The sequence below is a fragment of the Brucella grignonensis genome, assembly GCF_002252505.1.
GTDB lineage: Bacteria > Pseudomonadota > Alphaproteobacteria > Rhizobiales > Rhizobiaceae > Brucella > Brucella grignonensis.
Genome location: NZ_NNRL01000159.1, coordinates 229590 through 285380, shown reverse-complemented (window position 1 = coordinate 285380; position 55791 = coordinate 229590). Strand labels below are relative to the sequence as shown.

Sequence of the window (55791 nt, the reverse complement as noted above, 5' to 3'; positions counted from 1 at the left end):
CTCAACACGGCCGCGCTGGCCGCGGCGGGTCTTGTCGGCAAGATCCTTGAGGAAGAGGGCATTCATTGTGCCCTTGAGGCCGACATGCAGATGGCTGACCTCGCCCTCCGACAGGGTGAATATCTTCACATCCGCATAGGACACGCGTTTGAAGATTCCGGCGATGTCTTCCTGATCACGCGAGAGGCGATCCATAGCCTCTGAGAGGATCACGTCGAAGCGACCAGCCATGGCGTCGGTCATCAGAGCCTGGATGCCCGGACGGATCAGCGAAGCGCCGGAGATTGCGTGGTCGGTATATTCTTCGATGACGTGCCAACCTTGCTTTTCGGCATGGAGGCGGCACATGCGAAGTTGGTCGGCGATGGAAGCGTCGCGTTGATTGTCAGAAGAATAACGGGCGTAAATCGCAACTTTCAAAACATTGCTCCCATCTGCATCAGGAGGTGCGCTTCCTCCTTTGCCTGGATAACTTCACTTCCTCGGCAAAGCATTCCCGTGCCGCCTGCTTTGCCAGGATGCCGACCAGACGCAGAAGGCGAGGGTCGGGACTGCCGCGCGGCGTAAACGTCAACTCCGGCGCGTCCAGCAGCAAAGATTCGAGCAGCGCTTCGCGCTCGGCTCCTGTCATCTTTGCTATGTTTTGTGAGGCTCGCAAGGTCATAACTGACAGCATTGGTCCCGTGCCCGGTATAAGCAATGGAATTTACGGGCGAACATTTGGCGGCGATCAGTATGCCGACGCGTGTCATGGCGAGCGGCGGCGTGATCTGGCGTGCCGTGGCATAGTGAAATGACCTGTCGGAATCGATCGCTGTCGCCGTCATCTTTGGCCTCGATACTACCCCATCGGAAGCTGTTGCTTGTGGATGTGATTTTATCGTATTGTATTTAGAGCTACAAGATGCCATCTTCCGACCAAGGAGAATCGTCATGGCCAACACTGCGGAACGCAAGGAATATCCGATCTCAATGCGTCTGCCCGAGGCCGATGTTGCCATGATCGATCGTGCCGCCAGCCTGCGCGGCCGTTCGCGCACCGATTTCGTGCGAGATGCCGCTGTGCGCGCGGCCGAGGAGGTCGTCATGGAGCAGGGCCTGATCCGGATGAGCCCGGAAGGCTTTGCTCAGTTCATGGATGTGCTGTCGCGCCCGGCCGCTCCTGTTCCGGATATGGTTGAAGTGCTGAAGCGGCCTGCGCCGTGGGAGCCCGGCTACGGGGCGAAGCGGTAACCCCTTGCTGCTTTCAGGACCCGAGCCGCTTTCCGCCGACCAGGATGTTTCCCAGTTTTCCTGTGGCAAGCCGACGCTCGACCACTGGCTGAAAACCCGAGCGCTCTCCAATCAGCAGAAGGGCTTTACCGCCGTTCTCGTCGTGCATGAGGCAGGGCGTGTGGTGGGATATTACGGCCTTGCACCAATAGCCGTTGTGCCATCGGTGCTACCGCGCTCCATCCGGACGGGGCAGCCGCCTAATCCAATTCCCTGCATGCTGCTTGGTCAGCTCGCGACCGACATCGGCTCCGCCGGGGTGGGCATCGGGACTGGCCTTGTGAAGCATGCCCTCCAACGCTGCGTTCAGGCCGCATCGCTGATCGGTGGGCGGGCATTGATGGTCAACGCCGTCGACGGGGAGGCTGCCGAATTCTGGCGGCGCCGAGGATTTGAGCCTACCAGAGATGATGAACTGGTCCTGTTTCGCTCGATCAGCGATATTGCTGCGTCGCTCCGTGAGGCTGGAAGGTGAATAGCCCGATGTTTCGTGGACGTCTTCCTTGCTAAATTTGAGGCAAGGACCTGCGCCGGACATTCAAGACGGTGACCGGCAAGGCGAGGATCTCGAAGGAAATCCGCTTCCGGCTCCAGAACCACGCGTTGCAGGATGCCAGCTGCAAGAACCATCCCGCTAGGCTCCACATAGTGGAAAAGCGCGCCTACATGACGAAACGGCACAGGTTCGTCTGCGCCACGCAGCAGCGCCGATTGCACGAAATTGAGCAAGCGGTGGCTGGCGGAGGCCGTGGTCATCGCGTCTCGTGGCCTCCGAGCTCGCGCCGGTCCTGATCGCGCACCAGCCAGTGAACACCGCCGAGCGCAAGCGCCGCGCCCGCGAGTGCTGCAATCTTGGATGATTCCGTCTCGCTGAGGTCCAAGATGATGAATTTGCGCGCGATGGCGAGGAGCGCGATCAGCACGATCGTGCGGACCTGGAGGATCCCGAAGCTGCGTTCGGTCGCAACAAGAAGGGAGCGCTTGAACTCAAGCGCGATCACCACGGTGAAGATCATGCCGAACACCACCTGGAAGGTGGCGTAGTCGAGAGTGTCGAATGCCCCCAGAAGCAAGCGGTTCACGACTTCGCGCATCAGCGCCCAGACCGACGCCACGATGATCGCCGCAATGATGACGCTGAGGACGAAGATGACAACTTGCTCGAACTTCTCGTAGAGCGTCATCGCCGACCATTGTTCACGGGTTAGCCCGGATCGTTTCAGGTCTTTCATCATTCCCCCTCGAAAGCCGCCCCGGAGAAACAGGCTCCCCGGGGCTCACCAGACGGCGTGATATCAAACGGAGCTGAGCGGACGCCGCAAACCGGCGACACCCAATGTGGCAAATCAGCCGTTCTTGACATCGATGCGCTTGATCTTCGCCTGCGCCTCGGGTGTCTGGGGCAGCTTGATCGTCAGAACCCCGTTCTTGAAGGATGCCTGCGCCTTTTCGCCATCCACGCCGGGAGGGAGCGGAATTGTCCGGTAGATTGCGCCGTAGCTGCGCTCGGACAGGTAATACCCCTTCTTCTCCACCTGGCGCTCGATCTTCTTCTCCCCCTTCACAGTCAACATGTCATCGTTGACCGTCACCTCGATGTCCTTCATCTCCATGCCCGGCAGCTCGATCGACACTTCGATCGCGTTGTCGGTCTCGACCATGTCGGATTTGGCTTCGCCGCTGCCCCAGGGCCATTCGAACTGACCGACCCGGTTCCAAAAGTTCTCGAACACATGGTTCATTTCGCGCTGGAGTGTCGCGATCGGGTTGTCTTCGCTGCTCTTGGCGTCTGGCGCGCCGTCCTTGCGCGCCCAGGGGATGAGGTCTTTGATCTGCATGATATGGTCTCCTTCGGTTTTCAGGCGCCCTTGACGGCGATCCTTTTCGGCTGCGCTTCAGGGGCCCGGGGGAGCGTTAAAGTTAGGACGCCTCCTCGCATCTCGGCTTCGATCCTGTCGGGGTCGAAGTCCTCGGAAAGCGTGAAGGCACGCTCGAAATCGCCCTCGCCATATTCGGCATAGGCAAGTTCGAGATTTTTCGGCCGCACCGGGTCAACCTTGCCGCGGATCGTCAACACACGATTTTCGAGCGTGATTTCGATCGCATCGGCGGCGACCCCAGGCATTTCAAGCATCATGGAGAAACCCTGATCGGTCTCGACGATATCGGTCGACGGGCGGTAGATGCGTCCGCCGCCGGTGGTCTCAGGCGAGTCGGTCGGCGTCTTTTCGGCGGCTTGCGAGATGTCGGTGCTCATCGTTCCAGCTCCTCTCAGGCTGCCTTGATCTCGATTTTCTTCGGCTTTTCTGCCTCGGGCCGGCAGATGACGATCCGCAATACGCCGTTCGCGGATCGAGCGCCACGGCAAGAGATATCGATCATGAAACTTTTTCAATTCTACGATCACAATGATACCACGCAGGCATAATTCATGCTAGCATTTCAATCTCTAGCGGCGTCTGATGGAGCTTCGCGACGACCAACAGATCCTTGGAGGTCAAATGATGATTGCATCCAACAATGCGTTGATCGGGATGACGATCCATCGGGTCGCCCAGCACATCCAGCAGCGGATCGACGATGAAAGCCGTGAGACCGGTCAGACGCGACTGTCGTGGATGGCAGTCTCCCATGTGGACGAGTCCCGAGCCTCGCGATCGGCGACCTCGCGGCGCGGCTGGAAGTCGGCAGTGCGACAGCCGGGCAACTCGTGGACCGCATGGCGCGGCGGCTTGGTAGAGCGTTCGCCGTCACCGAATGATCGGCTGTCGCAGATCGTTGTGCCGACGAGAAAGACGCAAAAAATCATGCGAGAACTAGATCCCCGACGAGCGGCGCTGAAGGAATACATCTTACCGGATCTATCAGTCGACGAGAGGCGTGTTCTTCTCGCACTTCTCGAACGCATACGTGCGCAGCTTTCACGCTAGAGGGAGCAAATCGGTATGGAAAGGAAGACTGAATCTTCTCGAGCAATCGGCGCAGGATCCTGCAACGAGAGACACTGGACGAGCCCGATCTTGTGGCAATTGGGTCCAAGGTGAAAAGAACGGAAGCGGTCGCTGCGTGAGACTGTCATTGGCGCAGATGATCGGCGAACAACCCTAACTGGATAAAGAAAACGGAGGAGAGAAATGGCAAACGGAGCTTGCGATATTTGCGGTCGCCCGGCGACGGCGCGCGTGCGCGCCTCGGTGAACGGCAGGGTTCAGAACATGGAGCTTTGCGACCAGCATTACAGCGAAATGGCGCGCCGGTCGGGTCGCAGCGCCTCGCCCCTGGAGTCCCTGTTCGGACGGCGCTCCCTTCTTGACGAATTCTTTGGCGAGAGCGGTTTGGGCAGCCTCTTTGGTGACAGTCCGCAGCGAAGCGGCACGCTCGGCGCCTTGGGTGACGGCGATGACGCTGCCGCCGACGCCACCTTCGGCGAGGGCGCGCCGCGGCGTGGGTCGCGGCGCGGCGGCGGACGCACCATCGCCGACCGGCTGAGCGAACAGGGCAACAAGCTGCTGCAGGATGCCGCACAGAAGGCCGGGGAATTCGGGCGCAGCGAGGTCGATACTGAACATCTGCTTTTGGCATTGACCTCGTCTGACGTCGTCAAGACGATCCTGGAACAGTTCAAGGTCGATGTGGACGATCTGCGGCGCCAGATCGAGAAGGAAGCGAAGCGTGGAGAGGCCAAGGCGGAGGGCGAAATCGGCGTCAGTCCTCGCCTGAAGGACGCGCTGAACCGGGCCTTCATCGCCTCGAACGAACTCGGCCATTCCTATGTCGGTCCCGAGCACCTGCTGATCGGCCTTGCCGAGGAAGGTGAAGGCCTGGCCGCGTCGATCCTGCGCAAATACGGATTGACGCCGCAGGCGCTTCGCCAGCAGGTGACCAAGGTCGTGGGCAAGGGAGCCGAGGAGGGCCGCGTGGATGCGCCTTCCAGCACGCCTGATCTCGACCAGTTCAGCCGTGACCTGACGAAGCTCGCCCGCGAGGGCAAGCTCGATCCCGTTATCGGCCGCGCCCGCGAGATTGAGACGACGATCGAAGTGCTGGCCCGCCGGAAAAAGAACAACCCGGTGCTGATCGGCGAGCCCGGCGTGGGCAAGACCGCCATCGTCGAGGGACTTGCACAACGGATCGTCGCGGGCGAAGTGCCCGAGGCGCTGCGCGACAAGCGGCTGGTCGAGCTCAACATCAACTCGATGGTGGCCGTTCGCCTGGGCCCGCCGAGTCAGCTCGGTGAAACTTCCACGTGGAAGTCGCCAATGTGCCACGGCGTCATTGCTGCCTTTTTGCTCGCCCGATCCCCATCGTGGAAGTCGCTGCGGAGGCCGACGCCATGGTGACGGTGTTCGGCATTCTGAATCTCACCGAGGACTCCTTCTTCGATGAGAGCCGGCGGCTAGACCCCGCCGGCGCTGTCACCGCGGCGATCGAAATGCTGCGAGTCGGATCAGACGTCGTGGATGTCGGACCGGCCGCCAGCCATCCGGACGCGAGGCCTGTATCGCCGGCCGATGAGATCAGACGTATTGCGCCGCTCTTAGACGCCCTGTCCGATCAGATGCACCGTGTTTCAATCGACAGCTTCCAACCGGAAACCCAGCGCTATGCGCTCAAGCGCGGCGTGGGCTACCTGAACGATATCCAAGGATTTCCTGACCCTGCGCTCTATCCCGATATTGCTGAGGCGGACTGCAGGCTGGTGGTTATGCACTCAGCGCAGCGGGATGGCATCGCCACCCGCACCGGTCACCTTCGACCCGAAGACGCGCTCGACGAGATTGTGCGGTTCTTCGAGGCGCGGGTTTCCGCCTTGCGACGGAGCGGGGTCGCTGCCGACCGGCTCATCCTCGATCCGGGGATGGGATTTTTCTTGAGCCCCGCACCGGAAACATCGCTGCACGTGCTGTCGAACCTTCAAAAGCTGAAGTCGGCGTTGGGGCTTCCGCTATTGGTCTCGGTGTCGCGGAAATCCTTCTTGGGCGCCACCGTTGGCCTTCCTGTAAAGGATCTGGGTCCAGCGAGCCTTGCGGCGGAACTTCACGCGATCGGCAATGGCGCTGACTACGTCCGCACCCACGCGCCTGGAGATCTGCGAAGCGCAATCACCTTCTCGGAAACCCTCGCGAAATTTCGCAGTCGCGACGCCAGAGACCGAGGGTTAGATCATGCCTAGCATTCACCTTCCGGCCGCCCGCTAGCGGACCCTGGTCAGGTTCCGCGAAGGTGGGCGCAGACATGCTGGGCTCGTCAGGATCAAACTGCACTATGAGGCGGCGGTTCATACCGCGCCAGGGGAGCGAATGGACAGCGAGGAGCCTCCGAACGTTCGGGTCGCCTGCTCGGGTGATATCGACGAGGTTGTGCGGCTGATGCACGACGCTGCGGCGTGGATGTCCGCCAAGGGAACGCCCGCCTGGGACGTCGCGCGGATCGACCGGACATTCGCGGAGACCTTCGTCCTGAGATCCGAGCTCCTAGTCGCGAGTTGCAGCGACGGCATCGTCGGCTGTTGCACCTTGTCGGCCGAGGATCCCGAGTTCTGGCCCGACGCCCTCAAGGGGGAGGCCGCATATCTGCACAAGCTCGCGGTGCGACGGACACATGCGGGCCGGGGTGTCAGCTCCGCGCTGATCGAGGCTTGCCGCCATGCCGCGCGAACGCAGGGGTGCGCCAAGCTGCGGCTCGACTGCCACCCGAACCTGCGTGGCCTATACGAGCGGCTCGGATTCACCCACGTCGACACTTTCAATCCCGGCTGGGATCCAACCTTCATCGCAGAACGCCTAGAACTCGAAATCTAACGTCCGTTCGGGCATCGAGGTCCATGTCGGGGTGGGACGGGCCCGTGGCTTCAAGATCACTTGCAGTCCGACCGCGATGTCTTGGTTGCGCGAGAGGTTGTCGATATCCTCCACTTCCATCATCAACCCTGGATAATGCCGCCGCCGTCATCGCCGCCGACGCCCGTGCCGGGCTTTTCGGGCCTGTCAGGCTTGCTCGGCCTTCAGCCTGCCTGGGCGAGATCTCCGGCGGACGGATTAACGGCGGAGCTTCGCCGCCTTTCGTGCGTGTGAAGGCCGAAGATAGTTCTCTCAAAAACATCCGTTTATGAGAGATACCAAAGCCGACAGTCTGCCGAAGGTTGAAGGTCTCTCAAAACTGCCTCTCGCTTCCGATCTCTCACCGATCTACGTTTCTAAGTGTTTTGAGAGGAGAACAGCATGTTGGTGGGGTACTGTCATTTTCAGAAGACGACTGCACCAGTTGATTGGGCGTAATGGCTGTTGTGCAGCCAGCTCCTGACAGTTCAATATCAGAAGTGATCTGCACCAATCTCGACTATGCTCAATACTCGTGTGCACCAAAGCGAGGTGAGCATGGCGACGGACACCCCACGGATTCCAGAACAAGGCGTGGCCACTCTGCCTGATGAGGCTTGGGAGCGTGCGCGCCGTCGTGCGGAGATCATCAGTCCGTTGGCGCAGTCGGAGACGGTCGGGCACGAAGCGGCCGATATGGCGGCTCAGGCGCTGGGCTTGTCTCGGCGCCAGGTATACGTTCTGATCCGGCGTGCCCGGCAAGGCAGCGGCCTCGTGACGGATCTGGTGCCCGGCCAGTCCGGTGGAGGTAAAGGTAAGGGGCGCTTGCCGGAACCGGTCGAGCGCGTCATCCACGAGCTACTGCAAAAGCGGTTCCTGACCAAGCAGAAGCGCAGCCTAGCGGCCTTTCACCGCGAAGTCACTCAGGTGTGCAAGGCTCAAAAACTGCGAGTGCCGGCGCGCAATACCGTGGCCTTACGGATCGCTAGCCTTGACCCGCGCAAGGTCATCCGCCGGCGGGAAGGCCAGGATGCCGCTCGTGACCTACAAGGTGTGGGCGGCGAGCCTCCTGCCGTGACCGCGCCGCTGGAGCAGGTGCAGATAGACCATACGGTCATCGACCTGATCGTGGTCGATGACCGCGACCGGCAACCTATTGGCCGCCCGTACCTGACCCTCGCCATCGACGTGTTCACCCGCTGCGTGCTCGGCATGGTCGTCACGCTGGAAGCGCCGTCTGCCGTTTCGGTTGGCCTGTGCCTCGTGCATGTCGCCTGCGACAAGCGCCCTTGGCTGGAAGGACTGAACGTGGAAATGGATTGGCAGATGAGCGGCAAGCCCTTGCTGCTCTACCTAGACAACGCGGCCGAGTTCAAGAGCGAGGCCCTGCGCCGGGGTTGCGAGCAGCATGGCATCCGGCTGGACTATCGCCCGCTGGGACAGCCGCACTATGGCGGCATCGTGGAACGGATCATCGGCACGGCGATGCAGATGATTCACGACGAACTGCCGGGAACGACCTTCTCCAACCCTGACCAGCGCGGCGACTACGATTCCGAAAACAAGGCCGCCCTGACGCTGCGCGAGCTAGAGCGCTGGCTCACATTGGCGGTCGGCACCTACCACGGTTCGGTGCACAACGGCCTGCTCCAACCGCCGGCCGCGCGCTGGGCCGAGGCCGTGGCGCGTGTCGGCGTACCGGCCGTCGTCACACGCGCTACTTCGTTCCTGGTCGATTTTCTGCCGATCCTCCGGCGCACGCTGACCCGCACCGGCTTTGTCATCGACCACATCCACTACTACGCCGATGCGCTCAAGCCGTGGATTGCGCGGCGTGAACGCTGGCCGTCCTTTCTGATCCGGCGCGATCCGCGCGACATCAGCCGTATCTGGGTCCTGGAACCGGAGGGACAGCATTACCTGGAAATTCCCTACCGTACCTTGTCGCATCCGGCTGTCACCCTCTGGGAACAACGGCAGGCGCTGGCGAAACTGCGGCAGCAAGGGCGCGAACAGGTGGATGAGTCGGCGCTGTTCCGCATGATCGGCCAGATGCGTGAGATTGTGACCAGCGCGCAGAAGGCCACACGCAAGGCGCGGCGTGACGCGGATCGCCGCCAGCACCTCAAGACATCAGCTCGGCCGGACAAGCCCGTTCCGCCGGATACGGATATTGCCGACCCGCAGGCAGACAACTTGCCACCCGCCAAACCGTTCGACCAGATTGAGGAGTGGTAGCCGTGGACGAATATCCCATCATCGACCTGTCCCACCTGCTGCCGGCGGCCCAGGGCTTGGCCCGTCTTCCGGCGGACGAGCGCATCCAGCGCCTTCGCGCCGACCGCTGGATCGGCTATCCGCGCGCAGTCGAGGCGCTGAACCGGCTGGAAGCCCTTTATGCGTGGCCAAACAAGCAACGCATGCCCAACCTGCTGCTGGTTGGCCCGACCAACAATGGCAAGTCGATGATCGTCGAGAAGTTCCGCCGCACCCACCCGGCCAGCTCCGACGCCGACCAGGAGCACATCCCGGTGTTGGTCGTGCAGATGCCGTCCGAGCCGTCCGTGATCCGCTTCTACGTCGCGCTGCTCGCCGCGATGGGCGCGCCGCTGCGCCCACGCCCACGGTTGCCGGAAATGGAGCAACTGGCTCTGGCACTGCTGCGCAAGGTCGGCGTGCGCATGCTGGTGATCGACGAGCTGCACAACGTGCTGGCCGGCAACAGCGTCAACCGCCGGGAATTCCTCAACCTGCTGCGCTTCCTCGGCAACGAACTGCGCATCCCGTTGGTTGGGGTAGGCACGCGCGACGCCTACCTAGCCATCCGCTCCGATGACCAGTTGGAAAATCGCTTCGAGCCGATGATGCTGCCGGTATGGGAGGCCAACGACGATTGCTGCTCACTGCTGGCCAGCTTCGCCGCTTCGCTCCCGCTGCGCCGGCCTTCCCCAATTGCCACGCTGGACATGGCTCGCTACCTGCTCACACGCAGCGAGGGCACCATAGGGGAACTGGCGCACTTGCTGATGGCGGCGGCCATCGTCGCCGTGGAGAGCGGCGAGGAAGCGATCAACCATCGCACACTCAGCATGGCCGTTTACACCGGACCCAGCGAGCGGCGGCGGCAATTCGAGCGGGAACTGATGTGAAGCCTGCGCCGCGCTGGCCGCTGCATCCCGCCCCGAAAGAAGGCGAGGCGCTGTCCTCATGGCTCAACCGCGTGGCCCTTTGCTATCACATGGAGGAGCCCGACCTGCTGGAGCACGATCTTGGTCACGGCCAGGTCGATGACCTGGACACCGCGCCACCACTCTCGCTGCTGGCGTTGCTTTCCCAGCGGAGCGGCATCGAGCTGGACCGGCTGCGCTGTATGAGTTTCGCCGGATGGGTGCCTTGGCTACTGGACAGCCTTGATGACCAGATTCCAGACGCCTTGGAAACCTATGCGTTTCAGCTCTCGGTGTTGCTGCCAAGACTCCGCCGTAAGACGCGATCCATCACGAGCTGGCGTGCCTGGCTGCCCAGCCAGCCGATAAACCGCGCCTGTCCGCTCTGCCTGAGCGATCCGGAGAACCAAGCCGTACTGCTCGCGTGGAAGCTGCCCCTGATGCTGAGCTGCCCGCTGCATGGCTGCTGGCTGGAATCCTATTGGGGCGTGCCAGGGCGGTTTCTCGGCTGGGAGAACGCCGACGCCGAACCGCGCACCGCCAGCGACGCGATTGCGGCGATGGACCAGCGTACCTGGCAGGCACTGACAACCGGTCACGTGGAGCTGCCGCGCCGACGCATCCACGCCGGATTGTGGTTTCGACTTCTTCGCACGCTGCTCGATGAGCTGAACACCCCGCTTTCCGCGTGCGGAACCTGCGCGGGGTATCCCCGCCAAGTCTGGGAAGGCTGCGGGCATCCGCTGCGTGCTGGGCAAAGTCTGTGGCGACCGTATGAAACCCTGAATCCGATAGTACGGTTACAGATGCTGGAGGCGGCGGCAACGGCAATCAGCTTGATTGAGGTGAGGGACATCAGCCCGCCAGGCGAGCAGGCAAAGCTATTCTGGTCCGAGCCCCAAACCGGGTTCACCAGTGGCCTGCCGACGAAAGCGCCGAAGCCCGAGCCCATCAATCACTGGCAGCGTGCAGTCCAGGCCATCGACGAGGCCATCATTGAAGCGCGACACAACCCCGAGACGGCACGCTCGCTGTTCGCGTTGGCTTCCTATGGTCGGCGCGATCCCGCTTCCTTGGAACGGTTGCGCGCCACCTTCGTGAAGGAAGGCATCCCGCCGGAATTTCTGTCACATTACCTGCCTGATGCACCCTTTGCATGTCTTAAACAAAATGACGGGTTAAGTGACAAATTTTGACGGATAGAGCTTTCCGGCTCACACTGTCACATAATCGAACGTATACGTGACGGGTGAAAAGGTGCTGATCGGCTACATGCGGGTATCGAAGGCGGACGGATCCCAGTCCACCAATTTGCAACGCGATGCGCTCATCGCCGCTGGTGTGAGCCTTGCGCACCTTTACGAGGATCTGGCCTCGGGCAGGCGCGATGATCGCCCAGGGTTGGCTGCTTGCCTGAAGGCGCTTCGTGAAGGGGACACGCTGATCGTGTGGAAGCTCGATCGGCTTGGCCGTGATCTGCGCCACCTGATCAACACCGTGCACGACCTAACTGCGCGTAGCGTGGGCCTGAAGGTCCTGACCGGTCACGGTGCGGCGGTCGACACGACGACTGCCGCCGGCAAGCTTGTGTTCGGTATTTTTGCCGCGCTGGCCGAGTTCGAGCGTGAGTTGATTTCCGAGCGAACAGTCGCTGGACTTATCTCGGCGCGCGCTCGCGGCAGGAAAGGGGGGCGCCCCTTCAAGATGACCGCCGCCAAGCTACGCCTGGCGATGGCCAGCATGGGGCAACCGGAAACCAAGGTGGGCGATCTCTGCGAAGAACTCGGGATTACCCGGCAGACGCTCTACCGGCACGTGTCGCCCAAGGGCGAACTGCGGCCAGACGGCGTAAAGCTGCTCTCCCTCGGTTCAGCCGCATAAATGGAGGCGACCTGGAACGGGGCGCTGTTCAGTGCGGCAACGATCCGATTACCGGTGTCGACCCAGAGCAGCCGTAGAGCTTTTGGGAAAGCTGTCGTTCAACGCTAAGCTTTGGGGCGGCTGGAGCGCAGCGTAAGCCGTCCCAGCCGCGATAGCGGCGACAACAGCGCCTTGTTAGCTGCACCTACTCCTTAACAGGGTAACGGCTGGAAATAGCGATGCGATTCCATGTGTTGATAACAACAGCAAGCCACTCAATCGCCGACACTTCTTCTTCGGAAAGACTTTCTGAGGCTTGCTTGTAGATTGCATCCGGCAGTTGGTCGTCAGAGATCAGCGTGATTGCCTCTACAAGTTCCAACGCAGCACGCTCTTTTGGAGAGAAGTAATCAGTCTCTTCCCATGCAGCAAGAACAGCCAGGCGATCACTAGACTCTCCGCTGGCCAGAGCATCCCGCGCATGCAGTCTGACACAGAAAGCACATCGATTGATCTGGGATGCGCGTAGGCGCAAAAGATGCGAGAAGCCTTCCGTAACGCCTGCACTGGTTAAGGCTTCAGAGACAAGCCGATCTAGTTCAACAACTGTCTGGTACAAGTTGGGTGCGGACTTGCCAAGATTTACTCTTTCGGTCATGTGATCTCCTTAGGTTGTACGGCTAACGCTCAAAGCAGCTGCGCGGTACGCGTCGGCTGCCTTTGCTTGTTAGCAGCCTGAACCGGACTTGCGCGGCTTGCCGCCCTGGCAAACTCGAACGACGGCACGGCTGCTTTTAATTAAAACTAAACCGGCCAGCTGCGATACGGCGAGCCAACCGGAACCTGTAAAATTGTTTAAGCGAAGCCACAAAGAACAACGCTACCGCCACCACCGTTTGCAGTAAACCCACAAACTGGCGAACTTTACCTTTTGGCGCTGCGCTATGAAAACTAAACGCGAGCAATGCTGGAACAATACAACGGACTAAAACCGTTAAAACCCGAAAACCTGCTAACTTTGTTTTAGGGCGACTGCCCTGCTGCGTAACATCGTTGCTGCTCCATAACATCAAACATCGACCCACGGCGTAACGCGCTTGCTGCTTGGATGCCCGAGGCATAGACTGTACAAAAAAACAGTCATAACAAGCCATGAAAACCGCCACTGCGCCGTTACCACCGCTGCGTTCGGTCAAGGTTCTGGACCAGTTGCGTGAGCGCATACGCTACTTGCATTACAGCTTACGAACCGAACAGGCTTATGTCCACTGGGTTCGTGCCTTCATCCGTTTCCACGGTGTGCGTCACCCGGCAACCTTGGGCAGCAGCGAAGTCGAGGCATTTCTGTCCTGGCTGGCGAACGAGCGCAAGGTTTCGGTCTCCACGCATCGTCAGGCATTGGCGGCCTTGCTGTTCTTCTACGGCAAGGTGCTGTGCACGGATCTGCCCTGGCTTCAGGAGATCGGAAGACCTCGGCCGTCGCGGCGCTTGCCGGTGGTGCTGACCCCGGATGAAGTGGTTCGCATCCTCGGTTTTCTGGAAGGCGAGCATCGTTTGTTCGCCCAGCTTCTGTATGGAACGGGCATGCGGATCAGTGAGGGTTTGCAACTGCGGGTCAAGGATCTGGATTTCGATCACGGCACGATCATCGTGCGGGAGGGCAAGGGCTCCAAGGATCGGGCCTTGATGTTACCCGAGAGCTTGGCACCCAGCCTGCGCGAGCAGCTGTCGCGTGCACGGGCATGGTGGCTGAAGGACCAGGCCGAGGGCCGCAGCGGCGTTGCGCTTCCCGACGCCCTTGAGCGGAAGTATCCGCGCGCCGGGCATTCCTGGCCGTGGTTCTGGGTTTTTGCGCAGCACACGCATTCGACCGATCCACGGAGCGGTGTCGTGCGTCGCCATCACATGTATGACCAGACCTTTCAGCGCGCCTTCAAACGTGCCGTAGAACAAGCAGGCATCACGAAGCCCGCCACACCGCACACCCTCCGCCACTCGTTCGCGACGGCCTTGCTCCGCAGCGGTTACGACATTCGAACCGTGCAGGATCTGCTCGGCCATTCCGACGTCTCTACGACGATGATTTACACGCATGTGCTGAAAGTTGGCGGTGCCGGAGTGCGCTCACCGCTTGATGCGCTGCCGCCCCTCACTAGTGAGAGGTAGGGCAGCGCAAGTCAATCCTGGCGGATTCACTACCCCTGCGCGAAGGCCATCGGTGCCGCATCGAACGGCCGGTTGCGGAAAGTCCTCCCTGCGTCCGCTGATGGCCGGCAGCAGCCCGTCGTTGCCTGATGGATCCAACCCCTCCGCTGCTATAGTGCAGTCGGCTTCTGACGTTCAGTGCAGCCGTCTTCTGAAAACGACAGGTACGCCAGGGTTTCGACACGTGATCAAACCCACGCGCTGCAACTCGATGCGCTCCGCAAAGCAGAATGTGAGCGCATCTTCGAGGAGACGGCGTCTGGCGCTCAGCGCGCTCGACCGCAGCTTGCCGCCGCACTCGACTACGTCCGCAAGGGCGACACCATCGTGGTCTGGAAGCTCGATCGGCTGGCCCGCTCGATCAAACAGCTAATCGAGACCGTCGAGCACCTGGAGCGACGCGAAATCGGCTTTCGGTCGCTGACGGAGCAGATCGACACCACGACTGCTGGCGGTCGGCTGATCTTCCACATTTTCGGGGCTTTGGCCGAGTTCGAGCGCTCGATAATCCGCGAACGGTCCAGGGCAGGCCTAGAGGCCGCTAGGGCGCGCGGACGGATCGGCGGTCGGCCGAGGGCGCTCTCGCCGACCGACTTGATCGCCGCGAAGGCGATGCTGACCAACCGCGACATCACCGTAGTCGAAGTCGCGCGGCGCCTGAGTGTGTCTCCCGCCACATTGTATCGACATCTGCCAGGGGGTCGTACAGCGGCCGAACTGGAATGACGCGTTCCCTATTGAACGGTCAGGCGCTGATCGAAGAGCCTCGTAGTCCACTCTTCGGCAGAAGGGGTGCTTCCGCCTACGGACCCATAACTGACCGTCGCGATGGAACCGGCCTAACGCGAGACCAAGTGCGCAACGACCCGCTCGTGTGGCTTCAGCTGGTCGCTGAACCCGCGTCCGGATTGACGTTGATGCTGGTCGAGTTCGAGCAGTCGCCTAAGTTCGGCGCGAAGGAGTAACTGCCCCGAGTTCTCGTCGCTGCCGACGTAGTCAATGAGCGACTCGTCTGCCTCATGCCACGCCAGCGCGTCCACGACGACCACTGCTTTAGCAAACGCTGCTGGCCGCCAATCCGGTGAAAAGTCGATCACCGCCGGCGGCAAGCCGTCTTCGAAGAGAACATTGCCTCCGAAATCACCGTGGATAACTTGGCCGTCGGCTTCGACGGGCATCAGACGCTCGATGAGCGGCGCAACTAGGGGAGCCAGCTCGTCGGCGTAAATGGCCTCCTCCTCCCCCCAGGCCATCCGATCGGCGACAGCCCAAGGGTCGGAGCGTCGCGCCATGAAGGCGGGCCTCTCGACGTTACGAAGAGCCACGTGGAAGGCATCCGCCACATCGAGGACCTCAGGCCAGCGGTCAAAATCATGGGCGCCAGGGAGAAGCGTCTGCGCGAACCACCCATCGACGCACCATCCGCCCGTGTGAGCCTCGACGTACTGCGGGACCCTAACTGCGGCGCTGGCGATCTTGGCCAGCACTCCGGCTGACCACTCGGTTTCCTCCGGGAGCGTCGTTCGTTTCAGAACCACATTGCCCACGCGAAACGCCGCGCCCTGACCGCCGGACAGGGCCTCAGCATGTCCGTTCAGTCTGAAAGCCTCGAGGACCGGAGCGGGCGGTGGCTGAGCCATCCCAGCAGCGTAGCACTAGCCCACATGCCGCGGAATCACGACATAGCCTGCTCGCCACCCTTCTGAGACAATGACGAGGTCTGCTCGCCGGAAAGGTGGCTGACGTCTGCTTCAGGTGCCCAGACCAACGACCGTTCACCACCCCACGCGGACGCCGCCGACGTTCGGGTGTCGGTTGGGTGACAACTCTGACCCGCGCGGCATGGGCGGTCGCCCACGGCCGGGCAAGTGTTAGAACCTCCACCGTGTCCTCCATCAAATCGCAACTTAGCCCTCGAATTGTGCTGTGCGGGCGACTTTCAAGCTTCATTATCGGACTGCCCGTCGGGAGCGTGATCTTTGCCAAGGAACCTCATCCTAGTTTCGGGCTGCCCTGGCGTCGGAAAGACGACCCTGGCTCGCCCGCTCGCCAAGGCCCTCGCGGTTCCGTTGATTGCGAAAGACGACATCAAGGAGACGCTGTTCGACAAATTGAACGGAACACCCGGCGACGAGGGCTTCTCACGCCAGATCGGGGGCGCGGCGATGGAGGTCATGTGGACGCTCGCTGGGCGATGTCCAGATGTGATGCTGGAAGCAAATTTCCGGCCCGACAGCGCCTATGAACGGGGGCGAATACTCGCGATGGACGCCAATGTCATCGAGGTGCATTGCCGATGCGACCGAGAAACGATTGCACAGCGCTTCCGAGATCGCGCCGCGGCAGGAGAGCGGCATCGGGCCCACACGATCTCAGAACTGACAATGGACTATGTGGCGCAGTTTGAGCGCCCGATTGGCATCGGGCGCGTCGTTGTCGTCGAGACACTTGGGCCGCTGGATGTCGCCTCAATTGCCAAGGAGATTGATCGCAATTTTCTGCGCAATCCAACCTAGCTCGCCGAGCAACCCGCCCGGATGCGGCTCCCTTGGCCGATGTCTGCTTCCGGGCGTCGGCCTCGTTACCGTTCGCGACCCATGGCGGACGGTCGAAAGGTCAGCTCTGCGGCGAAAGCTCAACCCTCCAGTCAGTTGGCGCCATCCTGAGCATCAAGCGTAAGCGACATCTCGGTTGTCGGCCTCCAACCGAGTTGTTCGTAGAGCCCCCGTCCCTGTTGGGTGGCATGTAGGACCGTGTAGGTGAGACCTCTGCGCTCTGCTTCCAGACGGCAAAGGTCCATCAACCGCTTGCCCAAACCGCGCCGCCGATAGGTTGGTTCGACGTACATGTTCAGGACGTAGCCGCGCGCGCCCTGGTCCGGATGCGATGGGTGGGGCGGCCAGTCGAGCACCATCATCCCCACGCCGGCGATTACTTCAGCGTCCGCGAGGATCAGCCAGCCGAAGTACCGACCATCGGCCAGACGGGGTTCTAACCACGGTCTAAAATTATCAGTCATCGGGGTGACCGCTTCGTCGGTGCGGCCAGAGACTTTGAACATCTCGTGGCGGTGACGGCAGATGGTTTCGAGGTCCTCGGGTTGAACCGGTCGAACCTGGAATTCAGTCGCTGCATCCATGCTGAACTGGAGCGCGATAATGAAAAAACGTCAACGTCAGCTCGCCACCCGCCTGTGACGATCCAGGGGTCTGCTTTTCGCCGGTTGCGAAGCTGACGCCCCAATCATCGCTAAGTTGTCCTTGACCGGTCCACCGCAAACTATCAGATTTGCAGGGGCTCAAGCAGATGAGGCCCACGGTCCGCGTGAAGGGTTCAACCCGGTCTGCTACACATTCTCCATCTTCTTTCTTGCTCGTGAAACGCGGACGCCGAGCGCTAAGAGAAAGAAGGTGCATCGTGAGCTACACCCCTCTTCCCCCACGTCCGAGTCTCGAATTGCTGCGGAAGCGCGCTAAACGCCGGTTGACCGACCTGCGGGCGGCGTCTCCGGAAGCACGCCTCTTCGATGCGCAGTTGCAGCTTGCTCGGGAGCATGGGTTCTCAAGTTGGCGCGCCTTGAAGGAGCAGATTGACCGCGTCCGCAGAGAAGGCCGCTTCCGCGCCGACGGTAGTCCGGCCCATCTTCCAGACGAAACGGTGATCAATGGGTGGCCGGACTTCACCTCCGAACGCCCGTTGAAGGTGTTGGTGAGCGGCTGTCTCACCGGCTTGCCTGTGGGCGTGGAAGGTAAACCCTATGGTGAATATCCGCCCATCGTCAGGTTCTTAGCGAGGCCTGAGGTCGATGCGGTGACATTCTGTCCTGAGCACTTCGCATTCGGAACGCCGAGGGACTGCCCGGACATTCATGGCGGTGATGGATACGACGTGCTCGACGGCCGCGCCCGGGTTCTTTCAGAGGCCGGACAAGACTGGACTGACGCCATGGTGGAAGCGGCCCGTCAGATGTTGCGCATCGCCCAGGCGCACCAGGCTCGACTTGCGCTGCTGCAGGACATTAGCGCTGCCTGCGGATCGCAGGTTATCTATCGGGGTGCTCGGAAAGCAGGGGCTCCGCACCAGGTCGGCGCAGGCGTGTGCGCGGCGCTGCTCATCCGCAACGGCATCGCTGTTATCAGCCAGCGCGACTTCAAGAGCTTCGACCTCATCCTACGCAAACTGGATCCTGCCCGATCGCCCCGGCCGGACCTGAGGGATCATCACCAAAACGACTGGTATCGAACGTTCTTCGGCGGGGACGGGTAAACGTCGGCAAGACAATCCTAGGCTTTGCCGCACAGCCATAGGGGGAGGAACCTGCATTGATCGGCTTTCCTGTATCCCGACCGGCGCCGCACTGGGGCGGCGTCGCGAGAGCCCGACGTTCAGTCGGGACGGAATGGTGGCTGCGGCTCATCCTCTCGCCGCCAGCGCCGGCGTCGACATGCTGCGCAACGGCGGGAACGCCATCGACGCAGCGGTCGCCGCTGGGTTCGCCGCGAGCGTCGTGATGCCCGAGATGTGCGGCCTGGGTGGCGATCTCTTTGCGATCCTCCACCTTCCAGGCCAGACGCAGGCGCCTCTCGCAGTGCTCGGAGCAGGGGCGTCGCCGCTTGGCTGCACGCTTGATCAGATGATCGCCGCCGGCCGCCCGACATCCACCGGCGAGGTTAAAATGCCCTATCGAGGCGCCTTGTCTATTGGCGTGCCCGGCATGGTCCACGCCTTGGTCGAGATGCATCAGCGCTTCGGACGATTGTCCCTGCACCAGGTCATGGCGCCCGCGATCGGCCTTGCTGACCGCGGATTTCCTCTGACGCGCCTGGGGGCCTGGTCCATCGCGGTGAGTGAGCCGCTCCTTCGACGCCACTCGGAAGCCGCAGCGGTCTTTCTGAAGGACGGGACCGTTCCCGGCATGGGGACCATCCTGAGACAGAGCGACCTGGCCCGGACCCTGACCCGCATCGCCGAGCGAGGCGTCGCGGGATTCTATGTGGGGCCCGTCGCGGACCACATCAATCGAGCGGTGGGGGCCGCCGGGGGCGCCCTGCGCTGCGAGGATCTGCACCTCCACCGGACTGACTTCGAGCCGACTATTGAGACGACCTATCGGGGATGGAGAATCCACCAGACCGGCTTGCCGAGCCAAGGGATGATCTTGCTCGAGGCGCTGAACATCGCCGAATGCGAACCTGCGTCGCACCTCGCCGAAATCAACGCGCACGCGGTGCACATGTCCGCGGAACTGCTCAAGCTCGCCTATGCCGACCGGCTCGCCTAACCACGCCGACGGCAACGACGCCATCGTCGGTGCTCGCCCCGCTGGATGCACCTGCCCTAACGATTCCCGCGCGATCCATCAGCCAACAGCCGCACACCACGATGGCGAGACAGATCCCCATTGCCAGGACGCTCGGCCAACTCATGGCTGATTCCAGAGCGCGTGGACCGTTTGCCAGGTGGCCTGGTTTACATTCCATCCGGACGCGTTGGCGGCGTCGATCACCAGCAGCCGATCATTCAGGTCCATGGCCGCGCTGACGTGGGCGCGGACTTGATCAAGCGACAGGCCGGTGCGGACGTACCAGGTGGTGTTGAGGAGCTTCACCGCAGACCCGAGCCCCGACACGGCGGCCTCCACCGCCCCATAGTTCTGGCCAGGATGCATCAGGTCATAGGCGACGAAGACGTTGAGCACCTTAAGCCTCGTCCTCGCCGTCGATCTCAAGATCGATTTCCTGTTCGACCACGGCGGTCTCGACGTTCTCGGCCATGATCCGCCGGAACTCGTTGTAGACGTCGGCCTCTGGGTCCTTGGACTGCAAGGTGACCACGAAGTTGACGCGGGCCGGGTGGTTGCGGATGTAGTCGTCGGTGTACATGAACTGGTTACGCCAGAACATGCGGGCATAGACCTGCAAGGTCGGCTGGTCGCCGATCAGCACCGGCCCGTTCTTCTCAGTGAACTCGTCGCAGTAGACCCGAACCGGATCCCATTTGTGGTCGTAGGTCCGCGCTTCAAGCTCGCGCTCGGCCGGGTTCATGCAACCGATCATCGTTTCGTTCTGGAGTTTGCCGCGCTTCACCTTCTTGAACTGCAGGCCCGCTTCGAGCCGGTTCGACATGTAGTGGTGGCCTCGCAGCTGCAGCACCGGTTCGATCATCGCCACTAGTTTGGCCCGACCGACGAAGCGGCCGTTCTTCATCAGGCTCAGCGCGCCGGTATCTCGGAGGCTTTTGCGGTAGCGATTGAATTGCCGCTTGCTGGCGCCGAACTCGGCGGCCGCGGCCTCCACGGTCGCGCTGTCGAACCGACCTGCGGCTTCCAGGCGCGCGATGATGTCGCGCCGGCGCTCGGCTTCGGCGACCTGCGCCTCATCCATCGTCGAAATGTCGAGCGGCGCCCCTGGCCCGGGTAGTGCGCGCTTCGCCTCATAGTCGCTTCTGCGATCCAACAACGGTAACCCACGTCTGAGGTCCAATCGGCTGACCGCGGTCGAGGGAGAGTTGGCCTCGCGCGACCATACGGTAGAGCGCGGGCAGTAGAGCTTGAGGATTAAGACCTCGTTGTTGCGCCAGCGCGAGAATCTCGCTGATGCGATAGCTGTCACGTTGTTGCAGGAAGGCGACGCAATCCTGCTCGAATTGCACATCGAAAGGCTTGTCGAGGTGGCCTGACAACAACCGGGTGCTGGCCAACCACTCACCGCTCATCATCCGGTCGGTCACCACTCGGAAGATCGTTCCTTCTTGCCCCGCGGCCCACGTTCGCGCGGCGGCATAGGGCGCGCGCATCATCCTGCGGGAGCGCCAAAGATCGCGCTGGGTCTTCACCTCAACGACCGCCCTTCGCCATGAGAGCCCAGCGGCGGCGTCGACCTCCACAACGAAATCAGGTGTGTACCGACGAGCCGCTCCGCGTTTCACATCCTGGAAATCAATCACCAGGCGTTGGGCATAAACGGCGGTGACGCGATGGCTCGTCCTACAGAACATCAGGAAGTCGCGCTCGATCGACGACTCGAAGGATACTAGCGGGCCTCGAGGTGGAACTGAGATTGAGCCGCGGACGGCGCTCAAGGGTCGAGGCGGGAGCGGCTCGTCGGTCCACCTGGACGCCACTTCAGAAACCAGGGACGTCAACTGTCGCCGATTGCGAACTGGGGACGCCTTCTGTGGGTACGGGGTCATCTTCTGTTGCCTATTTCGAGCGCCGACGAGCCCCGGAGGGACATCATCTTTTGCGCGTTCACAGTCTGCAAGCCGTCCGCTTGGAGCCACATAGCCGGACCCGGCTGCGGTCGCCTCATAGTCGATGAAGAGCTTCTCATCCTCGATGCGGACGGCCGCCGCCAGACCTTCGACGGCCAGTGCGGTCTCGATCACAGGCTGCACGGTTTCCGCGACCCATGCCGGTAACCGCCGACGGACCTCGCTGGACCAGCGCTTTTCCTCGCTTCGTGTCTTCGGCAGACCCTCGCCATTGTCCCCAACCAGATCGGGCGCAATCGCCCGAATGTCGTAGGTCAGATCCACGTCCTCCGAAAACCGGCGAATGACCTGATAGGCTTTCGACAGCGACGTGCCGCCCTTGAACACCAGATGCTCGCCGAGCGGTGCCGCGTAGAGGGTCGCCAGCGCCCACACCACCCACACATCCTTTTCGAGAAGATGGGTGGGGCGACCCGAACGGTCGGCAGCGACGCCCAGTGCATCACGCCGATCCTCGGCCGAAAGCTGGAGGAAAACGTCAGCCATAGGCCGCCTTTCCGACGCTCTGTGCGAGCCATGTCGGAAACTGCGGCGCGGCGGCGACCAGTTCGCCGAACACGCCGGGCGGCATCTTCCGTTTCAATGTCGTGAGCGCGGCCTCCGCCCTTTCGGGGCCGAGCCAAGCCAGCGCCCGCACGGCCTCCCCTGCGGGGCGGTTGGCCAGGGCCAGTTGCCAGCGCGGCGCGTGCCGCAATTCGACGACCTGCTTGCCGAGGTGCATCTTTCGGCTGCGTCCGGAGGTCAGATAGACCGAGCGGACGGGCACCTGCGTCGTCAAGCCAAGCGCGTTCGCCGCGGCGGCTCCGTTCGAGACGATGATCTCCCCTTTTTGGGTCGCGAGGGCCTCGACAGCCTGCTCGACCGAAGGTGCGCGCGTGCCAAACCGACTGGCGATGGGACGCAGATAGACGCCACGACCGGCGCGGATGAGCTGCCCGCGCTCGGACAGACGCGACAATGCCTGATCCACGGCCGCCCGGTTTCCGAGGTGGAGCAAGCCCTTGGCGGACACGGGCATCCCTTCGGGAAGTCCCGTCGCATGTGCCAGAATCTGTTCGGTCAGCCGTGTCATCGTCTTTCTCCTGTTGGAAATATACGCGAGTTTCTGACAGTTTTCAAGGAAGTCCGGATAGGGGAACGCCTTCCCCTGCGGCCGAGCCTTGGTCTCTGCCTACCCCTTCTGCGGGGAGATCCCCGCAACGCCCCCTTCAGAGTGAGAGTACGGACGGATTTTCCGTGACGGGTTGAGGGCTGGAGGAGAGGCTTCCGGCGCCCGTCGCGGAGATCATCCCGATGGCCAGACAGGGTCGTAACCTCGCGGAAGGTGGCGCGCGCAGCAACCTTTACGACGACATCACCAACAAGATCATCGCCGAGCTGGAGCAAGGGCGGTTGCCATGGGTCCAGCCCTGGGGTGCGTCGCCTGATACCGCCCCGCTGGGCCTGCCGAGAAATGCTTCAACCGGCCGGTCCTATTCCGGCATCAATATTCTCATCCTCTGGGGCGCTGTCATCCAGCATGGTTTCCCCGGTCAGGCGTGGTTGACGTTCCGCCAGGCGCTTTCGCTTGGCGGCAATGTCAGGAAGGGCGAACGCGGCACGACCGTCGTTTATGCCGACAGTTTCACCCCCGAGGACGAAAAACGCCGTGCCCGTGAGACGGGTGAGGATGCGCATGCCATACCGTTCCTGAAGCGGTTCACGGTCTTCAATGCCGCACAATGCGATGGCCTGCCCGATGACATCACGGCAGTCGCGCCGCCACCGCCGCCGGGCCTGATCGAGCCTCGGGTCGAGGCGCTGATCCGGGCCACCGGCATCGACTTTCGTATCGGTGGCAATCGCGCCTTCTATATGCCGTCCCTCGACTATGTGCAGGTGCCGCCTCCGCAAGCCTATTTCGAGCCGATCAACTGGCACCGCACAGCCCTGCACGAGCTGGGTCACGCCAGCGGCCATCATAGCCGTCTCAACCGCGATCTGACCGGCTCGTTCGGCTCGAAGAAATACGCCTTCGAGGAGATGATTGCCGAACAGACCGCAGCTTTCAGTTGCGCCGCGCTCGGGATCGTGCCGACCGTCCGCCATGCCGATTACATCGGATCGTGGCTGGAGGTCATGCGCGAGGATTCCCGCGCCATTGTCCGCGCGGCCTCGCAGGCCAGCAAGGCGGCGGACTGGCTGCTGTCGTATCTGCCTGCCGAGGACACCGGAGAGCCGGATGCGAGCTTAACTGAGCGGAGGGCTGCGGCATGATCCTCCTGACCGGCGCACAGCGAGACCGCCTGCTGGTGAATGGTCGCCAGCGCGATCAGGATCACATCCCGGTCGTGAAGTTCTTCAACCCCCTCGGCGAGGGCGCCTGACTCGCCACCGAACTGGATGAGGATGGCGACATCATGTTCGGCCTGGCGGATCTCGGCCATCCCGAACTGGGTTCGTGGAGCCTTGGCGAGATGCAGTCAGTCCGGCTGCCCTTCGGCATGGGCATCGAGCGCGATCTGCTGTTCACCGGCGATTTCCCGATCTCGGTCTGGGCCGAGGCGGCTCGCGAGACCGGAAGCATCCGCGCCGCCGAACGTCTGCTCTACCGCGTCGGCGCGAGCTTTTCCCGTACATCCGCCGATACGGAAAACCGGAGTGCCTGATTTCCGGGTTTCAGGTTCTGCGGCTTGCGTCGCTCTCTTCAGAGGAAGAGGGCGGCGCTTCGCTTCGTGACGGGCTGATAGCCGGAGAGAGAGGCTCACCGGCGTCCGTCATGGAGTAACTGACATGGCCACTGCCGTTCAGAAGATCACCCTGTCGTCCTCGCGCGACATTCCTTTCAACAAGCTGGTGCTCAGCCAGTCCAACGTCCGGCGCGTCAAGGCCGGGATCTCGGTTGAGGAGCTGGCCGAGTCTATCGCCCGTCGCGGCCTGATCCAGTCCCTGCATGTCCGCCCGGTCGTGGATGCCGAGGGCAAGGAAACCGGCATGTTCGAGGTGCCCGCCGGCGGCCGGCGCTTCCGGGCGCTGGAACTGCTGGTCAAGCAGAAGCGCCTCGCCAAGATCGCACCGGTCCCGTGCGTCGTGTCGGAGGCCAGCGCCGATGTGCTGATCGATGAGGTCTCGCTCGCCGAGAACATCGAGCGCGCACCGCTGCATCCGCTCGATCAGTTCCGCGCCTTCCAGGCCATGCGTGAAAAGGGCATGACCGAGGAAGCCATCGCCGCCGCTTTCTTTGTGGATGCGAAGGTAGTGAAGCAGCGTCTCCGTCTGGTCACCGTCTCGCCCGTGTTGCTCGACGTCTATGCCGAGGACGGCATGACGCTGGAACAGCTGATGGCGTTCACCGTGTCGAATGACCACGCCCGTCAGGAACAGGTCTGGGATGCGATCAAGGATGGCTGGCAGAAGGAACCCTATTACATCCGCCGCCTGCTGACCGAAACTACGGTTCGCGCCAGCGACAAGCGGGCGGCTTTTGTCGGTATTGCTGCCTATGAGGAGGCTGGTGGCTGCGTGCTGCGCGATCTCTTTCAGCAGGACGATGGTGGCTGGTTGCAAGATCCGGTGCTGCTCGACCGGCTGGTGGGCGAAAAGCTGAAAGTGGAGGCCGAAGCTATCGCCGCCGAAGGCTGGAAGTGGATCGATGTCGCCATCACTTTTCCCTATGGTCACGATCATGGTCTTCGCCAGATTGTCGGCGCCACGGTCGATCTGAGCGAAGACGAGCGCGCCACCCGCGAGGCATTGCGCGACGAATATGACCGGCTTGAAGCCGAATATGGCGAGGCTGACGAACTGCCGGACGAGATCGACGCGCGCCTCGGCGAGATCGAACAGGCGCTGGAAACCTTCGAGCGTCGTCCGATGACCTTCGAGCAGGAACAGATCGGCATGGCGGGTGTCTTCATCAGCATCGACGCCGATGGCGCCCTACTGGTCGAACGTGGGTTTGTTCGCGTCGAGGATGAAACGCCTGCGGAACCGGAGACTGAGATCGTTGACCCGGAAACCGGCGAGGTGATCCAGCGGGCAGAACCGGCAGTCAACCATCAGCGCGCTATCATTACGCTGGGCGGCCAGGCAGTCGAATCTGAGGAGGAAGACGAGGCCGACACCATCAAGCCGCTGCCCGATCGTCTGGTTGGCGAACTGACCGCGCATCGGACCCTGGCGCTGCGGGATGCCGTGGCAGTGAACCCGCATGTCGCCGTGACGGCACTGCTCCACCGGCTGGTCATGGATTGCTTCATGCCGCATTCCAGCAAGGGATGCCTCGAAGCCCAGGTCCGGGAGGTTCATCTGCCCGCACAGGCCGAGGATCTGCGCGACAGCGCGTCGGCCAAGGCTATCGCTGACCGCCACGAACGCTGGGGCGATCATGTCCCGGCAGACGACGCCGCCCTCTGGGATTGGCTGACCGATCTGGACGATGGGTCGCGCATGGAGTTACTCGCCCATTGCGTCAGCTTCGGTGTCAATGCGCTCTATGAGAAGCCGAACCCTTACAGCGGCACGGGCGTCAGCCAGCACGGGCTGGACATCCGCCTGTCGCAGGCTGACCGGCTGGCCCGTTCGACCGGCCTCGACATGGTGGCCGTGGGCTGGCGGCCGACGGTCGGCAATTATCTCGGCCGCGTGACCAAGCCGCGTATCCTTGAAGCTGTACGTGAAGGGGCCGGAGACCGGGCCGCCGAGTTGATCGGACATCTCAAGAAGGGCGACATGGCCAAGGAAGCCGAACGCCTGCTGGCGGAAACCGGCTGGCTGCCTGAGCCGCTGCGCATGGCGGACGAGGGTATCGAAGTCGACCCGGCATCGGGCACTGCGGCGGAAGCCGACAATCTGCCCGATTTCCTCTCCGGCGATGGCGAGGACGATCCGGCTGACGACGAGGAAGAACAGCATATGGTCGCTGCTGAATAGCACTCATGCGGGGCGGCTTCGGCTGCCCCGTTTGCACCCTCCGTTTCCGCAACGCGCCCGATCCTCGTGATCGGGCTTTTTCTTTGGAGACTTTCCATGTCTACCAGCATCGACGTTGATGAAATATTTGCTCAGGATCGGGAAAACTGTCCTCTGGAGCGTACACTGCCCTGGGAGGAAAGCCGCGACGGCATCACCGTCGTTGTGGAACCCAAACCCCATTGGGCCGAAGACATGCGCGTCTTTCGCCTCGATGCGCGTGAATATTGCCGCTATGCCGAATGGACTGCCCATGGAGGCCGTGCGCGCTTCTATGGTCATATCGATACATCCGGCGGCGATCTGATGATGAAGGCCCGCGCGATGATTGCCCGCGAAATTGCCGATGGGCTTTGGAGCTGAAGACACGATCGCAGGGTCTCTGGTCGTGAGGATGGGATGTCTGCACCGGACGGGCCCAATCCGACTTCACCATGCAATTCGCCATCCCGATCAGGACAAGCGGCAGCCATCTCTGGCCTGAAGGGAACACGATCCTGATGCCAGCATGGTGGCAAGGCTGACGCGGCAGAGCATCTGCGACGGGTATCCGGCATCCTGTCAGATGCGAAAAACCACCCCCGCTTCCATTCGCAAACCTTGGTCCGATCCGTCTCTTTGACATTCAACCCCAAAGGGGTCGGCTTGACGCTTTGCGTGCCGCCCTCGGGGATTCGGAAAAAGTCCGAACGCCCTCGGGTGATTGCAGATCCGGTCAGACACTTCGGGCGCCTGTCGCGCGGGGGATGGTCCCCCGCCTCCAAAGACAGGAGCCGGAACCCATGTCCTATGCAGATGCCACCGCCTTCGCCGCCAGCCTCGCCACCACGCTGATGGTTTCGATCGTTGTGTTCCAGGCCGGAGACGGCACCCATGCCGCTTGCCCCGCCGCGGAGTTCGACGGCGACGACGACATGGTAAAGCTGGAGCTGGATCCTTGGGGGTAAGGCGCGACCGCGCCTCATCCCCGACGGCCTGGCCGCGACAAGCTCGCGACCGGGCCTTCAGCGCGTCGCGATGGTTGCCCATCGTCGACGGCGGAACCGGGCTGCCCCGGTCAGAGAGGAAGAGTGCGGGCCGTTCGGCCGTGACGGGTTGAGGGTCGGAGAGAGAGGCTCACCGGCGCCCGTCATGGAGTGATCCCGATGACCTTTGTCCGTTCCGAAACCTTCCGTTCCATCGGTCAGATTCTGGCTGCCGATGTTCTGCCCGCGCTTTATCGAGCGCAAAAGCTGCCGCTGCGCATCTCGTGCCTGGGCGTCGCCAACTATGACGCCAGTGACGCGGCGAACAGCTTCGACCGCATGATCCCGCTTGGGGAATGCCCGTCACCGGAAGAGGCCATCCAGGCCGCAGCCTTGCGCGTGGCGCGCGGTGATATTTGCACGGGGCCGGACAGCTTCCCGTATTTTCAGCCGCGCATCATGCTCATTCAGGACCGAGATCAGCGCCTGGTCCTCGCCGGTGAAATCCGCGCCGGCATTATCCTCTGGCAACAGCCAGTCGCATCCGAGGCCGAGGCACGCAGGATCGTGACCGAGGCCAGCCGCCTGCGCGGTATGGCATTCAGGGCCTCGGACCCCGGTGATGCGAGACGGCTGCGTTACCGCGCCGCTGCGCTGGAGGCCCGGTTGGTCGATCCCTTCTGGCGCGAAACCTCGGCCGATCTGCTCCGCCTGCCGGAGGCCGCCTGAGCTTCACCATTTCCATCACATTCGGCTCGGCCATACGCCGGGCCATGTCATGTTCGGAGACCGTCATGGCCGACTATTACACGCACTTTTCCTGCCTCCTCGACGTAGGCACCCCCGAAAACGCTGCCCGCGCGCTCAATCTCTACAACGCTCTGGCGGATGACAATGCCGCCGAAGATCCGCCCTCGGATGGCTTCCTGCTCTCCATCCAGCCAGAGCATGGCGGTACGCAACTCTGGATGCGCGATGATGTCACGGGTGACCCTGAGCATGTCATCCAATTCGTCAAACGCTGCGCTGCCGCATTTGGCCTGAGTGGATTGTGGGGTTTCCAGTACGCAAATAGCTGCTCGAAACCGCGCATCGACGGATTTGGTGGTGGGGCGCATGTCCTTGATCTCGCCACCGGCGAGACAGTGGACTGGATCTATACCGATGGCTGGCTTTCCTCGGTTCTGGAAGGGAGAGACCCCTATGCCTGAGGTCATCGAAACCACCGTCTATCGCCTCAACGAATTGTCTGATGCGGCAAAGGACAAGGCCCGTGCCTGGTATCGTGAGGGCGGCTTCGACTATGACTGGTACGATGCCGTCTATGAGGATTTCCAGCGCATCGCGGAAATCCTCGGGTTGAACCTCAAGACCCGCACCGTCCGATTGATGGGCGGCGGCACCCGGCAGGAACCCTGCATCTGGTTCCGGGGCTTCTAGTCGCAAGGTGACGGTGCGTGCTTTGAATCGTGGTATTCCTACCGGAAACATGCTCCGCGCCTTATCCGGGAGCACGCACCGCAGGACACCGAATTGCATCGTATCGCCGATGCCCTTCAGGCGGTCCAGCGCCGCAACTTCTATCAGCTTCGCGCCGATGCCAGCCATCGCGGCCATTATTACTACGAATACTGCATGTCGATCTCGGTCGAGCGCGATAGTCCGACATACCAGGACATGACCGGCGATGCCGAGGAGACGATCATCGAGGCGCTGCGCGATCTGGCCCGCTGGCTCTACCGCCAGCTTGAGCGCGAATATGATCATCTGTCTTCGGACGAGGCGGTCGATGAAACCATCGCCGCCAACGAATACACTTTCACCGAAGTCGGTCGCCGCTTCGGCTGATGACGACAAGCGCCCCGCCATCCGGTCGGGGCGCTTTTTGCATGCTGCGCTTTGAGAGTCAGAGGCGGGCCGGAACGGGTTGAGTCCGGGCGGTCAAGAGAGCGCGCTGTCCGGGCTCTTCCATTTCTGCTCTCCTGAGGTTTCCGACATGAACATGGTGTTTCCCGTGGCCGATCCGGTCACGCCGCTGGCGGTTGCGCCCGCGATCCTGGCTGCGGCCAGTCTTCTGCTCCCCCATCTCGAACGCGGCCAGCGCATCGATGCCGTGACATTGCGCGGTGCTATGGAAACGGCCTTCGGCGCGTCCGATGCCACAGGCGCCTGGGACTGGAAGCTGGCCTATGAGGCCTGCGAAGTCGCTACCGTTCTCTTCCTGCGCAAATACGGAAAGGCGCTTTTCCGTAAAGCCGCGTCTCCGGCTACACGGGTTTCCGTGCTGGCAAAGATCGCGGGACTATTGCCCACGCAGACCCGGCGTTCCGAGGGAAGCCAGAACTTCCAGCAATTTTCGACGCCGATCCCCCTCGGCCTTGCCGCTCTGACAGCCGCCGCGATCACACCTGATGACAGGGTGCTGGAACCGTCCGCTGGCACCGGCCTTCTGGCGATCCTGGCGCAGACCATCGGCGGCTCGCTGATCCTCAACGAACTGGCCGAGACCCGCGCTGAACTGCTTGCCGAGCTCTTTCCGGCCTTTGCCGTCAACCGGTTCGACGCCGCCCAGATCGACGATCATCTGGCCCCGGATGCCGTCCCGTCCGTGGTGCTGATGAACCCGCCATTCTCGGTCATGGCCAATGTCAGTGGGCGTGTCGCCGATGCGGCCTACCGCCATGTTGCCTCGGTGCTGGCCCGTCTTGCACCGGGCGGTCGGCTGGTGACGATCACCGGCGCAGGCTTTGGCCCCGAAGCTCCGGCATGGCGGGACGCCTTCATCCGCTTGCAGGCGCGTGGCCGTGTGGTGTTCAGCGCTGCCGTCGACGGCGCGGTCTATGCAAAGCACGGCACCACGATCGACACGCGGCTGACCGTTATCGACAAACTGCCCGCCGACGATCCGGCCAGTTTCCCGGCCTCTCCAGGGATCGCGCCGGATGTTGCTACGCTGATCGAATGGATCGAGGCGCATGTCCCGCAGCGTTTGCCGGTATTATTGCCGAAGATCGTGGTGCCTGCTTCGACCGCCGCGCCGAAAACCGTGCGAGGCTATCTGGCCCGCTCGGCAGCACCGCGGCCTGCCGCTGCTCCGGACAACGATCTCGAGGGCGTCGAACTTGCCTATGCAACCGTGGACTGGTCGCCACCGGAAGGCACTCGCCTGTCCGACGCGATCTATGAGGAGTATGCGCTGCAATCGCTGCGCATTGCTGGCGCGCAGCCGCATCCGACCAAGCTGGTGCAATCCGCCGCCATGGCCTCGGTCGCACCGCCGAAGCCTTCCTACCGGCCCACGCTGCCCGCTGACATCTGCGCGCGTCTGTCGGACGCCCAGCTTGAAACGGTGATCTATGCTGGTGAAGCCCATGCCGATCATCTCGCGGGTGCATGGACCGTGGACGAGCATTTCGACAATGTGAGCGCTGAACCCGAGCATGCTGCCGGATCGATCCGCTTTCGCCGGGGCTTCATGCTCGGTGACGGAACCGGCGCTGGCAAAGGCCGCCAGTCCGCCGCCATCATTCTCGACAACTGGCTGCGCGGTCGGCGCAAGGCGATCTGGATCTCCAAATCCGACAAGCTGATCGAGGACGCGCAGCGCGACTGGTCGGCGCTTGGCATGGAACGGCTGCTTGTCACGCCTCTGTCACGCTTCCCGCAGGGCAAGCCGATCACGCTGTCGGAAGGCATCCTTTTTACCACCTATGCCACGCTACGCTCCGACGACCGGGGCGAGAAGGTTTCCCGCGTCAAGCAGATCGTCGAATGGTTGGGCTCCGATTTCGATGGAGCCATTATATTCGACGAGAGCCATTCCATGCAGAATGCCGGTGGCGGAAAAGGAGAACGCGGCGATGTCGCCGCTTCGCAGCAGGGACGTGCGGGCCTGCGGCTCCAACATGCGCTGCCCGACGCCCGCGTGGTTTATGTCTCGGCAACCGGCGCCACCACCGTCCACAATCTCGCCTATGCGCAGCGCCTCGGCCTCTGGGGTAGTGAGGATTTTCCGTTCCAGACGCGTGCCGAGTTCGTCGAGGCGATCGAAGCTGGCGGCGTTGCGGCCATGGAAGTGCTGGCCCGCGACCTGCGATCTCTCGGCCTCTATACCGCCCGCTCACTCTCCTATGATGGCGTCGAATATGAACTGATCGAGCATCAGCTCACGGACGAACAGCGGCACATCTACGACTCATATGCTGCCGCCTTCGCCGTCATTCATGGGAATTTGGACGCGGCGATGGAAGCCGCCAACATCACCGGCAGCGAGGGGACGCTGAACCGGCAGGCGAAGTCTGCTGCCCGTTCGGCCTTTGAAAGCACGAAGCAGCGCTTCTTCGGCCATCTGCTGACCTCCATGAAAACCCCGACCCTGATCCGGTCCATTGAGGCCGATCTGGAAGCGGGCCATGCCGCCGTCATCCAGATCGTCTCGACTGGCGAAGCCCTGATGGAACGGCGGCTGTCCGAGATCCCGACCGAGGAATGGAACGATATTTCCGTCGATGTCACGCCGAGGGAGTATGTCGGCTCGTATTTGCAGCATTCCTTCCCGGTGCAGCTCTATGAACCCTTCACCGATGGCGAGGGCAACCTGTCGTCACGCCCCGTCTTCCGCGATGGTCAGCCGGTGGAATGCCGCGAAGCCGTGGCGCGGCGCGACGAGATGCTGGAGCAGCTGGGTTCGCTTCCGCCTGTCCCCGGAGCGCTCGACCAGATCGTGCAGCGCTTCGGCACGGATATGGTGGCCGAGGTCACAGGCCGCTCACGCCGGATCGTGCGCAAGGGTGACGGGGTATCGGCACGTCTTGCGGTCGAGAACCGTGCGCCTTCTGCCAACCTTGCCGAGACCTCGGCCTTCATGGATGACCAGAAGCGCGTTCTGGTCTTCTCTGATGCCGGTGGCACGGGGCGCAGCTATCACGCCGAACTCTCTGCGAAAAACCAGCGGCTGCGCTTGCATTACCTGCTGGAACCTGGCTGGAAGGCCGATGCCGCCATTCAGGGGCTGGGCCGCACCAATCGCACCAATCAGGCGCAGCCGCCGCTGTTCAGACCCATCGCCACGGATGTCAAAGCCGAGAAGCGCTTCCTTTCGACCATCGCCCGCCGCCTCGACACGCTGGGCGCGATCACACGCGGCCAGCGCCAGACCGGCGGTCAGGGGCTGTTCCGTCCCGAGGATAATCTGGAATCCGCCTATGCCCGCGATGCGCTGCGCCAGCTCTATCTGCTGATCGTGCGCGGCAAGGTCGAGGGCTGCTCGTTGGAGCGGTTTGAAGCCGCCACCGGCCTGAAGCTGATGGATTCGACCGGCATCAAGGACGACCTGCCGCCGATCACCACCTTCCTCAACCGCCTGCTGGCGCTGACCATCGAGTTGCAGGGCATCCTGTTCTCGGCCTTCGAGCAGCTTCTGCAGGCGCGGATCGACGGGGCAATTGCATCCGGGACCTATGACATGGGGTTGGAAACGCTGAAGGCGGAGAGCTTCATCGTCACCGACCGGCAGGTGATCCACACCCATCCGGGCACAGGGGCGGAAACCCGGCTCCTGACGCTCACCGAGCGCAGGCGCAATCAACCGGTTTCGCTCGATGCCGCGCTGGCGGAACTGGATGATCCCCGCGCAAGATTGCTCATCAACGAGCGATCCGGTCGCGCCGCCGTGCAGATCCCGACCACCAGCATCATGCTGGATGATGGCGAGATCGAACGGCGCTTGCGGCTGATCCGGCCGATGGAGGCGATGAACATTCCTGTGCGGGCGATGGGTGACACCCACTGGATCGAGGCCGACCGTTCCGCCTTCAACGCAGCCTGGAAGACAGAACTGGCCGAGGTGCCGGAGTTCACCGACAGTACCCTGCATATGGTGACAGGGCTGCTTCTGCCGATCTGGAAACGCCTGCCGCAGGAGTCTTCCCGTGTCTATCGGCTCCAGACCGACGAGGGCGAACGCATCATCGGTCGCCGGGTATCGCCGGCCTGGGCCGCCAATGCTTCGACCAGTGGCGTCACCAACAGCCTGACACCGGATGCCGCCTATGCCGCGCTGATCGAACGTCGCACGATCCTTGATCTCGCCGATGGGCTGCAACTGCGCCGCGTCCGCGTCATGGGCGCCAACCGGATCGAACTGACCGGCTTTACTGACGCGATGCGTGACCGGCTGCGGGCCTATGGCCTCTTCAGCGAGATCATCTCCTGGAAACTGCGCTTCTTCGTGCCCGTCGATGCAACGGGACCGGAGATCACCGGCAAGCTGCTTGACCGCTTCCCGGTTGAGCGGATCGGTGAGCGGGAGGCCGCATAATGGCGCGTCTCAACGCTTCCGAACTGGCGCAGCGTCTCGGCCGACAGGCCGAGGCGGTGTGCCGCCACTATCTGTCGAATGGTCGCAAACAGGGCAATTACTGGCAGGTTGGCGATGTCCGAAACACGGCTGGCCGCTCCATGTTCGTCCGGCTGCACGACAGCGTGAAAGGCATCGCCGGTAAATGGCAAGACTCGGCCACGGGTGAATATGGCGATTTGCTCGATGTGATCCGGGACTCGCTCGGCCTGATCGACTTCGCAGATGTTGCCGAAGAAGCCCGGCGCTTCCTCAGCCTGCCGCATCCTGAACCGCAGCCGTCATCCCGTCCGTCCCGAACGCCTGCACCATCGGGATCATCCGAGGCCGCACGCCGCCTCTGGCGCATGACACAGCCGCTGATCGGCAGCATCGCAGAAGCGTATTTGCGCGGACGCGGGATGACGGATTTACGCCAAACCGCAAATCTGCGTTTCCATCCCAACTGCTACTGGCGACCCGAGGACGATGGCCCGACGCAAGCCTGGCCCGCCATGATCGCCGCCGTCACCGACTTCGATGGCAGGATCACCGGCGCGCACCGCACCTGGCTGGCCCCGGACGGTTCCGGCAAGGCACCTGTCGATCCGCCAAGGAAGGCAATGGGCGACCTGCTCGAACATGCGGTTCGTTTCGGGGATGCGAAGGATGCCATGGCAGCGGGGGAAGGTATCGAAACCATCCTGTCGCTGCGTCAGGCTTTGCCCACCATGCCGATGGTTTCCGCGCTCTCGGCCGGACATCTCGCTGCCATCCTGTTTCCGCCGCAACTGCGCACGCTCTATATCGTCCGCGACAACGATCCGGCAGGTGACAGCGCCCGTGATAGCCTGGTGAACCGGGCGCACGAGGCCGGGATCAAGGCTATCACGCTCTCGCCCATGATGGGGGACTTCAACGAAGATCTCGCAACTCACGGGCTGGATGCCGTTCGGGCAGAGATCCGGGTGCAAATCGCTCCCGAGGACGTCAGCCGTTTCATGGCTTCAAGTGCATAGCCGGTACGGATCCGTGATCGGGGCGTTCCGATCCTGTCATGCGCATAGGCTGCATCCTGTCATCAGCAGAGGACCGCGCCTTGGCCTTCCGAGAGGGCGATCGGCCCACAAACGCTCCGGTCAGGCAATGGCGGCGCCCGACTGATTTCCGTCGGCGGCGGAGCCGCCTTTACAGCGCGAAACAAATCAGCCGGGCTTTGCCATCAAGGCACTCGCCAGAGGCGCGCGCTGCCAGACCGGAGCGCCCGTGCGCTTTCGTCGCCATGAAGGCCGCGACGGTCGCGGTCCAACTGACGGAAGCATCCCATGTACGCGCACGACGATTTCGAACCCGATCACAGCACGTCCCCGACCGGCCATGCCATCGAGGAACTCGAACTCTACGGCTACCGCCCCTCCGAAGACGAGGCCGATCCCCGGATCACACCCGAAGATCACGTCATCCAGGGCGCAGTCTCCGACATCTTCGACGCCCTGATTTCCACCATGGCCGACACTAGCCTCGATTTCGACCTCGACGAAATCCTCTGGTCCACCGTCAACACCTTCCACCGCGCTGTCGAGCGGATCGAGCACAAACTCGACGATAACGAGCAGGCGCAGAAACGCCTTCAACGCGAACAGGACGGCAGCGAGGTTAAATCCGTCCAGCTCGAAACCCTGATCGGTGCAGGCCAAAGCCTGATCGAACGCCGCGACGGCATGGAGACCTTCCGTGAAACCGCCGCCGACATCTATCTGCGCACTACCGGCACGCCCTGGTCGCAACGCTCCGGCTCACGGGTCAACCATCGCCAGATGACCTCGGCCATGATCGACAGCCGCGACTTCATCGCCGCAAAGCGCCGTGCCGACAACGAGGTGCTGCTGCCCGCAGGACCGAAGATCGCCTTCTCGGGTGGCGACACCACCGATCACCGGACGATCTGGGCCAAGCTCGATCAGGTCCACGCCAAGCACCCGGACATGGTGCTGATGCACGGCGGATCGCCCAAGGGCGCGGAACGCATCGCGGCCACCTGGGCCAATAACCGCAAGGTCGCACAGGTCGCCTTCAAACCCGACTGGGCAAAACATGCCAAGGCAGCACCGTTCAAGCGCAACGACCAGATGCTCGGCATCATGCCGATCGGGGTCATCATCTTCCCCGGCACGGGTATTCAGGACAACCTGGCCGACAAGGCTCGCAAGATGGGCATCCCAGTTTATCGCTTCGGAACCGGCAGCGCGTGAGCGCTGCCGGTTCGGCATAACGCCATTGCGCACTACTGCAAGAGCGCCAGGTCCTCCCAGCGAATCCGGAGATAACGGCCTGAGCGCTTTGGCAATTGCTTGCGGCTGACCATTCGCCCGGAGACCTGGAACTCCGCATTTATTTTGACCACGAGCAACTTGTTGAAATGCCTCGATGTATCCACCATCACTACGTCCTTGGTCTTGAAAGGTGTGATGGTTTTGATTTCGACATGATCGTTTTCGAGCCTGCCGTCCGAACCCTGCGCGTAGGTCTTGTTCAACTTGATGCCGTAGGTGATGGCCCCGAACAATTCGCCGATGTCGCCATACACGGACAAATGCAGGCCAGTCTCCAGATGGTAGCTCTCAGCGAGTGAGATCAGGTCCTCAAAATATGGGATCATTGATCGGATGGCGTTTGGATACTTCGCTCCCCACTCCTTGTGACGAAGCTGCTCATCGATGTCTGACCAGCTTACCCATTCGCCATCGTCGTAAAATGCTCGATCTGACCAATCGATTTCTGCCATAGACTTTAACCCGCAGCCTTCCACCACCCAACAATATAACCACCGTAGAGGTAGAGCCGATACTGGTCTACCAGACGCATCAGCTTTCTTGTTCAAGCGGCAAGTTTACAGAGAGGCTTGACCTTACAAACTATCTCATCTCGCCCGGTGAGAGGAATGCTGCTATTCTGTGGCTGCGCCGTGGTGGTGGTGGAAGGCGCAACCGTCCAACCTTTTGCACGGAGACACCACCATGATCGTTCTCGGAATCCTCGTTTCCATCGCAGCCATCGGCACCATGTGCTGGCTGCTGTTCAATCTCGCCGTATTCGCTTTGCCGTTCTTTATTGGCCTGAATGCAGGCACCTTGGCCTATGATACTGGGGCTGGTTGGCTCGGCGGCATCGTCGTTGGTCTTCTCGCCGCCGGTCTAACGCTGGCTGTTGGTCAGGGCCTGCTCATGCTGATCCGCCCGATGTGGGCGCGTCTGCTGATTGCTCTGGCCTTCGTCGCTCCGGCGGGAATGGCCGGATTTTACGCCACGCTCGGTATTGTCAAGCACATGATGCCCTCGGAGATATGGCAACTCATCTTCTCGGTGATCGGAGCGGTTGCGGTGGGCGTGACGGCGTTCCTGCGCGTTACGGGCATGGCGGCAACCGACCACGCGGACGGCGGCTTTGCACGAACCTGAATCGCAATGATCCGTTGATGGCGACCAGACGCGGATGCTGATCGTTTTCCGTCTTCGTCAGGAAAATGGTGACAGACAGCGGCCAATCACCGGATCAACCTGGGGCACAGACGCGGCCCATAGGAGCGCAGGACGGTCGGCACCAGCGCGTGCAGACTGACGGGAACCCGCGGGTGGTGGCATGCCGGTGGAACAGGCCGGAAGCAGAGATGCGCATGATCTGAGACGCATGGTGACAGGAAAGGCCGGTGTTGCCGGTCAGGTCATCCTGATGGAGCCTCAAGGTTGCCACATCTCCGTTCAGCCCCCGTGTCTCGACCGCTCCAAACGGCCTCTTCAATGGCCTGATCTGGCCGAAGACCAGCGCGATGCGCTTCGACCGCCCTAGCGCAACAGCGTCGTCACAACTTTCTTCCCCTGCCGGCAAAGCCGACATTCCGCGCGGAACAAGAAAGTTTCTCCTGTGCTGTCCAGCCCCTTTGGGGTGCGCCAGCGTTCGTCTCCGGCCGGACGATCGCCATAGAGGCCGCAATGGTGCGGGCTCGGAAACGGAAATCGGAGACTTAAAATGGCAACCATCGGCACCTTCAAGAAGACCGGCTCGAACGAATTCACCGGCGAAATCGTCACCCTCAGCGTCCAGGCCAAGGGCGTGCGCATCGTCCCCGACCTGCGCGCCACCGGCGAGAACGCCCCCAGCCACCGCGTTCTGGTCGGCCGCGCCGAAATCGGCGCCGCCTGGTCCAAGCGCTCCAACGAGGGCCGCGACTATCTGGGCCTCAAGCTGGACGATCCGAGCTTCAACGCTCCGATCTACGCCAACCTCTTCGATGACGAAGAAGGCGACAGCTTTTCCCTCATCTGGTCCCGCCCCAACGGTCGCCGCGGCGACTGAGGCGCGGAACAAAGGCTCCGACCGCAAGGTCGGGGCCTTTCCCGTGCCTGCGGGAAAGCCGTCAGGCCCGGTGACCTGTCCGGGCTGGAACTGCTCAGCCGGTCAGGATCGGGATCATGGTTTTTACATGGGCGTCGATCCGTTCCAGCACGGCCGGGGGGACCACTTCGCGCTCCGGCAGTGTCCACCATCGCGCATCGATCCGCCGCACCGTTTCGGCGACGGTCTTGAGGACAGCGGGCTCAGGAAGCCTTGCCCGGCTGGCTAACGTCTTCCAGCGGGCCGGGGCCAAGCCCTTGAAGGCCCGCTCGCCGCCCAGAGACAGCGCCAGCCCATCTGCCGGAATATAGGGCACGGTCGAAAGCATGTCGTAGATCGGTGCAAGAACGGGCGTGTCGCCGTCGCCCGGATAGATCAGCGACCAGTTCTTGAGGTGCATGTCGCCATTGCCCATGACCACCGAGAAGGTCAGCCGCCGGACAAACTCCAGCGCGGCGAACGGCGAGATCGCAACATTCAGCACAGAGGCGATATCGTGGGAGGCGGCGCCATCATATTTGCGCGCCGGGTACAGGCCGAAAACCTGCGCGAAATCCTCGATATGGATGCGCTGCCCGTCTGCCCCGCGATCAAAACGCCGCACGAGCAGGACCAGCCCCTCGGCAAGTGTTTCAAACTCTTCGGGAATGCCCTCGAACTGGTCTCGGCTGACCAGTTCCCGCTCGGGCACATTCATGCCGATGGCTTCGGCAAGCGCGAGGTTCGCGAACTCGTTCTCCGACACGCCCGGAAAGGCGGTCGAGGGGAATTTCGCAATATATTGGCCCTCATCATCCCCGAGCGGCAAGGTCAGCCCGCCGCCCTTGCCGGTGTTCTTCATCACCGAGAGCTTCATCTGCACGCCTGCCAGCGAGAAGCGGGCCTTGGGCCGTCCTTGGGTTGGCGCCGCCCCGATGCCGGGTTGACCGTCACTGGGCAGCACCCGAACAGCCCCCGGCAAATCCGCACCAAGGGTGGCCAGGAGATCGAAATCATTCCCCGGCCGCACATTACCCGCATGGTGTTTTTCCATCGCCTCGCGCAGCCGGTCTTCGGGCAGCAGGTTGGCAAAGAAGGGCGGCAGGCTGCCTGCGACAGGTCGCGGATCCTTGCGCAGGCCCCCTGATGCCGCGCGCAGCGACAGGCTCAGAACCGGAATGCCGCCGGTTGCGCGATAGGCCGGATCAAGGCTGAAGGCGTTGAAATCACCCGGCGTCCTGACGATCGTGCCAACCTTCGCACTGTTCAGGAACACGTCCAGCGCGGTAATGGTCTCAGCGGTGCGGACGGCTGTCATCGTCGCTCTCCGGTTGCGGGCTGAAGGCCGGATGATCATCCTCGGCATCGGGGCGCAAAAGCGTCTCGATGGCGGGCACCATTGCCTGCGGGACCAGTATCATTTCCAGCCCAAGCGCCCTGGCAATGTTGATCAAAGTCGTGGTGCGCGCGGCTGCTGCCCCCGTCTCGATGTCGCGGTAGCGCGGGCGCGAAATGCCCGCAAGATCGGCCACCTGCTCCTGGGTCAACCCCGCTGCAAGACGCGCGCGGCGAAAATGGTCGCCGATCAGCCTCAGTGTTTCTTCTTCCGCCTTCATGTGATGCCTTTACGGATCATTTCTGCTGCATTGATCTGGATAGGTATCATATCAGGTGTGGGATGCAACAAAAATGATCTCCAAACATATCATTATCATTTTCCATGGAGCGTTTGGGGATCATCTTGCGATGGTCGGCGCTACCGCCAGCACAAGTGCTGCAATTGCGGCATACAGGCGAATCAGTCGGACTGCGTGCTCAGCCGTGCAAATAACGCCTTGGCCAGATTCGACGATTTCGTATGGCGTATCGGGCGAAGACGACTAAAATAGCCGTAGTTCTGGAATGCGCGCCGGTCGCGATGGGAGGTGATCATGCATGATCACCGCTCGACAGTCGCGGGCCGCACGCGCGTTGCTGGGTTGGACGCAGGAGACGCTCGCTGACAAGGCCCGAATATCGCTGACTGCCCTGAAACGCCTTGAGTCCGAGAACCGGCTCGAGGTGTATGAGACAACGCGGGATCAGGTGCGCCGGGCGCTTGAAGCAGCAGGGATTGTTCTCCTGTCCACGGATCGCGGGCAAGGAGTATTGCTGGTTCATGACCAAGACGAGAAGAGATACCGACAGATCCGTGACGCCTGACCGGCGCCGGCGACATCATCAATCCGCTGCGGCGGCCTGCGCCCTGCGGCGGCCCTCGACATGACATTCGCAGTCGTCCCCTTTGACGACATCGCGCCTGTCGGCGACGAGCTGACCGAATATGATCGCGCGCACGTCAAACTCTACATGCGGCTGCTTGATGCTGACGCCGATGGTGCGGAATGGACCGAAGCCGTCAACATTCTGTTCGGTATCGACCCCGCCCTGGAACCAGTGCGCGCCCGGCAGGTCCATGACAGCCATCTTGCCCGCGCGCGCTGGATGACACAGAGCGGCTATCGCCAGCTGCTCCGCCGTCGGACAGATCGGACCTGACCTCGGCGCCGTCACACCAGTGATGCCCTCAGAGCATCACCCCATGTCTTTGTCCCGGCTTCCATCCCGGTAGAAGCGCCGCAATTCTTTCACGCTCCACCTGTGCAGTTTCAACCAGGAGCGGAGCAATGAAGCCGGATACATCCCGCTGGCGAGACCAGGACCAGTATGAATTCTACGATGCGCTGCCCGTTGAGGGTGTCGCCTGGGAATGCCTGCGCCGTAACGCGTCCTATCAGGCCTGTTTCGATGACCTTGTAGCGCAAGGCGCCGGGCATCTTCCCCTTGCGGATGACGTCCAAAATCGCTGGGGGTTGCGATTTCCCGGCAGACCCCGGCTTTTCCGCGCTCGACCAACCGGTCATCTGGTCGCCTGTTGCCAATCCGGACATGCTGATGCTCGGGGCAGCGCCCGATTTTCTTCCGCCTTCTCCGTCCGCCTTATCGGTCGATTTTGCTGATGCCATCTGCGGACCAGAGGGGACATATGGTGTCTGTGACGTCAGCGACGGCGTTCAATATCTGATCCTCGCCGACACCGATGCCAATTCGCAGCCGGCGATCATCCTGCCACTTGACCAAAATCTGCCGGATCGGCTCGAAGCCATTCTCAGGCTCTGGCACATGCTGGCCGGGAAACCCGCGCGCCGCGACCCCAGGATGACGCCGTATCAGCGCCGGCGGTTCCGCCTGATGATGCAAGCCGCCGACGGAAACGCCAACCACGCGACTTATCGTGAGATTGCCATCGCCATCTACGGAGAGGCGCGCGTTCGGGCCGAACCGTGGAAGACATCGGCTTTGCGCGCCTCTGTCATCGCCCTTGTCCGATCTGCCGCCGCGGTGATCGACGGCGGTTATCAGGACCTTTTGCGCCATCGTCGCAAACCCTGACACTGACGTCTGATCGAGGGTGAGGATTCTACCCCTTCGATCTTCCTCATCCCCTATGCCGCCGCGCCTTCGCCACCGTGCGCATGTCATGCCGCTGATCGTCAGCGGCATCCTGCACAACCACGGAGGCCACCCCATGCGACCTGATCTCGCCGCCTTGCCGCCACGCTACCTGCGCACCAAGGAAGCCGCCGATTTCCTCAGCCTGTCCGCGCGCACGCTGGAAAAGCACAGAACCTACGGAACGGGACCTGCCTATCACAAGCTCGGCGGCCGCGTTGTCTATTCGGTCGAGGATCTCGCAGCCTGGGTTGCGCGCGGATCGGTTACCTCCACGTCGGACCCACGCGGACAAGTTCTCCCGGCGAAACCTATGCCGCCGACCGCATTCACCTCGCCCAAGCGCATCACGCGCTGAACACGGCGGTCGGCCCCTGATGGCAGCGCAGCACCCATCCGCCTCGGAACGCGGGCAACTCGATCTGTTTCGGGCGCTTCCCGGGGAATTCGCACCACGAGACGCGCAGGATCTCATGGCCTATCCTTTCTTTTCCCTTTCCAAATCGCACCGTAGCCGCCCGATTGACTTTGCCTTGGGCAACGTCTCGATCCGTGTCGAAGCTGTTCCCGATCACGGTATGGCGACGATCTGGGACGCCGATATACTGATCTGGGCGGCCAGCCAGATCGTGGAAGCGCGGGACGCCGGTCTGCGCACGTCGCGCCTGATGGCGGCAACGCCTTATGAAATCCTGACATTCACAGGGCGCGGAACCTCCCTGAGGGACTATCAGCGCCTGAAGGCGGCGCTGGACCGGCTGCAATCGACCACGGTTGCAACCTCGATCCGCCAGCGCGCGAATGGACGGCGACATCGTTTTTCGTGGATCAACGAATGGCACGAGCGGACCGATGCCAATGGCCGTCCGGACGGCATCGAGATGATCGTGCCCGACTGGTTCTACAGTGCGGTTCTGGATGACGCCCTGATCCTCACCATCGACCGGGCCTATTTCAATCTGACCGGCGGGTTGGATCGCTGGCTCTATCGCCTGGTGCGCAAGCATGGTGGGCGACAGAAAAACGGTTGGCGGTTCGACTTCCGTCACCTGCACCAGAAATCGGGCAGTCTGTCGCCGTTCAAGCGCTTCGCCTTCGAGCTGCGCGACATTATCCGCCGCCAGCCACTGCCCGGCTACACCCTGTTCGCCGAGGTCGAAACCGGCGGCCGGATGCTGCTCGCTTTCGAGCCTGTCCCGGCCTGTGGAAAACCTGTGGATAGTCTCGTGCTATCGGGAACCCGGACTATCGTGCCATCAGGAACCGGAGGCTCGTGCTATCGGGAACCCAAACACCTCCTATCCTTCGGTAACAAAAGCGAAAATCGCGCCCTTAACTTAAAGTCTAACACAGAATCTAACTTTGAAGAGCGGCGGCGCGATGTGGAAAAGCTCATCGCGAAGGCTGGTGCGGCCCTCAGATCGGGTGCCCATAAAGGCAAGCTGACACCCCCAAAGCAAGGATCGCCCGCGTCAACAAGCACGCCTGAACTTCCTCTCGGCAAGCCGGGAGGACAGCGATGATCGTCGCTCTCCTCAATCAGAAAGGCGGTGTCGGAAAAACCACGTTGGCGCTGCATCTCGCCGGTGCGTGGGCTGCGGAAGGCAAACGCGTCATCCTGATCGACGCCGATCCGCAAGGCTCCGCACTCGACTGGTCGCAGCGGCGTGGCCATGAAGGGCTGCCAAGGCTGTTCAGTGTCATCGGCCTGGCCCGCGATACGCTGCACCGGGAAGCGCCGGAGCTGGCGCGTGACGCCGACCATGTCGTCATCGATGGTCCGCCCCGTGTCGCTGGTCTGATGCGCTCAGCGCTGCTTGCAGCCGATCTGGTGCTGGTCCCGGTGCAGCCATCTCCTTTCGACGGCTGGGCCTCCGCCGAGATGCTGGCGCTTCTGAACGAAGCACGCATCTATCGTCCTGAACTGGCCGCCCGTTTTCTGCTGAACCGATGCGCTGCGCGCACCGTCATCGCCCGCGAAACGGCTGAGACACTGGCGGACCAAGATCCGCCGTTGCTGGCCACGACCATCGGCCAGCGCGTCGCCTTTGCTGAAGCCGCACAAACTGGGCGACTGGTCTCAGAGACCGATGGCGGCGAACGGGCTGCACAGGAGGTCACAGCGCTGGTGGCCGAGATCGATAGCCTCGGGATCGGGAGGATTGTGCGATGACACGTCCACCCGCCAAATCCGGCTTCGCATCGCGTCCGGGTAATCCCGATAGCTGGGTCAGGGCCGCCGATGCGCCGGCAACCGGAAAGATGGCTGCCGAGGCGTTTACCGCCCGCCTGACCATCGACATCACACCCGAACTGCGCGGGCGCATCAAGGTGGCCGCTTTCCGGCGCGGCGTCACCGTCGCCGTGATGCTGCGCGAGCTGCTGGGCCGCGAGTTTCCACCCACCGAAGGAGACCGGCCATGACCGGCAAAACCGGGCGTGGTGCGCATGAACATCCGCTGGCGGACGGTCCAGCGCCCTTCACCACACTTGTCGAACTGGCCTTCCAGAAGCGGAAGGTTGAGCACTGGATACGCTTCGGCCACAAGAGCTTTGAGCAGATCATCGACCGCCGCCGCAGTCTCGTCGGCTTCGCACCCGAAAGCATCTTCGCCTTCGTCCGCTGGGCCTCCAACGACTACGGCACCATCGTCTCGCGGCTCGACATACTGCGCGCTGTCGGGCGTGGCGAGCCGTTCCAGACCGTGCCCTTCGTTCGCCCCGGCGGCGAGATCCTGCTGCGTATTGATGGCTGGCCAAAGGTGCAGCAAGCGCTGGCCGCCATCGACGCCGTGGACGCGCTTGGCGTCGATCCTGCGGATGCTGCGCCGGACCATTGGCGGCACGTCCACAACCGCATGATCGCCGGTCAGGACCCCAACCCCTACACGCCGGAACGCCATGCCGCATGGGTCAGCCGCCGGAGGATCGCACCATGAGCCGCCGTCATATCCTCGCCGTGTCCATGTTGGCCGTCGGTACGCTTGTCGCCACGGCCGTTGCCGATCCGCCAACCAGGCTGATCTGGAATGCGACCGCCAGCGCGCCCATCGGCTTCTACACAGTTGTTCCTGCCGATGTGGTCGAAGTTCCTGAACTCGTCGTCATCGCGCCGCCCGAACCGCTGGAGCGGTTCATGGTCGAGCGCGGCTATATCGGGCGGGGCGTGCCGCTGCTGAAACGCGTCCTCGGCTTGCCGGGACAGCGCGTCTGTCGCAGCGGTGCGACGATCACCGTCGATAACGTCGAGATGGGCGATGCACTGGAGCGCGACCGGATGGGACGCGATCTGCCGGTCTGGCAGGGCTGCCGCATCATCCGCGACGGCGAACTCTTCCTCATGAATTGGGAAATCCGGGACAGCCTCGACGGCCGTTACTTCGGACCTGTTCCCGCCAGTTCCGTCATCGGCCGGGCGCTTCCGCTCTGGACCGATGAGGAAGGCGATGGCCGCTACGAATGGCGGGCGGTCACGCATTGAACCCACGCCAAACCCACCAACACAGGAGACATACCATGCCACAGATCGGTCAATTTGCGCGTGACGCATCCGGCTTCGCCGGTCAGCTCGTCACGCTCACCATGAAGCGCGATCTCGTCATCGTGCCCGCTGAACATTCCGATGCGGAGAATGCGCCGGACTATCGCGTCCATTACATTGAGCATGACGGTCCCGAGGTCGGTGCTGCATGGAAACGCACCGGCGAAAAGGCTGGCGAATATCTCTCGGTGCTGCTCGACGATCCGGCCTTACCGCACCCGATCCGCGCCAACCTGTTCCGCGACGACGATGCAGGCTCGTCATGGTCGCTGCACTGGAGCCGCCCGCGGCCCCGCGAAGATCGCGACTGAGATCATGCGATCCCGCACCTTTCTTCTCTTCACGGCCCTGCTGTCGGCTGGCAGCGGCTCGATGCCGGCCATGGCGCAGGTCACGCTGCAACCTGCGCCTGTCACCGCGCATCCCCATGCTGCGTTCATTGCCGAGGCGTCACAGCGTTTCGGCATTCCAGAGCACTGGATTCGAGCCGTGCTGCGCGTGGAAAGCGCGGGCGATGTGCGCGCAATTTCATCGGCGGGCGCGATGGGACTGATGCAGGTCATGCCCGATACCTGGGCGGGCCTGCGCCGCCGCCATGGTCTCGGGCGCGACCCTTACGATCCGCGCGATAACATCTTCGCAGGCACGGCGTATCTGCGCGAGATGTGGGACCGCTATGGCAATGTTGCGGCCATGCTTGCCGCCTACAATGCTGGTCCCGGTCGCTATGACGAGCATCTGGCGACGGGCCGCACTTTGCCCGCTGAAACGCGCGCCTATGTCGCCACGCTCGCACCTGTTCTTGGCAGGGCGACTGCGCCTGATGTGCCGCCGCCACCGCCGGATTGGCGCGAAGCTCCGCTCTTCGTTGTGCAATCCAGCGGCCATTCGGCGACGGCCAATCAACCGTCGAACGACGTCCGCGCAACCGTTCCTATGCGCGTTTCCGTCGATCAGGAGCCGCAGGACGGCGGCATATTCGTGGCCCGTGCGGGCAATGGAGACGAGCCATGAGCATGGTGTCTCCACGCACTTTCGGTCCGCTTCCGGTGTGCAGTCAGGCAAGGGGTCGCCTGGCTGCATTCCCGGCAGGAAGGGCAAAAAGGGGAAGAAAGGCGGAGGGCAAGATAAAGGAAACAGGCACCCTGTCGGGCTTGTTTCTGGGCAAGCCCTTGTCTGCACACTGCTTTGGGGCGCGGCGCACGGCACCCTGCTTTTGGGCCTCGCGTGCCGCGATATGGCGCAAAGCCTTGGCTTTACTGGGTTTTGACCGGCACTATAGCCGAAGATTAGCCGTTTGCGTGCCTGAACGGCATGGGATGCGCTCATGAGCGCCGACGACGAGAACCGCTTTCGCCCCAGGCCGGGCCGGATCAAATTCGACGTGCCGAAAGCGGGCAAAGCCAAGAGCTTTCTGACGCAGGCAAAAAAGCTGGCGCGTCAGCATAGCAACGGTCCCGGTCGATCATCATCATTCGCATCACGGACTTCCTCGTCGTCTTCATCTGGTTCGGCCGGAAAGAGCGGGAAGGCATCGCGGGCGAGCAAAGGTCCGGGCGTCAAGCGTGGCCGTGGCGCGGCCTATGTCCGCGCCCGAACCCTGTCGGGCGGGTGGCGTCACAGCGCAGCCGGAGTGCGCCGCGTCGTCGTCAAAACCCGGTACGTCCAGAGCGCGGGGAAGAGCGGCAAAGGGACCGCCCATCTGCGCTACATCCAGCGCGACGGCACCTCGCGCGATGGCGAACGTGGCCAGCTCTATTCCGCCACGGAGGACCGCGCCGATGGAGATGCCTTCCTTGATCGCGGCAAGGACGATCGCCACCAGTTCCGCTTTATCGTTTCGCCAGAAGATGCCGCCGATCTTTCCGACCTCACCGAACACACCCGCGATCTGATGAGCCGCATCGAGGCCGACCTTGGCACGAAACTCGATTGGGTGGCGGTCAATCACCACAATACCGGCCATCCCCATGTCCATGTCATTGTTCGGGGGAAGGACGATCTGGGCGAGAACCTGGTTATCAATGGCGACTATCTCGCCAATGGTATTCGTGAGCGGGCGAGCGAACTGACCACGCTGGAACTCGGCCCCGTGACCGAGATCGAGCAGAGCCGCAAGCTGTCTGCCGAAATCGATCAGGACCGCTTCACGCGCATCGATCGCGCCATGACCGAGGAAGCCGACGAAAGGTTCCTCGATCTGCGCCACGAACCGGCAGATGCACGCCGCCAGTTCAACCGCACACTTCGCCTGCGCCGTCTCGCCAAGCTGGAAAAGATGGGGCTGGCTACGGAACATGCACCCGGCGTCTGGGAGCTTGGCGCGAAGATGGAACCGGCGCTGCGTGAACTCGGCGAGCGCGGCGACATCATCCGTAACTTGCAAGAGGCGCTGAAGGTCGATGGGCAGGAACGTGATCCGATGACCTTCCAGCTTCACGATGCCGCACCCGCGGCGCCCATCACCGGCCGCGTCGTGGACAAATATCTCGCCGACGAGATGGGCGAGAACCTGACGCTCGTGGTGGACGGCATCGACGGGCGAACACACCATCTTCCCGGCATTGATCCGGCCCGCGTCGAAGATGCCCGGATCGGCAGCATCGTGGAAGTCGGTCCCGCCGATACAGCACAACGTCCCTCTGATCGCACCATCGCTGCGATCTCGGAAAATGGTATCTACCGACCGAGCCGCCACCTCGAACAGGCGAAGTTCGAGGGACGTGTGCCGGGTGGCGATTATGAGGGCTATGTCGATGCCCATGTCCGGCGATTGGAGTCGCTACGCCGGGCCGGGATTGCCGAGCGGATCGACGCCGACCAGTGGCGCATCCCCGAAGACTTCGAGAGCCGCGCCACCGCCTATGATGCCGGTCGCAACCGGCAGGCCAGCATCCGTGTCGTCTCGACCTTCGATCTGGAAAAACAGATCGGCGCCGATGGCGCGACCTGGCTGGACCGGCGATTGGTCACACCGGACGCCTCGGACCTTACCCCGGCAGGGTTCGGCCAGCAGGTGCGCGAGGCTATGGACCAGCGGCGTGAACACCATATCGCACAGGGCGATGCCACGCGGCAGCAGAATGGACGCATCCTCTATCGGCGCAACCTGCTCGCCAATCTGCGAGAAAGGGAAGTGGCCCGCGTCGGTGCGGAAATGGCCAGCAGCAAAGGCTTGCCGTTCCGGGCGGCTGCCGATGGCGAAAATATCAGCGGCAAGTTCACCGGGATCGCACATCTATCGAGCGGCAAGTTCGCCATTGTCGAAAAGAGCCACGAGTTCACTCTTGTCCCATGGCGGCCAGTGATCGACCGCCAGCTCGGCCGCGAGGTTGCGGGCATCGTGCAGGGTGGATCGGTATCGTGGCAAATGGGGCGAACACGAGGGCTCGGGATTTGAGCCTTTGCCGATCTGGCACCTCGCAAATTGTTCTGTCGACATCGGCATCTGAAAGGGCCTGTCCGATGTGCCGCCGATAGTATCCGGCAACACGGCATCCCTGCTTTTCCTGTTGCCGCTTTCGAAAACGTCTATTCTTTGATCGGCTCCGACTCTCTTGCCGATTGGAGCCTGTATGCGTGGTGGCCGAATACTCTGGGGCCAGATCATTGTCGTATTCACCATTGTCCTGGTGATGGTCTGGACTTCGACACAATGGGTGGCCTTCCGCCTTGGCTTTCAGCCCCAGCTCGGCAATCCATGGTTCGATGTTGCGGGATGGCCGGTCTATTATCCTCCGGCCTTCTTCTGGTGGTGGTTTTCCTATGACGCCTATGCGCCCGGTATTTTCACCGAGGGCGCGTTCATCGCCACGTCCGGGGCGTTGTTCGCTATCGCCGCCGCTTTTTTCATGTCGATCATCCGGGCGCGCGAGGCGCGCAACGTCGCCACCTACGGTTCTGCGCGATGGGCCGAGGACAAGGAAATCCATGCTGCCGGACTGCTCGGTCCCGATGACGTGGTCCTTGGCAGGCACAGCAAGGACTATCTCCGGCACGACGGCCCCGAGCATGTCCTTTGTTTCGCGCCCACCCGATCAGGCAAAGGCGTCGGTCTCGTTGTGCCGACGCTGCTGACCTGGCCGGGAAGTTGCATCGTGCACGACATCAAGGGGGAGAACTGGAATCTGACGGCCGGCTTCCGGTCCCATCACGGCCGCGTCCTGCTGTTCGATCCGACCAATGTGCATTCCGCAGCTTACAACCCGCTGCTGGAAGTCCGTCAGGGGGAGTGGGAAGTCCGCGATGTCCAGAACATCGCGGATATTCTGGTCGATCCCGAGGGCAGTCTCGACAAGCGCAACCATTGGGAAAAGACCAGCCATTCGCTACTGGTCGGCGCCATCCTGCATGTTCTCTATGCCGAGAAGGACAAGACGCTGGCGGGGGTCGCGAGCTTTCTGTCCGATCCGCGCCGTCCGGTCGAGGCGACCTTGCGCGCCATGATGGACACGCCGCATCTGGGCGAAGCCGGTGTGCATCCCGTCATCGCCTCATCGGCACGCGAACTGCTTAACAAGTCCGAGAACGAACGCTCCGGCGTGCTGTCCACGGCGATGTCCTTTCTCGGTCTCTACCGAGATCCGGTCGTGGCCCGCGTGACGGCCCGCTGCGACTGGCGCATTGCTGATCTGGTCGGAGCAAAAGAACCGGTCAGCCTCTACCTCGTCGTACCGCCCTCGGACATCAACCGGACCAAGCCGCTGATCCGTCTGATCCTCAATCAGGTCGGGCGGCGGCTGACCGAGGAACTGGAAACCACCGGAAAACGCCATCGTCTCCTGTTGATGCTGGACGAGTTCCCCGCGCTCGGGCGGCTTGATTTCTTTGAATCGGCGCTCGCCTTCATGGCCGGCTACGGCCTCAAAGCGTTCCTGATCGCGCAGTCGCTCAACCAGATCGAGCGCGCCTATGGGCAGAACAACGCCATTCTCGACAACTGCCATGTGCGTGTCGCCTTTGCTGCCAACGATGAACGCACCGCCAAACGGATCAGTGACGCGCTCGGCACGGCCACGGAAATGCGCGATTCCACCAACTATGCGGGCCATCGCCTCGCGCCATGGCTGGGGCACCTTATGGTGTCGCGGCAGGAAACGGCGCGGCCACTCCTGACACCGGGCGAAATCATGCAGCTTCCGCCAACCGACGAGATCGTCATGGTAGCGGGTGTGCCGCCCATCCGCGCCGCCAAGGCGCGCTACTATGCCGATGCGCGGCTTCAGGAACGGGTGCTGCCGCCGCCCGATCTACGCAAGCAGTCGGTGAAGATGGAAACATCGGCACCAGACGACTGGACGAGCCGTGTTGTTACGCCCACGGTTGGCCACGGACCCGCGTCGAACACGTCCGACGGCGATCCTGCCAATGCCGGTATCCGTCGTGAGCCGGAGCTTCCCGAGCATGAGGAAATCATCCCGGCACCACCGCCGCCATCGCAGGAGTTCGACTTTCTCGATGATGAGCCCGACGTCGATGCCGCCAAGGCCCGCGCCATGCGTCAGCGGATGCGCATGGTCGCGCGGCAGGCATCTCTCGACCCCAATGACGGCATCGACCTTTGAGAAGGAAGACAGGCATGACGAGCCGCACCCGCATGAACGTCTACTTCTCCCCGGATCTGCTGAAGCAGGTCGAAGGCCTGGCGCTGCGCCGCAATGTTTCCAAATCCGCAGTGATCGAGGCGGCGGTCGCATCCTTCCTGTCCGGTGACACGACCGAACGGCTGGAAGCCGCAATGTCGCGACGCCTGGACAAGCTTGGCCGCCAGTTCGACATGCTGGACGAAGATGTCGCCATCCTCGGCGAGACGCTTTCGCTGTTCGTACAATTCTGGCTCACCATGACGCCGCCGCTGTCAGACAGCGCGAAACAGTCGGCACGCATCAAGGGCAACGAGCGCTTCGAAGGCTTCATGCAGACGCTGGGCAGGCGTCTTGCAACTGGCGACAGGTTCCTGAAAGAACTATCACGGGATGTGGATACGCCCCACGATCATTCGGCGCAACGCCAGGCTGAAGCCGATGGAAACCAGCCCTGAACGTTCGATCCATCCGATTTGCCGCCGTCAGCCGCCGATGCCCGCATGCGCACAAACATCTGTTGAAACGGCCCTAAATCAGGTTCTTTTAATCGACCCCAATCCGGGGTCCGTCTTTTGCGCGTCCCGCCATGAACGGGGCCGCCATGACCGCATCACATCAGAAACCCGAGACGATTGCGCGTGGTGCGCGGATGCTGCGCACCGCACTCGGGGCATCGATTGCCCGGTTTCTGGAAGATCCGGCTGTCGTCGAGGTGATGCTGAACCCCGATGGCCGCATCTGGGTGGATCGGCTCTCCGAAGGTCTGGCCAATACGGGGGAGAGGCTGTCTGCGGCTGATGGCGAGCGGATCGTCCGGTTGGTCGCCCATCATGTTGGCGTCGAAGTTCATACCCGAAGTCCGCGTGTATCGGCCGAACTGCCTGAGACCGGAGAGCGCTTCGAAGGGTTGCTGCCGCCTGTTGTCACGGCGCCGACCTTTGCCATCCGCAAGCCCGCCGTCGCGGTGTTCACGCTCGACGACTATGTAAACGCCGGGATCATGACCAGCCCTCAGGCCGAGGTGTTGCGCCTGAACGTCGCCACGCGGGCCAATATCCTCGTCGCGGGCGGCACCTCCACTGGCAAGACCACGCTGACCAACGCGCTGCTGGCAGAAGTCGCCAAGACTTCGGATCGCGTCGTGATCATTGAAGACACGCGCGAACTGCAATGCGCCGCGCCTAATCTCGTCGCCATGCGCACCAAGGATGGCGTGGCGACGCTCTCCGATCTGGTGCGCTCCTCGCTGCGCCTGCGTCCTGATCGCATCCCGGTCGGGGAGGTGCGCGGGTCCGAAGCCCTCGATCTGCTCAAAGCATGGGGTACCGGCCATCCGGGCGGAATCGGCACCATCCATGCCGGTTCCGGCATTGGCGCGCTGCGACGCCTCGAACAGCTCATCCAGGAAGCCGTCATCACCGTCCCGCGCGCCCTGATCGCCGAAACCATCGACCTTGTCGCTGTTCTTGCCGGACGTGGATCGTCCCGCCGCCTGGTCGAACTCGCCCGCGTCGATGGGCTGGGTCCGGACGGTGACTACGCCATCACGCATCCCAGTACTTTGGCAACCACCCCGAAAGGAAACCCTTCATGATCCGCTCGATTTCACGCGGCTGCCGCATCATGGCAACCGCCGCTGCCACTGTTTCCATCAGTCTGATGCTGGCGCCTGCCGCACACGCCTCCGGCTCCTCCATGCCCTGGGAGGCCCCGCTTCAGTCGATCCTCCAGTCGATCGAGGGTCCTGTCGCCAAGATCATCGCCGTCATCGTCATCATCGCCACCGGCCTGGCGCTGGCCTTCGGCGATACCTCCGGCGGCTTCCGCCGCCTGATCCAGATCGTCTTCGGCCTGTCCATCGCCTTCGCCGCGTCGAGCTTCTTCCTGTCGTTCTTCTCGTTCGGCGGCGGGGCGCTCATCTGATGGCGGGCGGGTTTGAACAGCTCGATGCGGTGCCGGGCTTCTCCATCCCGGTTCACCGGGCGCTGACCGAGCATATCCTGCTCGGCGGCGCACCGCGTTCGATTGCCATCGTCAACGGCACACTGGCCGGCGCCGTCGGCCTCGGCCTTCGTCTCTGGCTGGTTGGCATCGCCATCTGGGCGGTCGGTCATTTCCTCGCGGTATGGGCTGCCAAACGCGATCCGCTTTTTGTCGAGGTGGGCCGTAGGCATCTGCGCATACCCGGTCATCTGTCGGTGTGAGGGCGCAGCCATGATGAACCTCACCGAATATCGCCGTACCGCTACCCACCTCGCGGATTTCCTGCCCTGGGCCGCGCTGGTTGGCTCGGGCGTCGTGCTGAACAAGGACGGCAGTTTCCAGAGGACTGCGAAGTTTCGCGGGCCGGATCTGGATTCCGCTGTTGCCGCCGAACTAGTCGCGGTCGCCGGGCGTATCAACAACGCCGTGCGCCGCCTCGGCTCCGGCTGGTCGATCTTTGTTGAGGCACAACGAAGCGAAGCCGCGACCTATCCCGGCAGCCAATTTCCTGATCCGGCCTCCGCTCTGGTCGATGCCGAGCGCAAAGCTGCCTTCGAGGAAGCGGGCACGCATTTCGTGTCAGGCTACTTCCTGACCTTCCTCTGGCTGCCACCCGCCGAAGATGCGGCTCGCGCCGAGACCTGGCTCTATGAGGGCCGTGAGCAATCCGGCGTCAATCCATGGGAGCTGATGCGCGGCTTCATCGACCGCACCGACCGCGTGCTGGCCCTGCTCGATGGCTTCATGCCCGAATGCCACTGGATCAATGACGCCGCGACGCTGACCTATCTCCACTCTACGATTTCCACCAACCGCCACCGCGTGCGCGTGCCGGAAGTGCCGATGCATCTCGACGCGCTGCTAGCCGATCAGCCGCTGACCGGCGGGCTAGAGCCGCGTCTTGGCGATCAGCATCTACGTATCCTGACTATTACAGGCTTCCCGACCGCGACGACGCCCGGCCTTCTCGACGATATGAACCGGCTAGCCTTTCCCTACCGCTGGTCGACCCGCGCGATCCTGATGGACAAGACGGACGCCACGAAGCTGCTGACCAAGATCCGTCGCCAGTGGTTCGCCAAGCGTAAGTCCATCGCCGCGATCCTGAGAGAGGTGATGACCAACGAGCAATCCGCGTTGGTGGACACGGATGCGTCGAACAAGGCGCTCGACGCCGACATGGCCCTGCAGGAACTTGGCGCCGACATGGCCGGCATGGCCTATGTCACCGCAACCGTCACCGTTTGGGATGCCAACCCGCGCATCGCTGACGAGAAACTGCGGCTGGTCGAGAAGATCATCCAGGGCCGCGATTTCACGGCCATGCCGGAAACCGTCAATGCTGTCGATGCCTGGCTCGGCTCCTTGCCCGGACACGCCTACGCGAACGTCCGGCAGCCGCCGGTCTCGACGCTCAACCTTGCCCACATGATCCCGCTATCGGCCGTGTGGGCGGGGCCGGAACGGAACGAACATCTCGGAGCGCCCCCCTTGCTTTACGGCAAGACCGAGGGTTCGACACCGTTCCGGCTTTCCCTTCATGTCGGCGATGTCGGCCATACGCTTGTCGTCGGCCCGACCGGCGCGGGCAAGTCCGTGCTGCTGGCGCTGATGGCGCTGCAGTTTCGTCGCTATGATCGCAGCCAGATCTTCGCTTTCGATTTCGGTGGCTCGATCAGGGCATCTGCGCTCGCCATGGGCGGCGACTGGCATGATCTGGGCGGTGGGCTGACCGAAGGGGACGAGGCGTCCGTTTCCCTGCAACCGCTGGCGCGGATCGATGACGCCTATGAGCGGTCCTGGGCCGCCGACTGGATCGCCGCAATCTTGATGCGCGAGGGCGTGACCATCACGCCGGAGGTGAAGGAACACATCTGGACGGCGCTGACTTCGCTGGCATCCGCCCCGGCGGGGGAACGGACCATCACCGGCCTCGCCGTGCTGCTGCAATCCAACGATCTGAAACAAGCACTGCGCCCTTACTGCATTGGCGGCGCCTATGGCCGGTTGCTCGATGCGGAGGCCGAACATCTCGGATCAGCCGATGTACAGGCCTTCGAGATCGAGGGGCTGGTCGGCACAGGGGCTGCGCCTGCCGTCCTGTCCTATCTGTTTCACCGCATTGGCGACCGACTCGACGGGCGGCCAACGCTGCTGATCATCGACGAAGGCTGGCTGGCGCTGGATGACGAAGGTTTCGCCAATCAGCTCCGCGAATGGCTGAAGACGCTCAGGAAGAAGAACGCTTCCGTCATTTTCGCCACGCAGTCACTTTCCGACATCGATGGCAGCAATATCGCGTCTGCCATCATCGAAAGTTGCCCGACGCGGCTGCTGCTGCCGAACGAACGCGCCATCGAGCCGCAGATCACGGCAATCTACCGCCGCTTCGGCCTTAATGACCGGCAAATCGAGATCCTCGCGCGGGCCACGCCCAAGCGGGACTACTACTGCCAGTCGCGGCGCGGCAATCGCCTTTTCGAGCTTGGCCTCAGCGAAGTTGGTCTCGCGCTCTGCGCCGCATCATCCAAATCCGATCAGACCCGTATCGCCGAACTCGTCGCCGAGCATGGGCAGGACGGCTTTCTCGCGGCCTGGCTGCGCGATCGAGGCGTCGAATGGGCCGTCGATCTGATCCCGAACCTCACCAATCTTGTCGAACGGACTGAGCCCGCTGTGCCGGTCGCGCCAGATCAAATCCATCCAGATGACAGCCAAGAAAAGGAGACCCTGCCATGATCCGTATCCCCGTTTCCCGATATGTCAGTGCATCCGTGCTGGCACTGGCGCTCGCCATGCCTGTTGCCCTGTCGCCCATGCTGACAAGCCCCGCTCACGCTTTTGGCTTCGGTCGCATCGTCTACGATCCGACCAATTATGCGCAGAACCTTCTGACCGCCGCCCGCACGCTGGAGCAGATCAACCACCAGATCACCTCTCTTCAGAATGAAGCGCAGATGCTGATCAATCAG

General features: G+C 62.5%; 61 protein-coding genes and 5 pseudogenes (2 of these 66 running past the window's edge). 49 read left to right on the top strand and 17 right to left on the bottom strand.

The window, feature by feature from the left end; genetic code table 11:
- Together CEV33_RS12140 and CEV33_RS12135 are read right to left on the bottom strand one after the other, a co-directional pair.
- Positions 1–420, bottom strand: partial view of a recombinase family protein gene (locus tag CEV33_RS12140; protein WP_081725751.1) — the beginning only. 1233 nt of this gene lie to the left of the window's left edge; 420 of the gene's 1653 nt are visible here — the first part of the coding sequence; it begins with the start codon at positions 418–420; its stop codon lies off the left edge, out of view.
- 19 nt (positions 421–439) lie between these two features.
- Positions 440–676 carry a hypothetical protein gene (locus CEV33_RS12135; protein WP_235818408.1) on the bottom strand — a complete coding sequence of 79 codons (237 nt, stop codon included), beginning with the start codon at positions 674–676 and terminating at the stop codon, positions 440–442.
- 257 nt (positions 677–933) lie between these two features.
- On the opposite strand from CEV33_RS12135, the gene CEV33_RS12130 reads away from it, so the two are divergent.
- Both CEV33_RS12130 and CEV33_RS12125 read left to right on the top strand, forming a co-directional pair.
- Entirely contained in the window at positions 934–1233 is a 300-nt protein-coding gene (locus CEV33_RS12130; protein ID WP_094540708.1) for a type II toxin-antitoxin system TacA family antitoxin, read from the top strand.
- 4 nt (positions 1234–1237) lie between these two features.
- Entirely contained in the window at positions 1238–1747 is a 510-nt protein-coding gene (locus CEV33_RS12125; RefSeq protein WP_094540707.1) for a GNAT family N-acetyltransferase, read from the top strand.
- 277 nt (positions 1748–2024) lie between these two features.
- On the opposite strand, the gene CEV33_RS12120 is transcribed toward CEV33_RS12125, so the two are convergent.
- From CEV33_RS12120 to CEV33_RS12110, 3 genes are all read right to left on the bottom strand, one after another.
- A complete protein-coding gene (locus CEV33_RS12120) occupies positions 2025–2456 on the bottom strand; it encodes a phosphate-starvation-inducible PsiE family protein (RefSeq protein WP_445433019.1) in 432 nt (143 codons plus the stop codon).
- A 162-nt stretch (positions 2457–2618) separates the two neighbouring features.
- The gene (locus tag CEV33_RS12115; protein WP_011982931.1) at positions 2619–3110 is read right to left on the bottom strand and encodes an Hsp20/alpha crystallin family protein; all 492 of its coding nucleotides are present in this window, start codon (positions 3108–3110) and stop codon (positions 2619–2621) included.
- 20 nt (positions 3111–3130) lie between these two features.
- On the bottom strand, positions 3131–3529 hold the full coding sequence (locus CEV33_RS12110) for an Hsp20/alpha crystallin family protein (RefSeq protein WP_003603273.1): 399 nt from the start codon (positions 3527–3529) through the stop codon (positions 3131–3133).
- Positions 3530–3773: 244 nt separating this feature from the next.
- Here CEV33_RS12110 and CEV33_RS12105 point away from each other — a divergent pair, with 244 nt between their 5' ends.
- The 8 genes and pseudogenes from CEV33_RS12105 (at position 3774) to CEV33_RS12055 (ending at position 12139) form a co-directional block, all read left to right on the top strand.
- Positions 3774–4202, top strand: a complete 429-nt coding sequence (locus CEV33_RS12105; RefSeq protein WP_235818407.1) for a MarR family winged helix-turn-helix transcriptional regulator — start codon at positions 3774–3776, stop codon at positions 4200–4202.
- Positions 4203–4406: 204 nt separating this feature from the next.
- A pseudogene (locus tag CEV33_RS12100) lies at positions 4407–5156 on the top strand (Clp protease N-terminal domain-containing protein); the annotation flags it as partial.
- 449 nt (positions 5157–5605) lie between these two features.
- On the top strand, positions 5606–6445 hold the full coding sequence (gene sul1 / locus CEV33_RS12090; protein WP_000259031.1) for a sulfonamide-resistant dihydropteroate synthase Sul1: 840 nt from the start codon (positions 5606–5608) through the stop codon (positions 6443–6445).
- Positions 6446–6572: 127 nt separating this feature from the next.
- Positions 6573–7073, top strand: coding sequence for a GNAT family N-acetyltransferase (locus CEV33_RS12080; RefSeq protein ID WP_000376623.1), 501 nt, complete (start codon positions 6573–6575; stop codon positions 7071–7073).
- A gap of 576 nt (positions 7074–7649) precedes the next feature.
- The gene (locus tag CEV33_RS12070; protein WP_000179844.1) at positions 7650–9329 is read left to right on the top strand and encodes a Mu transposase C-terminal domain-containing protein; all 1680 of its coding nucleotides are present in this window, start codon (positions 7650–7652) and stop codon (positions 9327–9329) included.
- Positions 9330–9331: 2 nt separating this feature from the next.
- The gene (locus CEV33_RS12065; protein WP_003155746.1) at positions 9332–10240 is read left to right on the top strand and encodes a TniB family NTP-binding protein; all 909 of its coding nucleotides are present in this window, start codon (positions 9332–9334) and stop codon (positions 10238–10240) included.
- The gene (locus CEV33_RS12060; RefSeq protein WP_006122485.1) at positions 10237–11454 is read left to right on the top strand and encodes a TniQ family protein; all 1218 of its coding nucleotides are present in this window, start codon (positions 10237–10239) and stop codon (positions 11452–11454) included. The genes CEV33_RS12065 and CEV33_RS12060 overlap by 4 nt, the downstream gene beginning before the upstream one ends.
- A gap of 61 nt (positions 11455–11515) precedes the next feature.
- Positions 11516–12139 (top strand): recombinase family protein, encoded by a 624-nt coding sequence (locus tag CEV33_RS12055; RefSeq protein WP_003155741.1) that lies wholly within the window; start codon positions 11516–11518, stop codon positions 12137–12139.
- A gap of 184 nt (positions 12140–12323) precedes the next feature.
- Here CEV33_RS12055 and CEV33_RS12050 read toward each other — a convergent pair whose 3' ends face one another.
- Both CEV33_RS12050 and CEV33_RS24255 read right to left on the bottom strand, forming a co-directional pair.
- Positions 12324–12776, bottom strand: a complete 453-nt coding sequence (locus CEV33_RS12050; protein WP_094540706.1) for a carboxymuconolactone decarboxylase family protein — start codon at positions 12774–12776, stop codon at positions 12324–12326.
- A 136-nt stretch (positions 12777–12912) separates the two neighbouring features.
- On the bottom strand, positions 12913–13272 hold the full coding sequence (locus CEV33_RS24255) for a hypothetical protein (RefSeq protein ID WP_208620193.1): 360 nt from the start codon (positions 13270–13272) through the stop codon (positions 12913–12915).
- On the opposite strand from CEV33_RS24255, the gene intI1 reads away from it, so the two are divergent.
- Entirely contained in the window at positions 13271–14284 is a 1014-nt protein-coding gene (gene intI1 / locus CEV33_RS12040; protein WP_000845048.1) for a class 1 integron integrase IntI1, read from the top strand. The two genes, CEV33_RS24255 and intI1, sit on opposite strands and share 2 nt — an antisense overlap.
- A gap of 177 nt (positions 14285–14461) precedes the next feature.
- Positions 14462–15049 (top strand): recombinase family protein, encoded by a 588-nt coding sequence (locus tag CEV33_RS12030; RefSeq protein ID WP_094540705.1) that lies wholly within the window; start codon positions 14462–14464, stop codon positions 15047–15049.
- Between the two features lie 113 nt (positions 15050–15162).
- Here the strand turns inward: CEV33_RS12030 and CEV33_RS12025 are convergent, their stop codons facing one another.
- Positions 15163–15963, bottom strand: coding sequence for a hypothetical protein (locus tag CEV33_RS12025; protein WP_034002764.1), 801 nt, complete (start codon positions 15961–15963; stop codon positions 15163–15165).
- Between the two features lie 339 nt (positions 15964–16302).
- On the opposite strand from CEV33_RS12025, the gene CEV33_RS12020 reads away from it, so the two are divergent.
- On the top strand, positions 16303–16839 hold the full coding sequence (locus CEV33_RS12020) for an AAA family ATPase (RefSeq protein WP_034002762.1): 537 nt from the start codon (positions 16303–16305) through the stop codon (positions 16837–16839).
- Between the two features lie 131 nt (positions 16840–16970).
- Here the strand turns inward: CEV33_RS12020 and CEV33_RS12015 are convergent, their stop codons facing one another.
- Positions 16971–17462 (bottom strand): GNAT family N-acetyltransferase, encoded by a 492-nt coding sequence (locus tag CEV33_RS12015; RefSeq protein ID WP_034002759.1) that lies wholly within the window; start codon positions 17460–17462, stop codon positions 16971–16973.
- A gap of 278 nt (positions 17463–17740) precedes the next feature.
- Here CEV33_RS12015 and CEV33_RS12010 point away from each other — a divergent pair, with 278 nt between their 5' ends.
- Together CEV33_RS12010 and CEV33_RS12005 are read left to right on the top strand one after the other, a co-directional pair.
- The gene (locus CEV33_RS12010; RefSeq protein WP_198345407.1) at positions 17741–18589 is read left to right on the top strand and encodes a DUF523 domain-containing protein; all 849 of its coding nucleotides are present in this window, start codon (positions 17741–17743) and stop codon (positions 18587–18589) included.
- A gap of 178 nt (positions 18590–18767) precedes the next feature.
- Positions 18768–19604 carry a gamma-glutamyltransferase gene (locus CEV33_RS12005; RefSeq protein WP_167388154.1) on the top strand — a complete coding sequence of 279 codons (837 nt, stop codon included), beginning with the start codon at positions 18768–18770 and terminating at the stop codon, positions 19602–19604.
- Between the two features lie 141 nt (positions 19605–19745).
- Here the strand turns inward: CEV33_RS12005 and CEV33_RS12000 are convergent, their stop codons facing one another.
- From CEV33_RS12000 to CEV33_RS11980, 5 genes and pseudogenes are all read right to left on the bottom strand, one after another.
- On the bottom strand, positions 19746–20021 hold the full coding sequence (locus tag CEV33_RS12000; protein ID WP_094540703.1) for a hypothetical protein: 276 nt from the start codon (positions 20019–20021) through the stop codon (positions 19746–19748).
- Position 20022: 1 nt separating this feature from the next.
- Positions 20023–20778, bottom strand: coding sequence for a hypothetical protein (locus CEV33_RS24250; RefSeq protein ID WP_208620192.1), 756 nt, complete (start codon positions 20776–20778; stop codon positions 20023–20025).
- The gene (locus tag CEV33_RS24695; protein WP_328588561.1) at positions 20756–21319 is read right to left on the bottom strand and encodes a TnsA endonuclease N-terminal domain-containing protein; all 564 of its coding nucleotides are present in this window, start codon (positions 21317–21319) and stop codon (positions 20756–20758) included. Before CEV33_RS24695 ends, CEV33_RS24250 begins: the two co-directional genes overlap by 23 nt.
- A 273-nt stretch (positions 21320–21592) precedes the next feature.
- A pseudogene (locus CEV33_RS11985) lies at positions 21593–22081 on the bottom strand (nucleotidyl transferase AbiEii/AbiGii toxin family protein); the annotation flags it as partial.
- The gene (locus CEV33_RS11980) at positions 22074–22667 is read right to left on the bottom strand and encodes a DUF6088 family protein (protein WP_024898646.1); all 594 of its coding nucleotides are present in this window, start codon (positions 22665–22667) and stop codon (positions 22074–22076) included. The pseudogene CEV33_RS11985 and the gene CEV33_RS11980, both read right to left, overlap by 8 nt.
- Before the next feature lie 221 nt (positions 22668–22888).
- Here CEV33_RS11980 and CEV33_RS11975 point away from each other — a divergent pair, with 221 nt between their 5' ends.
- The 11 genes and pseudogenes from CEV33_RS11975 to CEV33_RS11925 all read left to right on the top strand — a co-directional run bounded on the left by CEV33_RS11975 (position 22889) and on the right by CEV33_RS11925 (position 36099).
- Positions 22889–23851: an ArdC family protein gene (locus CEV33_RS11975; protein ID WP_094540702.1), complete on the top strand. Its 963-nt coding sequence runs from the start codon at positions 22889–22891 to the stop codon at positions 23849–23851.
- A pseudogene (locus CEV33_RS11970) lies at positions 23848–24243 on the top strand (DUF2958 domain-containing protein). Before CEV33_RS11975 ends, CEV33_RS11970 begins: the two are co-directional and overlap by 4 nt.
- Positions 24244–24367: 124 nt before the next feature.
- Entirely contained in the window at positions 24368–26506 is a 2139-nt protein-coding gene (locus CEV33_RS11965; protein WP_094540701.1) for a ParB/RepB/Spo0J family partition protein, read from the top strand.
- Positions 26507–26602: 96 nt separating this feature from the next.
- On the top strand, positions 26603–26908 hold the full coding sequence (locus CEV33_RS11960) for a hypothetical protein (protein ID WP_094540700.1): 306 nt from the start codon (positions 26603–26605) through the stop codon (positions 26906–26908).
- 419 nt (positions 26909–27327) lie between these two features.
- Positions 27328–27492, top strand: coding sequence for a hypothetical protein (locus CEV33_RS11955; RefSeq protein ID WP_167388153.1), 165 nt, complete (start codon positions 27328–27330; stop codon positions 27490–27492).
- A 198-nt stretch (positions 27493–27690) separates the two neighbouring features.
- The gene (locus tag CEV33_RS11950; protein WP_167388152.1) at positions 27691–28239 is read left to right on the top strand and encodes a hypothetical protein; all 549 of its coding nucleotides are present in this window, start codon (positions 27691–27693) and stop codon (positions 28237–28239) included.
- A gap of 65 nt (positions 28240–28304) precedes the next feature.
- Positions 28305–28721, top strand: coding sequence for a hypothetical protein (locus CEV33_RS11945; RefSeq protein ID WP_094540697.1), 417 nt, complete (start codon positions 28305–28307; stop codon positions 28719–28721).
- A pseudogene (locus CEV33_RS11940) lies at positions 28714–29358 on the top strand (antitoxin of toxin-antitoxin stability system). Before CEV33_RS11945 ends, CEV33_RS11940 begins: the two are co-directional and overlap by 8 nt.
- 148 nt (positions 29359–29506) lie before the next feature.
- Positions 29507–33829: a strawberry notch-like NTP hydrolase domain-containing protein gene (locus CEV33_RS11935; RefSeq protein WP_094540696.1), complete on the top strand. Its 4323-nt coding sequence runs from the start codon at positions 29507–29509 to the stop codon at positions 33827–33829.
- Positions 33829–34866 (top strand): DUF7146 domain-containing protein, encoded by a 1038-nt coding sequence (locus tag CEV33_RS11930; RefSeq protein WP_094540695.1) that lies wholly within the window; start codon positions 33829–33831, stop codon positions 34864–34866. The genes CEV33_RS11935 and CEV33_RS11930 overlap by 1 nt, the downstream gene beginning before the upstream one ends.
- Positions 34867–35172: 306 nt before the next feature.
- Positions 35173–36099 (top strand): DUF2493 domain-containing protein, encoded by a 927-nt coding sequence (locus CEV33_RS11925; RefSeq protein ID WP_094540694.1) that lies wholly within the window; start codon positions 35173–35175, stop codon positions 36097–36099.
- Positions 36100–36131: 32 nt separating this feature from the next.
- Here the strand turns inward: CEV33_RS11925 and CEV33_RS11920 are convergent, their stop codons facing one another.
- Complete coding sequence (locus tag CEV33_RS11920) at positions 36132–36632, bottom strand: hypothetical protein (protein ID WP_015740143.1); 501 nt, start codon at positions 36630–36632, stop codon at positions 36132–36134.
- A 232-nt stretch (positions 36633–36864) separates the two neighbouring features.
- On the opposite strand from CEV33_RS11920, the gene CEV33_RS11915 reads away from it, so the two are divergent.
- The 3 genes from CEV33_RS11915 to CEV33_RS11900 all read left to right on the top strand — a co-directional run bounded on the left by CEV33_RS11915 (position 36865) and on the right by CEV33_RS11900 (position 38200).
- On the top strand, positions 36865–37305 hold the full coding sequence (locus tag CEV33_RS11915) for a hypothetical protein (protein WP_094540693.1): 441 nt from the start codon (positions 36865–36867) through the stop codon (positions 37303–37305).
- A gap of 181 nt (positions 37306–37486) precedes the next feature.
- The gene (locus CEV33_RS11910; RefSeq protein WP_094540692.1) at positions 37487–37693 is read left to right on the top strand and encodes a hypothetical protein; all 207 of its coding nucleotides are present in this window, start codon (positions 37487–37489) and stop codon (positions 37691–37693) included.
- Positions 37694–37873: 180 nt separating this feature from the next.
- Entirely contained in the window at positions 37874–38200 is a 327-nt protein-coding gene (locus CEV33_RS11900) for a DUF736 domain-containing protein (RefSeq protein ID WP_094540691.1), read from the top strand.
- A gap of 94 nt (positions 38201–38294) precedes the next feature.
- Here the strand turns inward: CEV33_RS11900 and CEV33_RS11895 are convergent, their stop codons facing one another.
- Together CEV33_RS11895 and CEV33_RS11890 are read right to left on the bottom strand one after the other, a co-directional pair.
- A complete protein-coding gene (locus CEV33_RS11895; protein ID WP_094540690.1) occupies positions 38295–39536 on the bottom strand; it encodes a type II toxin-antitoxin system HipA family toxin in 1242 nt (413 codons plus the stop codon).
- A complete protein-coding gene (locus tag CEV33_RS11890; RefSeq protein ID WP_094540689.1) occupies positions 39514–39834 on the bottom strand; it encodes a helix-turn-helix domain-containing protein in 321 nt (106 codons plus the stop codon). The genes CEV33_RS11895 and CEV33_RS11890 overlap by 23 nt, the downstream gene beginning before the upstream one ends.
- Positions 39835–40153: 319 nt before the next feature.
- On the opposite strand from CEV33_RS11890, the gene CEV33_RS11885 reads away from it, so the two are divergent.
- From CEV33_RS11885 to trbJ, 20 genes and pseudogenes are all read left to right on the top strand, one after another.
- Positions 40154–40420: a helix-turn-helix domain-containing protein gene (locus CEV33_RS11885; RefSeq protein WP_035746341.1), complete on the top strand. Its 267-nt coding sequence runs from the start codon at positions 40154–40156 to the stop codon at positions 40418–40420.
- Between the two features lie 60 nt (positions 40421–40480).
- Positions 40481–40756, top strand: a complete 276-nt coding sequence (locus CEV33_RS11880; protein ID WP_094540688.1) for a DNA -binding domain-containing protein — start codon at positions 40481–40483, stop codon at positions 40754–40756.
- A 128-nt stretch (positions 40757–40884) separates the two neighbouring features.
- Positions 40885–41022, top strand: a pseudogene (locus tag CEV33_RS24800) (transcriptional regulator domain-containing protein); the annotation flags it as partial.
- A 25-nt stretch (positions 41023–41047) separates the two neighbouring features.
- The gene (locus tag CEV33_RS11870; RefSeq protein WP_208620191.1) at positions 41048–41650 is read left to right on the top strand and encodes a DUF2285 domain-containing protein; all 603 of its coding nucleotides are present in this window, start codon (positions 41048–41050) and stop codon (positions 41648–41650) included.
- A 136-nt stretch (positions 41651–41786) separates the two neighbouring features.
- Positions 41787–42068, top strand: coding sequence for a helix-turn-helix transcriptional regulator (locus CEV33_RS11865; protein ID WP_035746363.1), 282 nt, complete (start codon positions 41787–41789; stop codon positions 42066–42068).
- A gap of 19 nt (positions 42069–42087) precedes the next feature.
- On the top strand, positions 42088–43233 hold the full coding sequence (locus CEV33_RS11860) for a replication initiator protein A (RefSeq protein ID WP_094540685.1): 1146 nt from the start codon (positions 42088–42090) through the stop codon (positions 43231–43233).
- On the top strand, positions 43230–43883 hold the full coding sequence (gene parA, locus CEV33_RS11855) for a ParA family partition ATPase (protein ID WP_035746336.1): 654 nt from the start codon (positions 43230–43232) through the stop codon (positions 43881–43883). Before CEV33_RS11860 ends, parA begins: the two co-directional genes overlap by 4 nt.
- Positions 43880–44134, top strand: a complete 255-nt coding sequence (locus CEV33_RS11850) for a hypothetical protein (protein WP_009450548.1) — start codon at positions 43880–43882, stop codon at positions 44132–44134. The genes parA and CEV33_RS11850 overlap by 4 nt, the downstream gene beginning before the upstream one ends.
- Positions 44131–44649 (top strand): DUF2840 domain-containing protein, encoded by a 519-nt coding sequence (locus CEV33_RS11845; RefSeq protein ID WP_009450547.1) that lies wholly within the window; start codon positions 44131–44133, stop codon positions 44647–44649. Before CEV33_RS11850 ends, CEV33_RS11845 begins: the two co-directional genes overlap by 4 nt.
- Positions 44646–45191, top strand: coding sequence for a S26 family signal peptidase (locus CEV33_RS11840; RefSeq protein ID WP_009450546.1), 546 nt, complete (start codon positions 44646–44648; stop codon positions 45189–45191). The genes CEV33_RS11845 and CEV33_RS11840 overlap by 4 nt, the downstream gene beginning before the upstream one ends.
- 35 nt (positions 45192–45226) lie before the next feature.
- Positions 45227–45562: a DUF736 domain-containing protein gene (locus CEV33_RS11835; RefSeq protein ID WP_009450545.1), complete on the top strand. Its 336-nt coding sequence runs from the start codon at positions 45227–45229 to the stop codon at positions 45560–45562.
- Positions 45501–46265 carry a lytic transglycosylase domain-containing protein gene (locus CEV33_RS11830; protein WP_445433018.1) on the top strand — a complete coding sequence of 255 codons (765 nt, stop codon included), beginning with the start codon at positions 45501–45503 and terminating at the stop codon, positions 46263–46265. The genes CEV33_RS11835 and CEV33_RS11830 overlap by 62 nt, the downstream gene beginning before the upstream one ends.
- 313 nt (positions 46266–46578) lie before the next feature.
- Positions 46579–48651, top strand: a complete 2073-nt coding sequence (locus CEV33_RS24690) for a relaxase/mobilization nuclease domain-containing protein (RefSeq protein ID WP_094540682.1) — start codon at positions 46579–46581, stop codon at positions 48649–48651.
- A gap of 175 nt (positions 48652–48826) precedes the next feature.
- Positions 48827–50815: a conjugal transfer protein TraG gene (locus CEV33_RS11815; protein WP_094540681.1), complete on the top strand. Its 1989-nt coding sequence runs from the start codon at positions 48827–48829 to the stop codon at positions 50813–50815.
- A gap of 14 nt (positions 50816–50829) precedes the next feature.
- Positions 50830–51291 (top strand): ribbon-helix-helix domain-containing protein, encoded by a 462-nt coding sequence (locus CEV33_RS11810; protein ID WP_094540680.1) that lies wholly within the window; start codon positions 50830–50832, stop codon positions 51289–51291.
- A gap of 146 nt (positions 51292–51437) precedes the next feature.
- Positions 51438–52430 (top strand): P-type conjugative transfer ATPase TrbB, encoded by a 993-nt coding sequence (trbB, locus tag CEV33_RS11805; RefSeq protein ID WP_076528474.1) that lies wholly within the window; start codon positions 51438–51440, stop codon positions 52428–52430.
- On the top strand, positions 52427–52759 hold the full coding sequence (locus CEV33_RS11800; RefSeq protein WP_076528472.1) for a TrbC/VirB2 family protein: 333 nt from the start codon (positions 52427–52429) through the stop codon (positions 52757–52759). The genes trbB and CEV33_RS11800 overlap by 4 nt, the downstream gene beginning before the upstream one ends.
- Positions 52759–53040, top strand: coding sequence for a VirB3 family type IV secretion system protein (locus CEV33_RS11795; protein WP_009450537.1), 282 nt, complete (start codon positions 52759–52761; stop codon positions 53038–53040). Before CEV33_RS11800 ends, CEV33_RS11795 begins: the two co-directional genes overlap by 1 nt.
- Positions 53041–53050: 10 nt before the next feature.
- Entirely contained in the window at positions 53051–55558 is a 2508-nt protein-coding gene (trbE, locus tag CEV33_RS11790; RefSeq protein WP_094540679.1) for a conjugal transfer protein TrbE, read from the top strand.
- Positions 55555–55791: the 5' portion of a P-type conjugative transfer protein TrbJ gene (gene trbJ, locus CEV33_RS11785; protein WP_094540678.1), read on the top strand. The gene runs 546 nt beyond the window's last position; the window shows 237 of its 783 coding nt (coding positions 1–237); it begins with the start codon at positions 55555–55557; the stop codon falls past the right edge of the window. Before trbE ends, trbJ begins: the two co-directional genes overlap by 4 nt.

Coding starts and splice junctions, on each gene's coding strand:
- CEV33_RS12135 (WP_235818408.1), bottom strand. CDS start 676: ATGCTGTCAGTTATGACCTTGCGAGCCTCACAAAACATAGCAAAGATG.
- CEV33_RS12130 (WP_094540708.1), top strand. CDS start 934: ATGGCCAACACTGCGGAACGCAAGGAATATCCGATCTCAATGCGTCTG.
- CEV33_RS12120 (WP_445433019.1), bottom strand. CDS start 2,456: ATGACGCTCTACGAGAAGTTCGAGCAAGTTGTCATCTTCGTCCTCAGC.
- CEV33_RS12115 (WP_011982931.1), bottom strand. CDS start 3,110: ATGCAGATCAAAGACCTCATCCCCTGGGCGCGCAAGGACGGCGCGCCA.
- CEV33_RS12110 (WP_003603273.1), bottom strand. CDS start 3,529: ATGAGCACCGACATCTCGCAAGCCGCCGAAAAGACGCCGACCGACTCG.
- CEV33_RS12105 (WP_235818407.1), top strand. CDS start 3,774: ATGATGATTGCATCCAACAATGCGTTGATCGGGATGACGATCCATCGG.
- sul1 (WP_000259031.1), top strand. CDS start 5,606: ATGGTGACGGTGTTCGGCATTCTGAATCTCACCGAGGACTCCTTCTTC.
- CEV33_RS12080 (WP_000376623.1), top strand. CDS start 6,573: ATGGACAGCGAGGAGCCTCCGAACGTTCGGGTCGCCTGCTCGGGTGAT.
- CEV33_RS12070 (WP_000179844.1), top strand. CDS start 7,650: ATGGCGACGGACACCCCACGGATTCCAGAACAAGGCGTGGCCACTCTG.
- CEV33_RS12050 (WP_094540706.1), bottom strand. CDS start 12,776: ATGACCGAAAGAGTAAATCTTGGCAAGTCCGCACCCAACTTGTACCAG.
- intI1 (WP_000845048.1), top strand. CDS start 13,271: ATGAAAACCGCCACTGCGCCGTTACCACCGCTGCGTTCGGTCAAGGTT.
- CEV33_RS24255 (WP_208620193.1), bottom strand. CDS start 13,272: ATGGCTTGTTATGACTGTTTTTTTGTACAGTCTATGCCTCGGGCATCC.
- CEV33_RS12025 (WP_034002764.1), bottom strand. CDS start 15,963: ATGGCTCAGCCACCGCCCGCTCCGGTCCTCGAGGCTTTCAGACTGAAC.
- CEV33_RS12015 (WP_034002759.1), bottom strand. CDS start 17,462: ATGGATGCAGCGACTGAATTCCAGGTTCGACCGGTTCAACCCGAGGAC.
- CEV33_RS12005 (WP_167388154.1), top strand. CDS start 18,768: ATGCTGCGCAACGGCGGGAACGCCATCGACGCAGCGGTCGCCGCTGGG.
- CEV33_RS24695 (WP_328588561.1), bottom strand. CDS start 21,319: ATGTTCTGTAGGACGAGCCATCGCGTCACCGCCGTTTATGCCCAACGC.
- CEV33_RS11980 (WP_024898646.1), bottom strand. CDS start 22,667: ATGACACGGCTGACCGAACAGATTCTGGCACATGCGACGGGACTTCCC.
- CEV33_RS11975 (WP_094540702.1), top strand. CDS start 22,889: ATGGCCAGACAGGGTCGTAACCTCGCGGAAGGTGGCGCGCGCAGCAAC.
- CEV33_RS11965 (WP_094540701.1), top strand. CDS start 24,368: ATGGCCACTGCCGTTCAGAAGATCACCCTGTCGTCCTCGCGCGACATT.
- CEV33_RS11960 (WP_094540700.1), top strand. CDS start 26,603: ATGTCTACCAGCATCGACGTTGATGAAATATTTGCTCAGGATCGGGAA.
- CEV33_RS11955 (WP_167388153.1), top strand. CDS start 27,328: ATGTCCTATGCAGATGCCACCGCCTTCGCCGCCAGCCTCGCCACCACG.
- CEV33_RS11950 (WP_167388152.1), top strand. CDS start 27,691: ATGACCTTTGTCCGTTCCGAAACCTTCCGTTCCATCGGTCAGATTCTG.
- CEV33_RS11945 (WP_094540697.1), top strand. CDS start 28,305: ATGGCCGACTATTACACGCACTTTTCCTGCCTCCTCGACGTAGGCACC.
- CEV33_RS11935 (WP_094540696.1), top strand. CDS start 29,507: ATGAACATGGTGTTTCCCGTGGCCGATCCGGTCACGCCGCTGGCGGTT.
- CEV33_RS11930 (WP_094540695.1), top strand. CDS start 33,829: ATGGCGCGTCTCAACGCTTCCGAACTGGCGCAGCGTCTCGGCCGACAG.
- CEV33_RS11925 (WP_094540694.1), top strand. CDS start 35,173: ATGTACGCGCACGACGATTTCGAACCCGATCACAGCACGTCCCCGACC.
- CEV33_RS11920 (WP_015740143.1), bottom strand. CDS start 36,632: ATGGCAGAAATCGATTGGTCAGATCGAGCATTTTACGACGATGGCGAA.
- CEV33_RS11915 (WP_094540693.1), top strand. CDS start 36,865: ATGATCGTTCTCGGAATCCTCGTTTCCATCGCAGCCATCGGCACCATG.
- CEV33_RS11910 (WP_094540692.1), top strand. CDS start 37,487: ATGCCGGTGGAACAGGCCGGAAGCAGAGATGCGCATGATCTGAGACGC.
- CEV33_RS11900 (WP_094540691.1), top strand. CDS start 37,874: ATGGCAACCATCGGCACCTTCAAGAAGACCGGCTCGAACGAATTCACC.
- CEV33_RS11895 (WP_094540690.1), bottom strand. CDS start 39,536: ATGACAGCCGTCCGCACCGCTGAGACCATTACCGCGCTGGACGTGTTC.
- CEV33_RS11890 (WP_094540689.1), bottom strand. CDS start 39,834: ATGAAGGCGGAAGAAGAAACACTGAGGCTGATCGGCGACCATTTTCGC.
- CEV33_RS11885 (WP_035746341.1), top strand. CDS start 40,154: ATGATCACCGCTCGACAGTCGCGGGCCGCACGCGCGTTGCTGGGTTGG.
- CEV33_RS11880 (WP_094540688.1), top strand. CDS start 40,481: ATGACATTCGCAGTCGTCCCCTTTGACGACATCGCGCCTGTCGGCGAC.
- CEV33_RS11870 (WP_208620191.1), top strand. CDS start 41,048: ATGACGTCCAAAATCGCTGGGGGTTGCGATTTCCCGGCAGACCCCGGC.
- CEV33_RS11865 (WP_035746363.1), top strand. CDS start 41,787: ATGCGACCTGATCTCGCCGCCTTGCCGCCACGCTACCTGCGCACCAAG.
- CEV33_RS11860 (WP_094540685.1), top strand. CDS start 42,088: ATGGCAGCGCAGCACCCATCCGCCTCGGAACGCGGGCAACTCGATCTG.
- parA (WP_035746336.1), top strand. CDS start 43,230: ATGATCGTCGCTCTCCTCAATCAGAAAGGCGGTGTCGGAAAAACCACG.
- CEV33_RS11850 (WP_009450548.1), top strand. CDS start 43,880: ATGACACGTCCACCCGCCAAATCCGGCTTCGCATCGCGTCCGGGTAAT.
- CEV33_RS11845 (WP_009450547.1), top strand. CDS start 44,131: ATGACCGGCAAAACCGGGCGTGGTGCGCATGAACATCCGCTGGCGGAC.
- CEV33_RS11840 (WP_009450546.1), top strand. CDS start 44,646: ATGAGCCGCCGTCATATCCTCGCCGTGTCCATGTTGGCCGTCGGTACG.
- CEV33_RS11835 (WP_009450545.1), top strand. CDS start 45,227: ATGCCACAGATCGGTCAATTTGCGCGTGACGCATCCGGCTTCGCCGGT.
- CEV33_RS11830 (WP_445433018.1), top strand. CDS start 45,501: ATGCAGGCTCGTCATGGTCGCTGCACTGGAGCCGCCCGCGGCCCCGCG.
- CEV33_RS24690 (WP_094540682.1), top strand. CDS start 46,579: ATGAGCGCCGACGACGAGAACCGCTTTCGCCCCAGGCCGGGCCGGATC.
- CEV33_RS11815 (WP_094540681.1), top strand. CDS start 48,827: ATGCGTGGTGGCCGAATACTCTGGGGCCAGATCATTGTCGTATTCACC.
- CEV33_RS11810 (WP_094540680.1), top strand. CDS start 50,830: ATGACGAGCCGCACCCGCATGAACGTCTACTTCTCCCCGGATCTGCTG.
- trbB (WP_076528474.1), top strand. CDS start 51,438: ATGACCGCATCACATCAGAAACCCGAGACGATTGCGCGTGGTGCGCGG.
- CEV33_RS11800 (WP_076528472.1), top strand. CDS start 52,427: ATGATCCGCTCGATTTCACGCGGCTGCCGCATCATGGCAACCGCCGCT.
- CEV33_RS11795 (WP_009450537.1), top strand. CDS start 52,759: ATGGCGGGCGGGTTTGAACAGCTCGATGCGGTGCCGGGCTTCTCCATC.
- trbE (WP_094540679.1), top strand. CDS start 53,051: ATGATGAACCTCACCGAATATCGCCGTACCGCTACCCACCTCGCGGAT.